The following is a 56,802-nucleotide window of genomic DNA, read 5'->3' as shown; positions in this document are numbered from 1 at the left end:
CATCTTTTTTGAATTACATATTACTAACACTTAAAGTTCGTAACTATGAGACACCTTATGAAATCTCCCGAAGTAAATGCAGGTAGTATGGCAGATATTGCCTTTTTATTACTAATTTTTTTCCTGGTTACCACTACTATTCCAAATGACAAAGGAATTGCCCGAAGCCTTCCGCCTCCATGTTCTCCCGGAGAAGTGTGTGAAGATACTTTTAACGAGCGTAATGTGTTTCGAATTACAATCAATCCGGAAGGTGAATTGTTGATAAACAACGAGCTAACAGAACTTACTCAATTACGCATGCTAGTAAAAGATTTTGTCGATAACAACGGCGATGCAAGTTGTACGCACTGTTTTGGGAAACAACTGGCAATTTCATCTGATAATCCGAGAAAAGCGGCTATTTCACTTACAACACACAGAGATACGCCATATACTTATTTTATTCAAGTACAGGATGAACTTACTGCAGCGTATTTTGAGTTACGGGAAGTATATGCGAAAAAGGAATTTAAAAAAGAGATGGATTTACTTTCTCAACAGGAATTGGAACAAGCCCGTAAGGCATATCCATTTCACATTTCGGAAGCCTCAATACGATATTGAATTACACCAGGTTAAAAATAGCAATTGCAAAGAGGTAGAAACGTACAAAGCGCAGTGAGCCAAACAATAGATAATTTCTAAAACTGTAATTTATAGTACCTGCCATCATGCTGGTCATAGAAAATGGTATAGGAAGTAAGGCACCTACTATAATTAAAAACCCGCCCCATTTACGAACATTTCGAAGATGTTTTTCCATCTTAACTTCTACATAGTTGTAAACCGAAGGTATGCGAAGTATTAACTTTCCTATAAAATAAGAAACAATCCCTCCCATATACGATAATATGGCTAGTAAACTTAAATATACTAATGGGGAAGCCGTTTTATCGGCCCACGCGATAAAGATTTCAGGTGGAATAAGTCCGAGTAACGATTCGGAAGCAAAGAAAACGGTTAAAATACCAACCGGTGCATAGGTGTTTGTCACTTCAGTAAAAAAAGCACTGAAGTCAATAACAAATTCATTCAGAAATAAAACAAGAACAACAAAACCGATAATTGGTGGTAACGCTCTTTTGAGACTCAATCCTACAAACGAATAGAATCCGGTCAAGCTGTAATACTTGTGGATTCGTTTAAGGTTGCTTTTTTTTGATTTTGGCACTGTGCTCATAATACTTCGGGGTATGCTACTAACGTAATATTTCTTGTAATCGTATGTTCTTCATTAGGAAAGGTGCAAATATAGTAGTTATATTTATTCATTATCGTTAAAGAATAGCTAATTAGGAATATCTTTTATTTGCTATCTTTGAGTACACTACCAACCTATCCAATTATGAAAAAAATCGCCTGTATCTTGTTATTACTTACAACTATAATCTCATCCTGCGAAAGCCCTAAAAAAGAACTAACCGAAGAACAACTTATCGCCAAAGCTAAAGACATTCACGAACGTGTTATCACACTGGATACGCACTGCGATATCAACGTTGCCAATTTTACAGATTCAATTAATTACACCCAAGATCTGGATTCGCAGGTAAATCTTCCAAAAATGAAGGCAGGCGGTCTCGATGTCGCTTGGTTTATTGTTTATACCGGACAGGATTCTTTGACTGAAAGCGGTTTCGCACATGCTTACTCAAATGCTATTTCAAAATTTGAGGCTATTCACAAACTTGTTGAAGAAATTGCACCTCAGGAAATTGAATTGGCAACAACTTCAGAAGATGTTCGGCGTATTAATGCGTCCGGAAAAAAAATTGCAATGATAGGAATTGAAAACGGCTATCCTATTGGAAACGACATTAGCAATGTGCAGAAATTTTACGATATGGGTGCGAGATATATGTCGCTGGCACACAATGGTCATAGTCAGTTGAGCGATAGCAATACTGGTGAAGCAGACAATATTTGGTTACATAATGGGTTAAGCGATTTGGGCAAGCAAGTGATTGTCGAAATGAATCGGGTTGGGATGATGATAGATATATCACATCCTTCCAAAGAAGCTATTAAGCAAATGATAGCACTCACAAAGGCTCCAATTATCGCTTCACATTCCTCGGCACGTGCCTTGTGCAATCACAGTCGAAATCTGGACGATGAGCAGTTACAATGGTTAAAGAAGAACGGTGGTGTAGTTCAAACGGTAGCTTTTAAAACCTATCTGAATACCGAAAAAGATGAGGCTCGCTCTAAATACGAAACAGAGATTGGAAAGCAGGTAATGGATTCTATGGGAGTGACCTGGAGAGAATGGGAAGAAATGGGAACCCTTTCCAGTGAAGAAAAAGACGCCTATTTTAATAATTTTATAAAAATGTCTAAAGTTAGAGATGCAAAGTTGAAAAACAGAACCGACCTCCCTCCTGCTGTGAATGTTTCCGATTTTGTAGATCATATCGATTATTTAGTTGAAAAGATAGGCATTGAGCATGTTGGCATTAGCAGTGATTTTGATGGTGGAGGTGGTATTGAAGGCTGGAGTGATGCTTCCGAAACTTTTAATGTCACGTTAGAATTAGTGCGCCGTGGTTATACCGAAGATCAAATAGCAATGCTTTGGAGTGGAAATCTGCTTCGGGTACTCGACGAAGTGCAGGCGGTTGCAAAAACGATGCAGGCAAATTAATTAATTAGGTACAAGATTCTTGTTTTTCGTTTTAAATAATGATTATTGTATTCTTATTTTAATCGTTCCATTTTGATGTTTAATTATGTTAAAAATTATTAATTATTCTTCTACTATTTTGCGCTAAAATCATATCAGAATTCAAATTTTAGCATCACTTATTTTCCTACTTGAAAGGTTTTAATTCCTACATTTTTCAGAGCATTTTTCAATCTTTTCGATGAAATGCAATAATTACTCGTTATACAACGCATTGTAAAATATTCTTTAACAACTACTTACGTATTTGCGCCCTATCTTTGTAGTCCCAAATTTAGTGATTATGAAAACCTACTGTCTACAAAGCATTTTGCTTTTTGCGTGTATCTTAGCTACCAACTGTAGTCTATTTGCTCAAGTTGGTATTGGCACTACCAATGCAAGAAAAACTTTAGAGGTTGCAGGAGACATGCAAATTTCCGGAGATTTAAACATTTCCAAACTAAATCCACTTAGCGATACAGATATATCTACATTCATGGTTCAGGATTCTGACCAATCTTTAAAATCCATTGATGTTAGTAATCCTACCGGAGCTGCATTGGGATACATTCAAGAATATACAATTACAAATCCGAATTTAGACTGGGTACTAGATTTTGATACTCAGGTGGATTCTTCAGAATTTGTATTAATAACAATTTCGGCATCTTACGATACTGAGCTTGTATTAAGTAACTCTGCCAACGCCGATGAAAATGCAAGTCTGCCGTATACGGCTACTTTTATAAGTGGAGGAACATGGCATATCATCGCCGATTTTCCGATGGCAGCCAACAGAAATACCGCTGAAATTGGTACTTGGACAATTACAACCTTAATATTTTCGAAAGATTTATCGAAACAACTCGGCACTTTAAATATTCCGATGCTCAATGCAAGTACCGGGAGTGCCTCAACCCCCATTATTGATTAAACCTACAATTATGAAAAAATTCCCCTTACTAATTTTTGTGCTTTCTATCAACTTGATTACAGCTCAGGTAGGTATAGGAACAACAACACCCACGGCCGACCTACAAGTTGTTGGTGACGTGTTGGTGCAAGACTCCTTTAAAACGGGATCCTTAGGAACCGTTTCAGGAGCTGAAGAAGGCTTTAAATTACTCACCCGAAATACATCTTCCAATCCGGTAGGTGAAATTACGGTGCTGGATGTAGACCAATTAAATGTAGCCCCCGTTAATGTGGTCGATTATCATTTTACAAATATTCATCTTGATAATTTAAGCGATGTGAACCTGCAATACGACTCGAATAAATATGTAGTAGGTGTTGCGAATTTCAGACAGACAGGTGATGCTGTAAAAAAAACAACCGTTTCAGGTAATAAATCTATTGGAACGTTTGTAGTACGAACCTTTGCGAGTAGTGGTACCTGGCATTTGGAAATTCAAAACAGAGATCTGGATTTGGATGCCGGAGATTCTTTAGAGTACTACGTTACCTTAATAGTTTACAATAAATCCTATTTTAGGAATATGCCTAGCATAAACACCAATCTTGGCGGTTCTAATACAGGTATCGCATCTTCAGTCCCCGATTTATATTAATAGAAGAACATATACATAAGAATAAAATTATGAAACTAAAACTACTTTTAGTAACGCACGCGCTATGTGCTGTATCGGCTTGGGGTCAGGTCGGTATCAATACAACTAACCCAGCAACAACACTGGATGTTGTTGGTGATGTAAAAATTGACAACTCTTTGTTTCTCGAAAACCCCGGAGATTATACTCAAATTAGAGATTCGAAATTGCTGATTAAATCAACAGGCAACGAAATTTTGCGCTATGATATTTCACAGAGTAAATATGGACCTATAAATTATGCCCAATTTATATTCAGAAATACATCTACTAATGGATTGCGGGATTACAATACAAAAATTCCTGCCGATGATTACATTGTCTCGGTACAGGGATACTATTTTCTGGAGCCCGTTAGTGGCGATACCGATATTATGACAAGAAGTTCGGTGGATACAGACAATATAGAAGGCTATCAAATTTATGCCTACGTAAATCCGGGCACTGGAACATGGTTTATTAGAGGATTTATAAACAATGGCAAATTTAGAACAAGATCTTCGGGTTACTTTATAGATACACCAATAGACTTATTTCTGAATCTAATTATTTACCGAAAAGGATTTATCACAAAATCTATTAACTCAGTTTCAGTTGATATGGGCGATGTCGCCACGGGTACAGCTCCCCTACCCACAGGATTCTAAAGATTACATATATAATGAGAAGCCAACGGTTCCTAATTTAGGAGCCGTTTTTAGTTGATTACAATCTGTAAATCAGCAATAAAAATACCTCAATAGGTTAAAAATGTGTTAAAATACTACTTTGTTATGCATAGTACTGTAACAGATTTCTCTTTTCCTCGTCTATAAGATATAAACCACAAAAAACTAGAAATAATGAGAACCTTGAACAGCAATCAAATTACAGCAAGAATGAATACTTCTAAAGCTAACGTTTGGAATACAAAAAGAAGATTTAGATAATTATTAAAACAAATTTTAACCAAAAAACAATTACAACCATGAGAACCTTAGACAGCAATCAAATTACCGAAAGAGTTAGTGCTTCAAAAGCCTATACCTGGAACAATAAAAGACGTTACAGATAATCTGCAACCGAATTTACAATCCCAAAATCTATACAACCATGAAAACGTTACGAAATATTCAAAAAATACGGAAGATGGCGTTGGATAAAAGAAGCAAGGTGCTACACTTTACCACGAATGTCCATAATATGCACGAAGACGCCATGCCAATTCGAATTAAGTATGACGTTTTATAAGAATAGAATTAATCGAAAAAGCCGAAATTAGGTAACTACTTAATTTCGGCTTTTTTTTATCTAAAGCAAACTACTTTTTGGATTCTTCTTTTTTCGGAGGCATCGGCCCTCGTAGATGAATCACCAATCCGTTTAAGAAATTTCTCAAAAACTGATCGCCGCACTCCATGTATTTAGGATGATTCGGGTTTCTGAAAATTGCTCCCAACTCACTTTTGGAAACTGCAAAATCTACCAAACTGCATATTTTTACGATATCTTCATCGCGTAACTTATGAGCTACACGTAATTTCTTCATTATATCATTGTTTGATAAACCCATATTTTTGGCGTAAAATTATTGTAAGAAAGGACAAAGATATAGTTTATTGCACGGTGTAACTACTTCTTCCCTATTTAAAGCCTTATTTTTGCTGAAGCCTCTCTAATTGCTTCAAATTCTATGGAACAGCAGGTACACAAACATTTTAAAATGCACAAACCCTTCGGATATTTGAGTCAGTTTGTCACCAACGATGTAAAGCCCTATAAAAAGAAATTACTCTCAGAATTGTACAATTTTCCGGAAGGCATCATGTCGGTTGGTCGTTTAGATGAAAAAAGCGAAGGGCTGTTATTGCTTACTACAGATGGTAAATTAAGTGATACCATAAACCGAAGTGGGGTTGAAAAGGAATATTTCGCGCAACTGGACGGTATAATTACTTCTGAAGCAATTTCAAAATTGGAAACCGGCGTAGAAATTGGTTTCAGCGGAAAAAAATATATCACAAAACCATGTAATGTTTCTCAAATTGACGCTCCCGATTTTCCGGAAAGAAGTAAAAAACTTCGCGACGAAAGACATGGTCCTACCTGCTGGATTTCAATTTGCATCACCGAAGGCAAATTCAGGCAAATACGAAAAATGACGGCAGCTGTTGGGTATCCTACACTTCGACTTGTTAGAATGCGAATTGGCACCATAGAATTGAATGACATGAAAGCTGGAGATATACTACCTCTCTCTGAATTTGAAAGTGTATGAAACCGTATTATTTTCTTGCAGGAAGGCAATTACATTTCTATTAAAAGTATTAATTCATATATTGAGCCCCTATAAATCCCCTGTTATGATTCAAAAAATTATTTTTCTCTTGCTAGTTGTTGTTGGTCAGACATATGCACAAGAAACCCCTGTGAAAATTGTAGATGAAGAAATTCCCAATCGACTGGCGTTGTATGCAGTGAATGAGTCGGAAACCGATTACGATATCCTATTAACCGTTTCAGGAACGGGTTTTAAACAACGTGCAGGAACGCCGAGATGGTTTTACGTACCAAGTGCTTCAAAAGTACTTATCAGCACCCTTATTGTTGAGAGAGGCAAGCGTGCAGTTTATACGTATGACCTTCAGTTAAATGATAGTCTTTCTCGCCGATCCCTTCGCAAGCCGGCCGAACCGGTAAAAATAAAGCCTAAGAAACAGATAACTATCTATCTTACCGAAGCGTGTACTACCTGTGATACAATTATGAGCAGCCTTTCAGAAAGCAAGTATATATTCAATTCGCATATCCTTTCAGAAAAACCCGAGATAAAGAGTCAAATTGCCATGGCCCTGGCCAATACTAGAACTCCATTAGACTCGGTACGCAATCCTGTAATTAGTTTGTCCGGGAAGTTGTATACCGAAATTGAAGACTATGAGGCATTGTTGGAAGCGCTCCGAAAGGAAGATTAATTGTTAGAATTTTAGAATATATCTACTTTCAATTTGCAGCTGGCTATTCTTTTACCACTATCACTGTGGCCTTATCCCCTGTAAGTAAATTCCATTTATAGGCTGACACCAATTTTCCCGTATCGTCATACACATGAAGTTCGGCTGTATTGGGTCCGGATGACCCCTGATTTAGTGCCTGGAAGTCTATTTTATTGAATCCGCTCACCAAAGAGAGTTTAAAACCCTGAAATACTCCGTTTAAATATATACTCGATTGTACCACATCATCGTTGACAAATACGCGTATCACATCTCCATCTACATATTCATGATCTCGATACTGAACACTCACAAACCCCGACGTAGTTTTAAAATCGCCTAAATACTGATCCCCTCCTTCAATTTCACTCAGGGCTTTATCTTGCGTAAAATACTTTGGCGCCTTTCCCGAATTGTAATCCAACAACCCATCGCCTTTAGTAATATCTAAGGGTTCCTTCTTGTCGTCTCCTAAATCGGAATTGGGACTATTGGTATTGGGGTTGCTGAGACTGGGTTTTTTAATAGCGGGAAGCTCAAGACCTGTAGGATTTTCCAAATTTGTTTCGGTAGCATCAAATCGCACTCCTTCGGTGGAGTTTTCAAATTGAGCAAACAAAGCCATGTTTGTGAAACACAGCATTACAAGCAACAACAAAATTTTCATTTTTTCAAAGTTTTAAATCTTTACATAGCAACAATTGCACCAAACCTCATACACTGTTCACACAAACTCCTTTTATTTCTTTCGGTATTTTCTACCTATAAAATACAGCGCCACAAATATAAGGGGAAGTACAATATAAATAATGATATCGGCAGGATTGCTAAGGTCTATAGGCGAATTGTTGTCAGGATGAGGCACCTCTTTAGGAATTTGAGCTGAAGCTTCGAACACAAAACAAAAGAGAGAAAGAAGTAGTATCTGGCGATATAGAGTCATGATAATTTTTGATTTAAGGTAAGGAAAAGGTCTTTTTCAGAATAAACTTTAACAAATACTGTTAAGAATTAGGAATTGTCAATCTTAAATGATATTATGCCCTGTTACACATTCTAAAACAGATAAAAACATATGAGACAACTCAAAATTACGAAGCAGGTTACCAACCGAGAAACGAAATCTTTAAACACCTATTTGCAAGATGTAAGTAGAATCGATATGATAACCGCCGAAGAAGAAGTTGAGTTGGCACAACGTATACGAGAAGGAGATCAGAGGGCATTAGACAAACTAACCCGATCTAATCTTCGATTCGTAATATCGGTGGCTAAACAATATCAAAATCAAGGGCTCAGTCTTCCCGATTTAATTAACGAAGGTAATGTTGGCTTGGTAAAAGCTGCCAAAAGATTTGATGAGACTAGAGGTTTTAAATTTATCTCCTATGCGGTTTGGTGGATTCGCCAGTCGATCTTACAAGCAATTGCCGAACAATCACGTGTGGTGCGTCTTCCTCTAAATAAAATTGGAGATATCAACAAAATAAGAAAAGCTTCTGTTCATTTGGAACAGGTGCACGAACGTCTCCCTTCTGCAGCCGAAATAGCTCAGGAATTGGACATGACAGTGAGCAGTGTAAAACAGTCGCTGAAAAATGCAAACAGAAGTTTGTCCATGGACGCCCCATTTCAGGAAGGTGAAAATGATAACAACTTATACGATGTATTAAGTTCATCTAAGAGTCCGAACCCGGATAACGACTTGATGCATGAATCGCTTAAAATTGAGATTGATAGAGCGCTTAACACCTTATCTCCTCGCGAAGGAGATGTTGTGCGTTTAAACTTCGGATTAAGCGGTCAACCTCCAATGACCCTTCAGGAAATTGGTGATACTTTCGATTTAAGCAGAGAGCGTGTTCGACAAATACGCGAAAAAGCTATTAGAAGATTACGACAAGAATCTAAAAGTCATATCCTGAAAAAGTTTTTGGGATAAGATTCAGGCATTTATAAATTGTCTAACTTTATAAGTGACGTAAAACAGGACAGCTGTCCTAATTGTATTTTTGTATGAAAGAAAATTTTTCGATAGACGAAGCAGTCTCGAATTTATGGGACAAGTTGGACGGGTGGTTTGATGCGATCATTTTAAAACTGCCCAATTTTGCATTGGCGATCGTGATAATGATTGCTTTTTGGTTTATTGCAAAATTAACTTCCAAATTCACCAAAAAATTTCTCTTAAAAAAAGTACGACAACAATCGGTCCGGGAAATGATGGGCAAGATATTATTCGGTATCACCCTGCTCGTTGGATTTTTTATAGCCCTGGGAGTGATGGAACTGGACAAGGCGCTTACCTCAATTCTTGCGGGAGCAGGTGTAATGGGGCTTGCAATCGGGCTTGCACTGCAAGGAACCTTAGGCAATACTGTTTCGGGTGTGGTACTTTCCTTTCAACCAAACGTACGCATTGGTGATTTTATTGAAACTGAAGGTAAACAAGGTTATATAACTGAAATATCATTGCGAAATATCGTTATGCGACAAACCGATAATGAATTCGTTATTATCCCAAATTCAAAATTTGTTGAAAATGTGTTTACCAATTACTCATGGAGTCAGCGTTCCAGAATTAGTGTAAGCTGTGGTGTTGGTTATGAAAGTAATTTGCAGCAGGTAGAAGATTTGGTTGTCGGTGTTATTTCAGAAAATTTTGAGCAAAAAGACAAAGAAGAAGTTGAGTTTTTCTTCACCGGGTTTGGAGATAGCTCTATCAACTTTATAACTCGATTTTGGATTGAAAGCACTCAGCCCAAACATAAATTGGCTGCTACTCACAAAGCCATTAAATTAATTAAGAAGAGCTTCAACAAAGAAAATATCAATATCCCGTTCCCTATTCGAACCTTGGATTTTGGCAAAAACTCCTTACAGATTGTTTCGGAAAAAGAGTAATTTGAACTCATTAAAAGTTTAAACTTCTGTATAAAAAGTAGCAATTTCAGATACATTTAACACAATAAGACCTATGTCGGTTTTATTTAACAAAACAATAGCAATCGTTAACTAATTTTTTGGTGAGGGCCGAAGTTATATTTGGCACAGATAAACCTTAAAACTTAGTAAAATGAAAAAACTAATTGCACTATCCCTACTCTCCGGAGCATTTTTATTCACATCCTGCGTTTCTAAAAAAAAGTATGTAGAATTGGAAGACCAGTACAACGATACTCGGTCAACACTGGCTAAGACACAACTTGAAAAAGAAGAAATTGAAGCTAAATACGCCAAAATTGAAGAACGAGTTGCAAGTTACAATGCAAAAATTCAAACGCTAACAGATTCGAATAACAGCAGACTTCAACAATTTGAAAATGTTGTAATCTCCAATGACGATAAAGCGAAAATGAAAGCCGCTTTAGCCAACGTGGATCAAAACGACTTGGCCAAGGCTGAAACGCTCAAGGATTCTATGAATTTGATTATATCGTACAATTTGAAAAAGAATTTGGACAGCAGTTTAATCGCTGAAGGCGAAGAAGACGATATTACCATCGATATCGATGAAACTGTGGTAATGATTACTATTTCAGACAAATTATTATTTAAATCGGGAAGTTACCGTGTAAATCCGGATGCTAATAATTTATTGGAAAGATTAGCCAATGTTATTAACAGTGAGCCTGCATTAGAAGTAATGGTTGAAGGTCATACAGATGCACAAACTGTAAAAGCTGGTGCTTATATTAAAGACAACTGGGAACTTAGTGTAGAACGCTCTACAGCTGTTATTAGAACTTTACAAGATAAGTATGGTGTTGCTCCCGACAAATTAATTGCTGCCGGTAGAAGTAGTTACCATCCTTTAACCGAAAACGAAACAAAAGAAGGACGTGCTTCTAACCGAAGAACCCGAATTGTTATATTACCTAACTTAGATAAGTTTTTGGCGCTGCTTTCTGCCAATTAACAAAGAAAGTAAACAACTATGTGAAAAGCGGCTTCCCTACAAGCCGCTTTTTTTATGCTTTAATTTGAGTATCTTGGAACTATAAAAACGAATCTATCGTTGACACAGTAAAACTCCGGAATGCAAAAATTCAGTTTAATTTTTATCCTAATACCATTTATTGGCACTGCTCAAAAGGGTTTAAACCAAAATGAACTTGTATTCCTTTCCGACTTATCTACCGAATTTAATTATGAAATACGATATGCGACGCCGGACAATTTTATAGGGGAAACCTTATACAACTGTGCCAAATGCTTATTGCGCCCCGAAGTTGCCCAAGCCCTGCTTCAGGCCAATCAATTTTTTTGTGAAAAAGGTTATAAAATAAAAATATACGATTGCTATCGCCCACTTGATGTGCAAAAGAAGATGTGGAGTAAGGTGCCACGCCCTACTTATGTTGCAAATCCCTATGGAAGTGGCTCAATACATAATAAAGGTGCCGCGGTCGATATTACATTAGAAACCTTAGAAGGATGTTATGTAGAAATGGGAAGCGATTACGACTTTTTTGGTCCGGCTGCTCATATAGATAACTATAATTTCTCAAATAAAATTTTGGCAAACCGCCGATTGCTAATAGAAGGTATGAGAAAATATGGCTTTAACACTGTAAGAACCGAATGGTGGCATTTCAATTTTCAACGAAACCGCAGTTACACCACCTTAAACATTCCTCTGCCTTGCGAAGATTAATTTCTTTCATTAAATTATTCTTAAAATGAATGCATCAACATGGCGAATCGTATCTTTGCACCAAACTTTTAGTCCCGTGGATAAATCGATTAAAATCTTTAAAGTTATAAGCACTTTGGAAGCAATCTCCTTTCTTGTATTGTTAGGCATTGCAATGCCCTTAAAATATATATGGGACATGCCTCAAATGGTGAAAATTGTGGGCATGGCACATGGTATTTTGTTTTTGGCGTATCTCTTGGGGGCTTATTTCATGTATGAAAAATTAAAATGGTCATTGCAAACATTATTTATTGTAATGCTTTGTTCCATTGTTCCATTTGGCCCGTTTTATGCAGAACGTAAATATTTATAATGGATAACGAAATAATTAAATATTATAGTTGCTGGCTGCAGGAATTATTTATCGACAATGGCATGAATACCGGTTTTGCGATTGCGCTGGGCACGTTTCTAAATGTGATAATTGTAGCAATCGTAGTAACGCTTTTGGATATTATTGCCCGTAAAATTATTGTTCAGACCTTTAAGGCGTTTAGCGTAAAAACTGTTACAAAGTTTGATGATTTCCTCGTTCTAAGTAATTTCCCCCGCTATGTAGCGCACTTTGTTCCTTTGTCCATCGTATGGCTATTAACCCCAACCCTATTTGCTGAATATCCTTGGTTGAGTGAGTTCATGCTCATGGCATTGAATATCTACCTCATTATATTGTGCTCGCTCGTATTGCGAAGTATATTGCGTACCTCCCGTAATTATCTAAAAGGCAAGGAACGATTTAAGGATAAACCTTTAGACAGTTACATTCAGATACTTATGATATTTGTGTGGGGACTGTGTCTTTTCCTTATTATAAATCAACTTACAGGCTATTCAGTGGCCAGTTTAACTACCTTGGGAGCTGCTTCGGCGGTATTGCTGCTCATCTTTAAAGACACTATTCTGGGCTTTGTGGCTAGTATTCAGGTGTCTGTAAACGATATTGTACGAATTGGAGATTGGATCACCTTCAGTAAATTTGGCGCAGATGGATATGTGACCGAAATAAATCTAGCGACAGTAAGAGTACAAAACTTCGACAATACCTACACCACTATCCCTACATATAGTTTAATTGCCGATTCCTTTCAGAACTGGCGGGGAATGCAGGAATCGAAAGGCCGAAGAATTAAACGAGCAATTTTTATAAAACAAAGCTCCATTAAATTTCTATCTCCTGAAGCGATTGAGGAAATGAAAAAAATTCAGCTTATAAAACCTTATATCGAACATCGGGAAAGAGAGGTTACCAAATACAATAATAATACAGAGGCAGATAAAAGCTTATTGGTAAACGGAAGAAACCAAACCAATCTCGGAGTATTCCGAAAGTATGCAGATGCTTTTTTACATGAAAACCCGGCAATTAATAAAGATATGTTCTTAATGGTGCGTCACTTAGCGCCTACCGATAAAGGGATTCCTGTCGAAATATTCTGCTATAGTTACGATAAGACCTGGGAGAATTACGAACACATCCAAGCCGATATTTTCGATCATCTTTTGGCTGCCATCCCCTACTTCGGTTTAGAAATATTCGAGCTTCCAACAGGAAACGATTTTAAATCAAAGAATCTTACAGAAAATTTATCTTAGGTCATTTCGAAACTGCAACTGTCTTAAAGCTCATTTCAGCAAAAAAAAATGCTGCAAAGTTGTAACAGAAATATAATTGAAGTGACTTACATTTACAGAAACCTTAATACATCAACATGAAGACTTTACAAATAGTATTTATTGCACTTTTATTAATTGCTATAACTCCGGTATCTGCACAAACTGCAGATGAAATAGTTGTTAACTATCTTGAAAATATTGGAGGAGAAGACAATCTAAGAAATATAACCTCTGCAAAGTTTACCGGAAAAGTAGATTTTGGAGGTATGATTTTACCTATTGAAATGGTTCAAACCACATCCGGACTTCGACTTACAAAAGCAGATGTGCAAGGGCAAACTTTTTATCAGGAAGTTTACGACGGTGAAACACTTTGGGGTACCAATCAAATGACCATGGCCGCCGAGAAGAGTGATGCCGAAGCAACTGCAAATTTTAAGAATGATATCAACGACTTTCCGGATCCGTTTATCGATTACAAAAAGAAAGGCTATAAAGTCGAATTAATTGGAAATGAAACTGTAGAAGGAACCAATACCTTCAAAATTAAATTGGTGAAAGAGCCCATCATGATAGATGGCCAACAAATTGATGATGTTAGTTACTACTATTTTGATGCGGATAATTATGTGCCAATCGTTATGGAGCAGGAATTGACATCAGGTCAAGGGAAAGGAATGACAATTCAGATTAAATTCAGTGACTATCAGGAGGTAGGCGGTTTGTATTTCCCGTTTTCTATGAATCAGGGAATTAAAGATCAGCCGGGTGGACAGCTTATTACAATCACCGATATTAAATTGAACGAGGAGGTAGACAAGTCGATGTTTGCATATCCCGAAAAAAACTAAACCCACATTACACTTCAAAATCCCCTTTTTTAAATGGGGATTTTTTTTAACCATAAACCAAAAAACATGAAAAATATATTGATAGCTTTTCTAGCGATTGCCACATTCCCCTTTGTTGTAAATGCACAGGACGAAGCGCTAAAAGGAAAGGAGCTCTTTGGAGACATGAATGCCAGACATATTGGTCCGGCGCTTATGAGCGGACGTATAAACGACATGGAACTTCATCCAACTAATGCTCGTGTCTTATTTGCAGGATCCGCCGGAGGTGGTGTTTGGAAATCGAATGACGGAGGAGCTACGTTTGTTCCAATTTTTGATGACCATGTACAATCCATTGGTGTTGTTGCATTGGATCCCAAAAAACCCGATGAGGTTATTTGGGTAGGTACAGGTGAGACATGGACAAGAAATTCGGTTTCCATAGGAGATGGATTGTATAAATCTACCGATGGAGGTAAAAACTGGAAGGAAATTCCCGGGTTTGAAAAAAGTGAACGTATTGCTTCCATAGCGATTAATCCTAATAATACTGATGAGGTGATTGTAGGTGTTTTAGGAGCCTTATGGAGCGATAGTAGTGACCGCGGCGTATATAAAACTACCGATGGCGGAAAAACCTGGAGCAAAATATTATATGTTGATGCTACTACCGGGGCTGCCGATGTAATCATGGATCCCAAAAATTCGAACATACTTTATGCGTCCATGTGGCAATTTAGACGTTCTGCATGGAGTTTTAATTCGGGTGGTGAGAATAGTGCCTTGTATAAATCGATCGATGGTGGTAAATCCTGGAACAAAATACACAACGGCTTTCCTACAGGAAAATTAGGCCGAATTGCAGTAGCAGTTGCTCCAAGCGACAGTTCGATCCTCTATTCGGTATTGGAAACTAACGATCCCAAAAAGAACGGGTTGTGGAAATCGACAAACGCCGGGCAAAGCTGGGAGCACTTAAATAATGATTTCGGACTCACAGTTCGCCCATTTTACTTCTCGCGAATTACAATTGACCCCAAAAACCCTGACATAGTAGTAAAAGGTGGTTTAACCGGTTCTATTAGTCGTGACGGTGGCAAAACCTTCAAAGATCTGGGGAATATGCATAGTGATATTCATGATATCGCTTTTGCAATTAATAATAGTGATATTATTTACAGTGGAACCGACGGCGGGGTCTATCGTTCCTGGGACGGAGGTTCTACCTTCGAAATTGCTGAAAATCTTCCCCTATCACAATTCTATCATATTAGTGTAGATGATGCAGAACCTTATAATGTGTACGGAGGCTTACAAGACAACGGTTCATGGTATGGGCCGTCAACATCCCCCGGCGGAGTAAATGCCCGTGACTGGTACAGTATTGGATATGGCGACGGATTTAGAGTACTAAAACATCCCACAAAAAATATTATCTATTCCGAAATGCAGGGTGCAGCAAATGTTTGGCGTTACGATGTAGATAAAAACCGAACAAAAACCATTCAGCCCTTACCTAAAATGGGCGACAAGAAACTGCGTTTTAACTGGAATGCGCCTATGGCAATTAGCGCTCATGTACCGGACCGATTTTATATGGGAAGTCAGTTTGTACATAAGTCAGATGACATGGGTGACACCTGGACCATAATCTCTCCCGATTTAACTACTAATGATCCTAAAAAGCAAGACCAGTCAAGCTCCGGCGGACTTTCAGTAGACAACAGCGGTGCCGAAAATCACACAACTATTTTTACCATTGCCGAATCCCCTTTGGATCAGAATATAATTTGGGTAGGTACCGATGACGGAAATGTACAAGTAACTATGGATGGCGGAAAAAATTGGACCAATGTAACTCCAAATTTAGTAGGGATTCCGGCCAACACATGGGTCTATCATATTGAAGCCAGCGTGCATGGCAAAGGAATTGCTTATGCAGTATTTGACGGACATGCGAGTGGTGATATGAAACCGTATGGATTAAAAACTACCGATTTCGGAAAAACCTGGAAGTCGATTATTTCGAGTGATATTCAGGAGAATGCATTTGTACGCAATATTCAGGAAGACTATGTAAATGAGGATTTATTGTTCCTGGGAACCGAATTAGGCCTTTATGTAAGTATAGACGGCGGAAAAAACTGGTCGCATTTTACCAATAACATGCCTCCTGTTGCGGTGCATTTTATTGAATTACACAAAAAAACGAACGATTTGGTGATGGGAACCCATGGTCGCGGAGTTATTATTATTGATGATATAAGTCCGTTACGAGAATTAAATGCGAAGGTATTATCGGAAGACTTACACTTCTTTTCATCAAAGCCCTTTACAATGATAGAAGACAGCGGATTTTCGGGAGGTTTTGGAGCAGAAACACAGTTCGTGGGAGCTAATAAAAACAATTCTGCAAGAATTATTTATTACCTCAAGAAGCGACATACATTTGGAAAAATGGATATGGAAGTGCAGGATATGCAAGGAAATAAAATAGTTTCTCTAGCACCGGGAAAATCGAAAGGTATAAACGTAGTTACCTGGAATTTCAATACGCTTCCTCCTAAAATGGCGGAAGCAAAAACACTTTCATTTGGCGGTTTTACAGCGCCGCGAGTACCCGCAGGCAACTATAAGATTGTGTTGACAAAAGGAAAAGATACCTATGAACATACTATTGAATTGGCCTATGATGAAAATTCTCTGGGAACATTAGCTGAAAGAAAAGAACAAGAGGCTTTGACAAAAAGCTTGTATACAATGACTGAAGATTTGGCGTATATGGTACATGAAATTACTGAAACGCAGAAAAAAGCACAGGAAGTAATTGCAAATAATCCGAAAGGGAAAAAGGATGCCCAAAAGTTGGTGGATGCTTTGGAAGCGCTTCGGAGGGATTTGGTAATTACCACAGGAGATAATTACGTTGCTTCGGCAGAGCCGGAATTACGTGAAAGAATGGGAGAATTGTACAGCAACGTGGCGACAAGCTATGACAGGGTTTCGGGAGCGTTTAAGCAGAATTTCGAATTGATTTCAGATGAGTTTGAAACTGCAAAAAAACGTTATCAAACAATTATGGACAAGGAAGGAAAAAAGTTTATGAGCTTTCTGGAAAAAAATGAAATTTCCAAACCTGAGATCAAGTCCAAAGAAGAATTTTTGAAAAAGGAATAATTCCAACTTCGTTTAAAAAGCCTCGCTATGTCGGGGCTTTTTTTATTGTATGTAAACAGTTTTCCTATTCATAAATTCCCGTATCCCGTGCTCACTGAGCTCTCGACCATAACCACTTGCTTTAATTCCGCCAAAAGGGAGTCTAGGGTCGCTCTTTACCAGAGAATTTATAAATACAGCTCCTTCGTCAAACATGTGTACCATACGTTCTGCATTTTTTACATCTTTAGTGAAAATGGAGACGCCCAAACCAAACCTGGAAGCGTTAGAAAGTGCAATAGCCTCATCTATTGTTTTAAAGGTAGTTACTGACAGTGCGGGACCGAAGGTCTCTTCATTAAAAACTGACATTTTTGTCGTTACATTGGAAAGTATCGTAGGCTCAAAATATGCTCCCTGTCGCTTCCCTCCTGTTTCCAGTTTCGCACCCGCCGATAGGGAACTTTTAACCTGCTTTTCCAAATCTTTGGCCAGATCTTCTCTGGCAAGTGTCCCAACATAGGTGGCCTTTTTCATAGGATCGCCACTTTTTAATTCGCGAACCTTGGCTGTCAATTTTTTAACAAATGTATCGGCAATCTTCTCATCTATCAACAAGCGTTTTCCGGCAATACAGCTTTGCCCCGTATTCTGAAAGCGCGCCTGAACACAAATCTCCAAAGTCGCTTCCATATCGCAATCCCTCAGTACAATCAAGGCGTTACTCCCTCCCAGCTCCAACACTGTTTTTTTGATGCTTTTCCCGGCGGTAGCAGCCACTGCCGAACCAGCCGGTCCACTTCCGGTAAGGGTTACGGCTTTTACAATAGGGTTTTCGATAATTTTTTCAACGGCTTTGCTTTCCACCAAGAGTGTGGTAAAACAATGCTTCGGAAAACCCGCACGGATAAAAACCTTTTCAATATTTAACGCACTGCCAAATACGTTGGAGGCATGTTTTAAAACCCCCACGTTACCGGCCATCAATGCAGGTGCTGCAAAACGAAATACCTGCCAGAAAGGATAATTCCACGGCATGACAGCGAAAATAACACCCATAGGTTCGTATCGCACATAACTTTTGGTAGCATCTGTTGCAACAACTTCATCGGCTATCTGCTTCCTTGCATTTTTCGCATAGTACTCACAAACCCAGGCACATTTTTCAACCTCGGCGATAGCTTGAGTAATGGGTTTACCCATTTCCGCTGTAATTACTGTCGCATACTGTTTTTTATTTTTTTTCAATTCGGAAGCCGCAGCCTTCATCAAAGCTGCTTTTTCAGTAAAAGAAACACTTTTCCAACTTAAAAATTCGGCATCGGCTTTGTTTAAAATCTGAGATATTTCTTTTTGCGTATGTGTGGTATAGGATTTTATTTTTTTTCCTGAATACGGATTTATACTAGTGACTGAAGCCATAATTTTTATTTTAAAATTAGGCAAAACACTGTAAAATAGTGAGTTGATTAAGACTACTTTAACTTGAATATTGTTAACAACCTCGTTTATAACTCAGGCGTTTTTCGGAAAAAAGCTACAAAACATTCTCTACTTTTAATAAAAACCAAATATCATGGACGCACGCGATGCCACGCTTTTGAGTTTACGCCCCCGAATCACTTCTGCAGTAGTAACCACCACAATGTCTTCGGAAGAGGCCTTTCAGAATAAAACATTACGCCCCGTTACCAAATTACAGAACGACTTATTGGTGGCGGTATTTATTAATTATGCTCGAAAACACAAAAACGTTTTCTATGATCTCACCATTGAAAAACGGCTGGATTATATTGAGAATGCCATTCACAAGGATATGAAATTTCGTAATTCGCTGAAAGGCATCATTATTGGGCAGTTCACTCTGGAAGAATACGAACTGTACATTGAAAATTCTTCTGCTTTAAACAAGCGGATGATGAATATTGTAAAGGAGCGTCTTAAGAATAATATTCAGTTGTTAGAATACGAGTACGCGCATTAAGAACCCAATAATTATGGTGAGCGCAAAACTCATAAGCGTTCCAATAAGCACGTATTCGGTCTGTTTTCTACCGCCGCTTTTGCCTTTATCACTAAAACGTAAAATAGATTTGGCGGCTATTAAAAAGCCTATTGCCGAAAAATTATTGGTGAGAATCAAGGTAAGCACCAAAATTCGTTCGAAAATTCCAATATAACGGCCTGCTTTTTTTAAACTGGTGAGTTCGTCTTCCTGTGCAATTTCATCTTGCCAGCGCTGAGTTGCCAGACCAATGATAAAGCCAACGGGAAAAATAACTACCAGATACCCTATTCCTATCACCAATGCCGCTTTTGAGCTTAGTAAATCTGTTATAAAAGGAATCACCGCATCAAAATTATCGGTAAGATATAACCAGACACCCAATAGCACCAGTATATGGAACAATTGATCTAAAAGGAAATATTTTAAGGTATTGCCGTTCTTATGCAACTTCCATAGGTCTATAAAAAAATGTGTAACACTAATAATTACAGGAATCAGCCACATACTCCAATCTTGCACAATTAGGTAGGTTAGTAACCCTGCCAGGGCCGCATGAAAGTATAAAAATGGTGCTCGCGCTTTTTTGGTGCGTTTTTGCTCGATTAACTTTTCAGACTGCAACAGGAAGTCGGTAACAACATGCGCCAAAATCAATTGCAAGGCTAAAACTAATTCATATTTCATACAAAATACATTTTTGCTACTTGTTCATAGCGGTTTAATAACAATTGAATTTCCTCCCAACCGGCTGCTTTTTTTCGAAGGTTGATTGCCGCCTGACTTCTATCCAGTCGGTCTGCGATTTGTTGCTCGGTATATCCTTTCAATAGATAATACACAACTTCAGCCGAAGAAATAGACCAACGATCGGTAACAGAATCTAAAAATTTAAAACTCACTTTAAATTCTTCATTCACCTCTTTTCGGGATGTGGTAAGTGTCAGCTTAGTGCTCTCCCCTTTCATTTTGTCTAAGGTCCTTCCCGAAAAGTGAAATGCCTCTCCATTGCTTTCTGCAATTGAGTTTTCGTTGTAGTCTGCCGTACCTATCCCGATAGAAATTCTAACATCGGCGTTGGTTACTGCCTTTGATTGGACAGTTTCACTGCCAAACTTCATAATACCCGCTTTTAAGTGCAATGCAATTTTTAGTGCAGACGCAGAATCTTCCACTATTCCCTGAAAGCTATCTCCGCGAGACATTGCAAATAGCACCTTTTGGGTAGGATACATCCCGGAAATTATTGCAAATTCCTCCTTTATCACCTCGAGTAAATCTTTGAATACTTTAGGAGTGTATTGTGTAGAACTTACAATGTCACAACTTAAAACCGCAATATTTTTTGTTTTCATATAATAAGTAACAAAGCTTATACAGTACAATTATAAGCGAAAATGCTTATAAAACCAAATTATAAGTAAAAAAGCTTATAATTGTCGATTATAAGTGAAATGACTTATAAAATATTTTCTGAGTGTACAATTCAAATTTAGTTTTTTAATAAGGAAACACCGTTCATATCTGTGGTTAACACATCGCTCATATAATTGAAATACGGACGCAGTAATTGATAGTGATGCAATAAATTATCTTTGAAATCTTCTGAAAACACTTCGGCATCGGTGAATTTATGTACAACGAAGTAACTTTTCAGTCGGATAAGGTCAATATTTAAATCTTCTTTACTGAAGCCTTTTGGTGCTGTTTTCACCGCATATTCTTCAATAAATCCGTCAAAAGCCTTTTTAAAATCTTTTTGTTGCAAAATTTTACGAATTTCGGAAGCATCCATTTCAAATTCCTTTCGAATGCGCAGTAAATCGGCCGGATTAGGATCCCAGAAGCCGCCAGCCATCGCAGACGCTCCGGGTTCGAGTCGTAAATAATACCCACCCCGACGGTCCTCACCTGCTCTGCTAAAGCTCGCGCTTCGGTGTACGTTATACGGTGTTTTATCGTTACTAAAACGTATATCGCGGTTGATACGAAATATTTTCACCTTGGCTATTTTATCGGTTTTATTGAGCCCATCTTCCACTTCGGCATAAAACTGTTTTAAGACTTTTTCCCCTGCCAAGTACTCTTTTTTGTGTTCGGTCATCCAGTCGCGATGGTTATTCTCTTTTAGATTATTCAGAAAAGTAAAGACAGATTTTGGGATTACAACAGACATCTCTTGGTGTTTAGATTTCTAAAGATAAAATAAAAATATGTACATTTATGAAGTACAACCTTAAACCAATCACTATGACAACAACAAACAAACCCAATGTCGCCTATTGGATTATAGCCGTAATTGCTCTTATTTGGAACATTAGGGGCGTCTTTCAATATTTGAGTACTACGCTCTTAAAAGACGAGATGATGGAAGCAATGACTGAAGAGCAAATAGCATTAATGAGCGGGCTTCCCATGTGGCACTCCATTGTTTTTGCTATCGCCGTCTTTGCGGGACTATTAGGCTGTTTATTACTATTACTCCGTAAAAAATTGGCTGTTCCCTTATTTTTTGTCTCTTTAATTGCCATACTTATCCAAATGGGTTATTGGTTATTTGCGACAGACTCTATGGTGGTTTATGGCAATGAAGCGGTTATAATGCCACTACTGGTAATAACTGTCGCTATTTTTTTGTATTATTACAGCAAGGGAGCTTCCCAAAAGGGATGGCTGCGATAGGCAATTATTTTATATAAAAAAAAGGTTTCAGAATTTCTGAAACCTTTTTCATTATAACCATTTTTTACGTTTAAAATAGTAGAGCATGCCTATAAACACAAGGATCATAGCTCCCCATAAATAATAATATCCGTATCTAAAATGAAGTTCGGGCATGTGTTCGAAATTCATTCCGTAAATACCCGCCATAAATGTTAAAGGAATAAAGATGGAAGCCATAATGGTAAGTACTTTCATCACTTCATTCATTTTATTACTAATGGTAGTCATATACATATCCATAAGGCCCCAAATCATCTCCCTGTAAAGATCAACACTTTCACTAACCTGAATAATATGGTCGTATAAATCCCGAATATAGGTTTGGGTTCGTTCTTCAATCAAAGGACTCTCTATTTTCTCTAACCTGTTAATGACCTCCCTAAGTGGTATAATAGCTCTTCGAATCCTCAGAATTTCTTTTTTGAGATCCTGAATATCCTGCGTGATATCATTTTCAACCCTTGCTTCGAATAGCTGATCTTCCAATTCTTCAATTTTTACGCTCAAAAATTCGAGGACACTGAAGTAATTATCTACCACAGCATCTAGTATAGCAAACATTAGATAGTCCGGTCCAAAATTGCGTATTCTACCGGCAGGAAGTTCTATTCGTTCTCTAATTTCATTAAATACATCCCCGTCCGCTTCTTGAAAAGTGAGCACATAATCCTTCCCGAGTACCAAGCTTACATGCTCGTTAATAAATTCACCATTTTCTCCATAGCGAAGCATTTTAAATACAATAAAGAGATATTCATTGTACTCATCAATTTTAGGGCGTTGATAGGTACTTACAATGTCTTCCTGAATTAGAGGATGAAGCTCAAAATGATTACCTAATTTAATAATTTCACCAACGTTGTTTAAACCATTAACATTAATCCAGGTAATGTGCCCCGATCCTTTAAACTTAAAACCATCCTCAACATTATTAGTTTCTATTTTATGGAATTCTTCCTTGGAATAGTCAATAATTTCAAGTTCAGTGACTGTAGCTTCTTTTTTCCCTGTATATGCAACCGTCCCCGGCGACAAGTTCTTTATGGTCTTTGGCTTGTTCTGTGGCAGCCATGATTTACGTTTTTTCCTTCTCGCCATGATTAAATTGATATTTACTTTTTAAAGATAGAAAAAAATAGGGTGGGCTCATTATTTGAAGCAACTTCAATGTATAATAATTTATGCACAAAATTATGTGGAAAAGATGTAAGATATTGTAAGTAAAAGGCCAATAATTTTTATAGATTTGTTAGGGGTCCCATTTTAAACCTCATACCTTTATAAAACAAGCTTTTACCGCAAAATGAAAAGATTTTTTATTGCCCTTGCAGTCTTTTTAGTATGGTCCTTTTTTGGATTGTGGTTATATTCTTGGCTGAAACCTAACAATGACACCGCAAAAATAGATTCCGAAAATACCCGGGATCTTCTCGATAATGAGCTCCAGGATAATGAAGAAATAAATGGAGATGCTTTGGGAGATTCCATTATCCCAATTATTTCGATCGAGGATTCTTTGTTTGTAACACAGGAAAATATAAAGGAAATTTCTGCTGTCGCTCCTGGTTTAAAGGCGATAACCAATGACGGAGATATTATTTTTTTATACAAGGAAGGAATTATTATCACCAAGAATAGCCCGGAAATTGTCATTCCTAAAAGCTCTGTAGATTTCAAATACAAGTTGAACACCTATATGTTGGAACATCCGGACAGAGAAATTCACATTGCTTCTCTTTACAGCGCAGATGAAAATATTACATCTCCCAATTTAGGAATTCAAAGAGGTATGAAAATAAAAGAGATTCTTGTAAACATGGGCATTTCGAGTGATAAAATTGTGGTAAGACCCTTTATTAAGGAAATAGATTTCACTACAAATAATACCTTTTCAAACAGTTTTACATTCTCCTTTAAGCCAATAGATACTAAGCGAATTTCAACTTTGAAGAATAAAATTCCAGAATCTACCATAGTGTACCCAAATTTTTCGACTACGGGAATTATGGTAAACGAAAATTTGAAAACACTCTTGGCCGAAGTAGTGCAGATTGTTGAAGAAAATCCGGATATTAATGTCGAAGTTATTGGCCATACCGATAATGTTGGAAATGCAAACGACAATTTTATCATGGGGCTTCAATTCGCCAGACAAGTAAGATGGTATCTCATAAATAAAGGAAAAATTGACAGCGCCAAAATAAAAGCCACCTCCAGAGGGGAGGCTGAACCTATAGATTCCAACCATACTGAGAGTGGTCGAAATGCCAACCGTAGAGTGGAAGTAAAATTTTATATGAACCTATGATTGATTTCAATGCATTTATAGACCAATTGCCCGAATATGCAGGCATCCTAATACTCATGTTCAGCACATTTTTAATTGGCTATTTTTCATCATGGTGGCTACATAAATCTAAATACAGAGGCGTAATCGAAAGGTTAAAGCAAGAGGTCAACGTCTTGAAAACTCCTAAAAGCATTCATGATATCGACACAATTTTTACTGAAATCAGACCAAAAATTATAGAGGTTATGAAGGAAAATCGGGAGCAAATAACACCTCCTGCTCCTGAGCCTGCTCCTGAAAAAATAGTGGAAAAGGCCAGAACCAGTTATGTAACCTACACAAAATCTACTCCCGAATTAAATTTCGATAACTTTGGCTATGCAACTGTTGAAGACCGACAGGATCTTACCCAAATCAATGGAATTGGACCCTATATCGAACAAAAATTAAATGAAATTGGTATTTACACCTACGAGCAAATTAGTCGCTTAGAAGATGAAGACATTAGAACCATTACCGAACTTATCGATTTTTTCCCGGGACGAATAGAACGTGATAACTGGGTGGGGCAAGCCAAATCTCTAAAAGTCTACTAATATGAAATTAGCCACGCTCGACTGGGTTTTAATCCTTGCCTTTTTTGCCGTTTTTCTCATTATAGGAATTATTGTCGCCAAGCGCTCCGGTAAGGACACACAAGAATTTTTCCTTTCCGGTAGAAATATGCCCTGGTGGTTATTGGGAATTTCGATGGTTGCTACCACTTTTTCAGCAGACACTCCTAATCTTGTGACCGATATTGTGCGTCAGCATGGGGTTTCCGGGAACTGGGTTTGGTGGACTTTCTTGATTACAGGCATGCTCACTGTTTTTGTGTATGCTAAATTATGGCGACGTTCAAAGGTGCTAACCGACCTACAATTTTATGAACTGAGATATAGTGGTAAAGAGGCTGCCTTTCTTAGAGGTTTTAGAGCCATTTACCTGGGCGTTTTTTTCAACGTAATGATTATGGCCTCGGTCTGTTTGGCCGCTATTAAAATAGGAGGAATCATGTTTGGGCTCGCTCCGTGGGAATGTGTATTGTATGCTTCTATTGTTACGGTTATTTATAGCTCAATTGGAGGATTACGAGGTGTAATTTTTACCGACTTCCTACAATTTATAGTAGCAATGGTAGGATCGGTTTGGGCCGCATATTACATTGTGAACATGCCCGAAATTGGGGGATTACAAAATTTACTGGCACATGAAAATGTTTCAGACAAGCTCAATTTTCTACCGGATTTTAACGATTCGAAATCGTTGTTGGTATTATTAATTATACCTATTGCCGTTCAATGGTGGAGTGTTTGGTATCCGGGAGCCGAACCCGGTGGCGGCGGCTATATCGCACAACGAATGCTTTCAGCCAAAGATGAAAAAAATGCGATAGGTGCTACACTGCTTTTTAACGTTGCACATTATGCATTACGTCCCTGGCCTTGGATTATTATCGCTTTGGCTTCGCTGGTTTTGTATCCCCAGCTTGCCGATATTGGGAATGAGTTCCCAAATGCCGTTTTAGGGCACGATTTAGGGTATTCTGCCATGCTAACCAATCTTCCGGCGGGATTATTAGGTTTGGTCGTAGCCTCGCTTATAGCTGCCTTTATGAGTACCATTTCTACACATCTTAACTGGGGATCGTCGTATATCTCCCTCGACTTCTACAAACGCTTTGTAAAACCGGAAGCTTCCGAAAAAGAATTGGTCGCGGTTGGTAGATTTTCTACCGTTATACTAATGGTTTTTGCGGCCTTACTAGCTCTGGCACTTAGCAGTGCTTTAAGTACATTTGCGATTCTGCTACAGATTGGCGCGGGAACGGGACTCATTTTTATACTGCGCTGGTTTTGGTGGCGTGTGAATGCGTATAGTGAAATTACAGGAATGATTGTGTCTTTTGTAATGGCGTTGTTTTTTGAATTTACAGATTTTGGACTGGAAGATTATGAAAAATTAATCTATGGAGTTGCTATCACCACAATTTGCTGGATTGGTGTGACCTTACTAACTCGTCCAACCGATACCTCTACCCTCTCAAGCTTTTATAACGCTGTGACGCCCTATGGAAATGGCTGGAAACCTTTTAAGAAAATCGCTTCAGAAAACAATATTGAACTCAAAAAAACACACGATGTCTTTACCATCGATTTGGCATCCATGCTTTTAGGAATTGTATTCGTATATTCATCGTTGTTTGCAACCGGCTATATTATTTACGGAAATACTCTTGGCGCAGTCGTATTGATTGGAATTGCAGTAATTTCTGCATTTTTTATATTCAAATTCTGGAAAAGAAAATAAAAAAACCGCTTCATTTCTGAAGCGGTTCTAAATTATCTGAATCTTTTAATTAATTATTCCCTAATATCAAGGGTAAACCGTCTTTGCTCGATCCTACAACCACCACTTTAGTATTGGGGGATTTTGCCAATTCCAGTGTTGCTTCAATTCCTTTGTCCTGAAGTATCTTATCGGTTAATGAAGCACTCAAAATTCGATTAGCGTCTGCTTTTCCCTGAGCTTCAATGATTACTTTTTCGGCTTCCTTTGCGGCTGTTACCAGTCTGAATTCATATTCCAAAGATTCCTGTTCTTGCTTTAACTTACGCTCAATTGCATCCTTTATCGTAGTTGGTAATGTAACGTCGCGTACAAGGATTTCCTTGAGTAATACATGCTGATTATCAAGAATTTTTTTGGTTTCTTCAAAAATTTCTTCCTGAATCACATCTCGCTTACTGCTGTACAGCTGTTCCGGAGTATAACGTCCTACTACACTTCTCGCCGCACTGCGAATAGCCGGTTGAATTACCCGTTGTAAGTAACCTTCTCCCAAATTTTGGTGCAACTTTCCTAGTTCGTTATAAATTGGCAAAAACCATGCAGAAGCATCAATCTGTATTTCCAAACCATTGGATGAAAGCACTTTCAATTTTTCAAATAATTCCTGCTGTCTCACTTCATAGACAATCACCTTGTTCCAGGGCGCTACAATATGAAATCCTTCACCTAATGGCGGTTCATCGATCACAACACCATCATCGAATGTTCTATAGAGCACGCCGGCTTCACCGGAGCCAATGGTGACAGCCGATTTGGCTATCAAAATGATGAGGATAATAAGTATAATAATTACGGGTATCCCGATTTTAGGTAATTTTTCCATGAGATTATATGTATTTGAAGTTAAATGAGTCCGTTGTATTTTCTAATAAACCACTCGGCAGTCAAGACAAGTACGATTAGTGCCAGTAGGTATTTCCAATCGATCAAAGGTACTACTTTTTGTTCGCTTTTCTGAATTTGCTGAAATCTGTCGTCTTCCAACAGCTGCGTAATTAAATTCGAGGTTTCAGTGGTAAAGAATGCCTTTCCGTTAGTATTAGTCGCCACTCTCCGTAGCTTCGTTACATCGGCATTCAGGAATTGTTGTTCTACGTTAAAATCGAGAATAGAAAAGCTTCCGCTTCGCGCCACAGCTTCGTCCTGCACCGAAACCGTATAATTGTATTCCCCTGCCGGTAAACTGTTTAAGTCCACCTCATAAAAGTTATTCTTTAATAACATAGGAAACACAGTTTGGGCATCAGTTTCAGTATTCACAATGGCAATAGTGAGGGAAGCTCTGGAGTCGAACACAAAATTCTGATCGAAATACTGCGCCGAAATTTTAATAGCATTGTTGTTGTAATAAAATGTTTCACTCGCAACTTCCAGTCTGCTTCTTCTCGTATTAGAAGCTACATACTGTATCAGCTTCCCAACAAAGTCGTCGAACTCCTGAAAGTTATTTTGTTCCAAATACGATTCGGCTCTCCATTTCCACAAACCTTCAGCATCCCAGATGGCATCGCGTTTTCCATTCACCTCCATGGTCGCCAACATGGCACTTTCACTTGAAATACCGTTTATATTTTGTTCTAAAATAGTCTCGTGAGGCACTGTAATTTCCAAAGCTCCAAAGAGTGTTTTCAAAGGTCTGAACGAATTAAAACCAATGTCTTCAATGGCAAAGGTGCCGTAATTCGGATTTAGATTTCCGGAAACGTCTTCAGATTGATTGATTACGTCTTTGTTGTAATTTGTTTGAACTGAATTCAGAAAATTCCAATCGGTTTGCAGCCCGGTTATTACAAACGTATTCTTCTTTAATTTCTCTAACTCTTGAAACACCGAAGCAAAGCTACGGTCGGGCTGGTACAACAATATTAACTGAAAGTCATTCAGTTTTGAAGTCGCCTCGTTTGGCTTGCTAAACGTAACAGTGCGCTGTTCATTCGTGGTGATAGCTTTGCGCAAGGCACCAAGGTCCGGATGGGCAATCCTGCTTACAATTAAAACATTGGTGGCCTGATCGATAACCTCAACCGCAAACTGTTTAAGATTATTTACCTTGTTTTTTTCATCCTGAAGCGGAATCAATTGTGCAGTGTATTTTTGAAGCCCCACACTGGATGCCGGAAGCGAAAAAGAAAGTGTTTTTGTGTTATCGGTATCCGAAAAGGTAACATCCCGGCTATACACATTGGCGTTTCCCTTTGAAACCACAAATTGCGAAGTAACCGAACCGGTACCGTTGTACACTAAGATCACTTCCACCGGAAACTGATTCTTTAAAAAAGCATAGCGATTCGTATTCAGCTGTTCTATTTTTAGATCGGTGTGCCTGGTTGAATCACCTAAAATGACCGGATAAACAGCATTTTTATAAGTAGCAGTGGTAAACTCATAGTCATTTCCAAGGGTCTGATTCCCATCGGTTATTAGGATAGTGGGAGCAATTTCGTTTTTAAACAACTGATTTGTTGCTGAAAGTGCTCTCGAAATATTTGTATTCCTTTCTGAAAAAGACAGCGAATCGGTTTCATTAAAATCATTTCCGAAGCTAAAAAAGGACAATTCAAATTTATCGTTTAATGCTTCATTATCCTTGAGTTGCTGAAGGAATTCTGAAACATTGCCATCCTGTTGCAATTCATTGATAGATGCTGAATTATCCAACAATACCGGTAGTTTCGGTTTATCGATGGTATAGGTTTCGCTTTTAAACTTCGGATTAATTAGCAACAATAAAATTGAAAACAAAGTAATAAACCGAAGCGCACCAAAAAGCCAGCGAAGGGATGTACTGTATTTGGTTTTGTAACCATACATAAACAACGCCAAAGCGAGTGAAATCACAGCAGCAATAACTATGTAAAGAATGGTTTCTGCAGTCATAAGGGAATTGACGAAAGGTTTGATGTGATAAACGGAAAAAATTGTAAGAACCGTATATCAAAAATCCGTAGTCGCAAATTAAGTTAGCATACCTCCGTCTACGTTTAAGGTTTGACCTGTGATATAAGCAGAAAGGTCACTTGCCAAAAAGACGCATGCGTTAGCAATATCTTCGGGAGATCCTCCTCGTTTCAACGGAATGGCATCTCTCCATGATTGTACCGTGGCAGCATCGAGTTTGCCGGTCATTTCAGTTTCTATAAATCCGGGCGCTATAGCATTACAACGAATATCGCGGGAACCCAGCTCTAAAGCAACCGACTTTGTAAAACCGAGAATTCCTGCCTTTGAAGCAGCATAGTTGGTTTGTCCGGCATTTCCTTTTACACCCACTACCGAACTCATATTGATGATAGATCCTTTGCGTTGCTTTAACATGGCACGTTGCACTGCCTTGGTCATGTTAAACACCGATTTAAGATTGACTTCAATTACTTTGTCGAAATCCTCTTCCGAAATACGCATTAAAAGGTTATCCTTTGTAATTCCGGCATTATTTACCAAAATGTCGATACTCCCAAAGTCTTCCAGCACTTTGGCAGCCAGATCTTGTGATTGTTCATAGTTGGCAGCGTCACTTTGATAGGCTTTTGCCTTCACTCCTTCTTTTGAAACATCTTCCGCCAAAGCATTGGCGGCTTCAGATGAAGAACTATAGGTAAATGCGACGTTGGCACCATGCTTTGCAAAAACCTCTACAATTCCTTTTCCAATACCACGACTACCACCGGTAATAATTGCTGTTTTTCCTTCTAATAATTTCATGCTTACAGTTCAATTTTTGAATACGTTCAAATATAGGAAATCACTTCGGCTTTGCCATAAAAAAAGCCTCCCAACTTCGCCGGGAGGCTTCTTGTATTTCCTTTATTTTTAGTTAGCCCAAAACCTCGGCTACTTTTTTTCCTATTTCAGCAGGAGATTCCACCACGTGAATTCCGCATTCTCTCATAATTTTCTTCTTGGCTTGCGCCGTATCGTCACTTCCACCAACAATAGCACCTGCGTGGCCCATAGTACGACCGGCCGGAGCAGTTTCACCTGCAATAAAACCAACAATTGGCTTCTTGCTTCCGCTGTTCTTGTACCAGTAAGCGGCATCGGCTTCCAGTTGGCCGCCAATTTCACCAATCATCACTACTGCCTCAGTTTCTTCGTCGTTTATCAACAATTCTACGGCCTCTTTGGTGGTAGTTCCAATAATAGGATCACCCCCAATACCAATAGCTGTTGTAATTCCCAATCCTTGTTTTACTACCTGATCTGCAGCCTCATAGGTAAGCGTCCCCGATTTGGAAACAATCCCAATACGTCCTTTTTTAAACACAAATCCGGGCATAATACCCACCTTAGCTTCTCCGGGAGTAATCACACCCGGGCAGTTAGGACCAATTAATCTGCAATCTTTATCTTTTAGATAATCTGATGCTTTAATCATATCGGCAACAGGGATTCCTTCTGTAATGGTTATAATTACTTTAATTCCGGCATTGGCAGCTTCCATAATGGCATCGGCAGCAAATGCAGGCGGGACAAAGATTATTGATGTATTGGCACCTGTTTTAGCAACCGCCTCTTCTACTGTATTAAAAACAGGCCTGTCCAGGTGGGTTTGTCCGCCTTTACCCGGAGTAACTCCACCAACCACATTAGTCCCGTACTCAATCATTTGTTCGGCGTGAAAAGTTCCTTCACTACCTGTAAATCCTTGTACAATTATTTTTGAATCCTTATTAACTAAAACACTCATGTTTTCTTATTGAATTTGTATTTAAATAATATGATTTTCCTGAAATCGATTAGTTTTCAGGAACGGTGGCAAATATACCTCTTTTGAAGAAGTTTCTAAAGGAATTTATACTTTAACCCTGTGATACGATTCGGCGGTGTCGTCTTTGTCGGTAACCGGCTGACTTACCTGATATCCTCGGTACATTTTATCATCTTTTACCTCCCAAATAGCAATAAAATGGGCAATTCCCATTTCTTCATCGGGATTTTCGATGGTACGAACATAATATTTATAGCGAATGGTAACGTGGTTATCGTCTGCGAGCAAGTGACTCACTTCAATTCGAAGATCGTGGTAAGTGCGTCTTATTTCAGCAAAAAAACTAACTATATCATCGAAATTCATGATGGTAAGGCCGTCCTTACTGTTCCAAATTAACACCAATTCGGGGTGTATGTATTGTTGAAGAACAGAAGCATCTTTCAATATATCGGAACGGTAGAAATTGCGTACCGTCTCCTTTGCGTTTTTGCTCATTGTATTTTATCCAATTTATCTATTATATCGGGAATCAGGCGTATGGAAGCCAGTTCTTTGTATTTCTTTCTGAATTCATCTGCGGGTGTGCCAAAATACGATTTATGCCCCGGTAACGATTTACTCACGCCGCTTTGTGCCGAAATGATGGCCTTTTCACCAATGGTAATTCCGCTGGTAATTCCAACTTGCCCCCAAATAGTGACAAAGTCTTCAATTAGCACACATCCGGCAATCCCTACCTGAGAGGCAATTAAACAGCGACTACCAATCACGGTATCATGGCCTACATGTACTTGATTGTCTAATTTAGTGCCCTCACCAATAATGGTAGAAGCCGTAACGCCTTTGTCGATAGTGCAAAGCGCGCCAATATCTACGTTGTCGAAAATAACAACATTTCCGGCACTCAATAACTTATCGAATTTGTCGGGGCGGTTTTTATAATAAAAGGCATCGGCCCCTAAAACGGTTCCGGCGTGTATTGTTACATTGTTTCCAATAATAGTATTATCGTACACACAAACATTGGAATGAATCACACAATTAGATCCTATTCTCACATTATTGCCAATAAAAGCATTGGGTTGGATAATGGTATTTTCTCCTATAACTGCAGATTCTGAAATAATAGCAAAGGCAGGTTGAAAAGGTCTAAAATGACGTGTTAACTTATTAAAGTCTCTAAATGGGTCGTCGGAAACTAAAAGTGCTTTTCCCCGAGGGCAATCTACTTTCTTGTCGATTAAAACAACCGTCGCCATAGATTGCAAGGCTTTATCATAGTACTTGGGGTGATCTACAAAAACGATATCTCCCGGTTGCACAACATGTATTTCGTTCATGCCTAAAACAGGAAAATCGGCAGCTCCTACATAGTCACTATGTATGATAGATGCAATACCCTCCAGTGTTTGTGGTTTCGGAAATTTCATGTTATAAAGCTACTTTTTTTTTCCATATATAATCACTCTGGCAAACAAAAAATGCAAGAATGGTATCTTGGAAAAAAACACATCCAAATTATAACCAAATTTATTAATCCAGTTATTATAGTTTTTATCTCCGTAAATTTTTAAGGCGATAAAGCCAAAGATAACACTAAAAAAATCGAAGAAATAGTGGTCGAATGTAAATTTATCCCTGATGAGCTTAAAATCTTTTGAAACCAATGCATGTTCATCCGGGGTGCGCTCCTTCGGATTAAATTTTCGGTAGATTTTGTAGAGAGGGTTGATATTTAAAGGCTCCGTAAATAGAATATATCCATCAGGTTTTAACACCCTATGAATATGATTAACAGACTTTTCAATATCCAAATGGTGCAATATAGCACCGCCGTACACTATGTCGAATGAAGCGTCGGGAAACGTAAGATTGTTCGCATCCATCAAGTGGAAATCGATTTCGAAGGGGACCGATTTTGAGTTTATAGCCCCTTTTTGCAATTCCACCTCCGAAATATTAATACAGGTAATCTTCTTGGGAGTAGTTTTGTTTTTAATCCAACTCATCCATGAGTGTGAACCAATTTCCAACAATTCTTTTCCCTCAAAGGTTGCAACAATGTTGTTAATAATTTTCGCTTCCCGTTTGTAGGAATAATAGAAAGCATGCCTTCTTAATTTTTTAATCTTCCGTCGGTCCAGCTTGTTTTCGTTCCAGTACTCGGCTTCGGTTTTAACAATTTCTTCAATGCTTTTTTTCATCGAATAAACCTTAATCTTTTATTCGCTCCTGATACTGTCCTTTTTCGGTATCGATTCTAATTTTATCCCCTTCGTTGATAAAAAGCGGAACATTCACCTCCGCGCCTGTTTCTACTTTTGCAGGTTTGGTGGCATTGGTAGCCGTATTTCCCTTTACACCGGGTTCGGTTGAAACCACTTCCAGAATTACATGAGCCGGCATTTCGACCGAAAGCGGAGCGTTGTCTTCGGTATTAATAATTACGGTTACAATTTCACCTTCCTTCATCAATTCGGGGACATCCAGCGCCTCTTTGAGCAACCGAATCTGAGAATAGTCTTCGGTGTTCATAAAATGGTACATTTCTCCTTCATTGTACAAATACTGAAACTTGTGTGTTTCCACGCGAACATCGTCAATTTTATGTCCGGCCGAAAAGGTATTGTCTATCACCTTCCCGTTTGTCACACTTTTCAATTTTGTTCTTACAAAGGCCGGTCCTTTTCCTGGTTTTACATGTAGAAATTCAATTATTTTATAAATATCATTATTGTATTTAATGCACAATCCTTTTCTAATATCTGAGCTTGTTGCCATAATTTTTTATGCTGAATTTGTTTTAGTTTGAACTGAAATAACCTTTCATTATACCTCGCTTCGAATTTTTTATAAACTGAAGAATCTCATCGCGTTCGGGAGTTGCCTCCATTTCGGCTTCAATGATTTCGGCCGCTTGGGTATTGTTGTAATTTTTCTGATAGAGTATTCTGAAAATATTCTGAATCTCTCTAATTTTTTCGGGACTGAAACCTCTTCGGCGTAAGCCAATAGAATTAATTCCCACATACGATAAAGGCTCTCTCGCCGCTTTTACATAAGGTGGAACATCTTTCCGCACCAAAGAACCTCCGGTTACAAAGGCGTGGTTTCCTATCATACAAAATTGATGAACTGCTGTCATCCCGGCCAGAATAACATAATCACCAACCGTAATGTGTCCTGCCAAGGTGCTATTGTTAGAAAAAATACAATTATCACCTACAAAACAATCGTGTGCAATATGACAGTAGGCCATTATAAGGCAATTTTTCCCAATTACGGTTTTTCCGCGATCTACTGTACCCCTATTTACGGTAACATACTCACGGATGGTTGTATTATCGCCAATTTCGGCAGTGGTTTCTTCATCCTGAAATTTTAAATCCTGTGGAATTGCCGATATAACAGCTCCAGGAAATATATTACAGTTTTTCCCAATACGGGCACCTTCCATAATGGTCACGTTGGAGCCGATCCAGGTACCTTCTCCAATAATAACATTATTGTGAATGGTTGTGAATGGCTCTATCACTACATTTTTTGCAATTTTCGCGCCCGGGTGGACGTATGCTAAGGGTTGATTCATTTGCTTGAGATCTTATTATACTTTCAAAGTGAGTTCACTCTTTTTTAAGCAACTCAATTATACGTTTTTGGTTTTTACAATTTGCGCCATCAATTCGGCCTCTGTTACAAGTTTATTGTTTGCATAAGCGTTTCCTTGCATATGCACAATTCCACGGCGTATTGGAGTGATTAATTCTAATACAAATACCAGAGTATCTCCCGGATTTACTTGTTGTTTAAACTTCACATTATTAATCTTCATAAAGAAGGTGAGGTAATTCTCGGGATCGGGAACGGTACTTAGCGCCAATATTCCACCTGTTTGTGCCATTGCTTCCACGATAAGTACTCCCGGCATTACCGGTGCCCCCGGAAAATGTCCAACAAAAAAAGGCTCGTTCATGGTGACATTTTTCAGTCCCACAACGTGAGAATCGGACAATTCCAATATTTTATCTACCAGTAAAAATGGAGGTCTGTGTGGCAGCATCTCCATAATTTGAATGACATCTTTTACGGGTGGTAAGGAGACATCGTAATGAGGAATTTTGTTCCGACTTTCAATTTTTATTAATTTCGAAAGTTTCTTAGCAAATTGTGTGTTCACATAATGCCCGGGTTTGTTGGCGATAACTTTTCCGCGGATTCGGGTTCCAATTAGAGCCAAGTCCCCTACTACATCCAGCAGTTTGTGTCTTGCGGCTTCGTTGGGGTAATGCAGTGTAAGGTTGTCGAGGATTCCGTTTGGTTTCACTGATATCTTATCCTTTCCGAAGGCCTCCCGAAGCTTTTCCATTGTTTTTGGAGACAATTCTTTGTCGACATACACAATTGCATTGTTAAGATCGCCACCTTTTATAAGTCCGTGTTCCAGCAACATTTCAATTTCATGCAAAAAACTAAAGGTCCGCGCATCGGCAATTTCGTCTTTAAATTCGGAAAGATGCTTTAACGACGCATTTTGGGTTCCCAGAACTTTGGTTCCAAAATCGACCATGGTAGTAATTTGATATTCATCTGAAGGGATGACAGTAATCTCACTCCCCGATTCTTCATCGAGATATGAAATAACTTCCTTTACAATATATTCTTCACGAGCTGCATCTTGCTCCACAATGCCGGCTTTTTGTATGGCTTTCACAAAAAACTTGGAAGAACCATCCATTATAGGTGGCTCTGAAGCATTTAGTTCCATCATGCAATTATCCACTTCCATGCCTACCAAAGCGGCCAGAACATGTTCTGAAGTTTGAATTTTAACTCCCAGCTTCTCTAGATTGGTCCCGCGTTGGGTGTTTACCACATAATTGGCGTCGGCTTCAATCACCGGATTGCCTTCTAGATCAATACGTACAAAGGCATAGCCGTAATTTACGGGAGCGGGTTTAAACGTAATGGTCACCTCTTTTCCCGTATGCAATCCAACACCGGTAAGAGACACTTCTTTTTCAATGGTGCGTTGTTTTACCATACAATTAGTCATTGTTTTTATTTTTTTCAAAAGAATTAATCCGCTCTATTATTTTGGGAAGATTTTTAAAGTGAACGTAGCTTTTGTTGTAATCACCGTAATTTAGGGCAGGCGAACCCTGTAATGTTTCGTTATCTTTTACATTCCTTCCAATTCCGCTTTGCGCTTGAATTCGAACATTGTCACCAATCGTAATGTGACCAACTATTCCAACCTGACCGCCTATCATGCAGTTTTTACCAATTTTTGTAGAACCGGCAATTCCTGTCTGGGCTGCAATTACAGTGTTTTCGCCAATTTCTACATTATGTGCAATCTGAATTTGATTATCCAGCTTTACGCCTTTTCGAATAATTGTAGAACCTAATGTAGCGCGGTCTATAGTTGTTCCTGCACCAATATCTACATTATCTTCTAAGATAACGTTGCCGGTCTGTGGTACTTTTGTGTATTCCCCTTTTTCATTGGGTGTAAAACCAAAACCGTCTGCGCCTAGAATTACTCCGCTGTGGATAACACAATTGTTCCCTATACTGCTTTCAGAATAAATTTTTGCGCCGGCAAAAACAACAACATTATCACCTAAAACTACATTATCACCTATATAGGAATTGGGATAAATTTTCACATTATTGCCAATTTTCACATTCTCACCTATATAGGCAAAAGCACCTATATAAATTCCTTCACCATACGAAGCAGTTTCTGAAACAAATACCGGCTGTTCGATACCTGTTTTGTTCATTTTCACCTGATTGTAGTATTCAAGGAGTTGAGAAAATGCTTTGTAGGCATTCTCTACGCGAATTAATGTAGTAGCAATAGCACTTTCAACAACAAAATCCTTATCGACTATAGTAATTGACGCTTGAGTAGAATAGATATAGTGTGTGTATTTAGGGTTGGCTAAAAAAGTAAGACTACCTTCTATACCTTCTTCAATTTTTGCAAGTTTCGATACTTCAACATCTCCATTTCCTTCAACTTCACCTTGTAAGATTCCTGCTATCTGGGTCGCTGTAAACTTCATTCAAAAAGAGTTATTACTTTTACAAAATGCAATCGAGTTCAGTTTGTGCATCTAAAATTACAAAGGCGTAATGCGTTTCGTGTTTCGTTTACATTCATGCAAAAATAGAAAAAAAAGGCTTAGTAATTTGGCTTGGGGTAACACAGATAATATTTCACCACAGTTTTGGAGAGAGCTTTTAAGTTTAATTGGTCACTGGCCGAGGCTACATCAACTAATTTTCCATTTTTCTTAAGTAGGTAAATTGCGTCTTTATCCATCCGGTACGCTAAATTTTCAATTTTACCATCAAAAACAAAGTAGTTAGCCTCCTCTACAGTAAGTTGATATTTTTCGCGAAACGATTCGCGTCTTTCCGCAATCTGATCTTTAGAAAATGGTTCCTCCTTCATTTTAATTTTCAGTAAATTTCTGTTTAACAACATTTCTGAGAGATTGCTAAGCACAAAATCATCCAATTCGGACCAGGACTTCATAGCCGAAACAATATCGTAGTCGTCTAATTGTGAAAAGACCATCAAAGTTTCCTTTTCAAAATTTCCTTTGTCTATAGAGTTATTTAAAAAAAAAGAAAGCGCTTTACTTGCCGGTAAAGTTTGGCCACTTTGAGTGAGTTCCTTTGCTCTTTTTAAAAGGTTCATTAAAAGTTGCTCGGCAACGATTCCTGTTTTATGTAAATAGACCTGCCAGTACATAAATCGGCGGGCAATTATAAACTTTTCGACCGAGTATATGCCTTTTTCCTCAACAACCAATGTATCGTTATGCACATTGAGCATCGTGATGAGACGTTGTGAATTTACGGTCCCTTCTTGTACTCCGGTGTAGAAACTATCTCTACGCAAATAATCCAATCTATCCATATCTAATTGACCTGAAATAAGTTGGTGAAAGAATTTTCTGGGGTATTCATCTTTAAAAAGGGTGATGGCCAACGTTAATCTGTTGTTAAATTCACGATTTAATTCTTCCATAAAAAGGAGGGAAATATGCTCATGACTTACCTTTTCAACTATGCTGTGCTCCATGGCATGAGAGAAAGGACCATGACCAATATCATGCAATAGAATAGCAATGCACAAGGCTTCCTCCTCTGCATCAGAAATCACAACCCCCTTTAAACGAAGTACTTGAACCGCTCTTTGCATTAGGAACATAGCGCCTAAGGCATGATGAAATCGAGTATGATGAGCGCCGGGATAGACCAAATAAGACATTCCCATTTGTGAAATTCTGCGTAATCGTTGAAAATACGGATGTTCAATCAGGCGAAATAACAACGGATTGGGTATGGTAATAAAACCATAGATGGGGTCGTTTATAATCTTGAGTTTGTTTTTGGAATTCAAACTTTAACTTTTAATTAATAGTGTTACAGATTTTTAAGAGGCACTTCGGAATTAATTTTGAGGTTATATCGAAAAATAAACACTTTTCGTATAAACAACAATAAACAAATATACATATATGAGCGATATTAAAGTACTATGGGTAGATGATGAAATTGATTTGTTGAAACCCCACATTATGTTTCTTGAGAATAAGAATTATAAGGTAACGACTGCCCAAAGTGGTACCGAGGCGTTGGTTGAAATAAAAAATCAGAATTTTGATATTGTTTTTTTAGATGAAAATATGCCCGGACTCACAGGTTTGGAAACTTTGGCTGAAATAAAAGAACAGCAAGCGGCCTTACCGGTGGTGATGATCACGAAAAGTGAAGAGGAATATATAATGGAGGAAGCAATTGGTTCTAAAATAGCCGATTACCTTATAAAGCCCGTAAATCCTCATCAAATTTTATTGAGTTTGAAAAAGAACTTGGATCACTCCAGGCTAATTTCAGAAAAGACTACCTCCAATTATCAGCAGGAATTTCGAAAAATTGCCATGGACATGTCCATGATAAATACCTTTGAAGGCTGGGCCGAGTTATATCAAAAATTAATTTATTGGGAATTGGAACTAGAAGGCATTGAAGACAGTGGAATGTTTGAAATCCTGGAATCTCAGAAAACCGAAGCCAATAACCAGTTTTGTAAATTTATAGATAAAAATTATGCGAGTTGGTTTGAAAATGAAAATGAAGCCCCTACAATGTCGCATACCTTGTTTAGAGACAAGGTAATTCCCCAGTTAAAAGATAAAAAGCGAACATTACTTATTGTAATTGATAATTTACGGTACGATCAATGGAAGGCCTTTGAGCCTTTTTTGACTAATTCTTACAAAAAAACAAGTGAAGAATTATTCTACAGCATCCTTCCCACTGCGACCCAATATGCACGAAATGCGATTTTTTCGGGTTTAATGCCTAGTGAGATGGAAAAATTACACCCCGACTATTGGCTAAATGATACTGAAGATGGTGGTAAAAATTTATATGAAGACAAATTTTTGGAAGCACAATTAAAGCGCTTAGGTCTTAATTTAAATTGGAGTTATCACAAAATTTCGAGCATAAAGCAAGGGAAACGTCTGGTGGAGAACTTTAAAAGTCATAAGGACGAAGATTTGATAGCCGTGGTTTATAATTTCGTGGACATGCTCTCTCATTCTAAAACTGAGATGGAAGTAATAAAAGAGCTTGCGTCTAATGATAAGTCGTATAGATCCTTAACCCAAAGTTGGTTTAAGAACTCTCCGCTGATGGAGATTATACAGCAAGCATCTCAATTAGGCTTCCGATTAATAATTACGACAGACCACGGAACTATAAATGTTAAAAACCCTTCAAAGGTAATAGGCGATAAAAACACAAGTCTTAATCTCCGGTATAAAACAGGCAAAAGCCTGACCTATGAAGACAAGGATGTTCTTGCAGCGAAATCACCTAAAACCATACATCTCCCTACAATTAATATGAGTAGCTCATTTATTTTTGCAAAGGGTGATTTATTCTTTGCGTATCCGAACAATTACAACCATTATGTAAGTTATTACCGAAATACATATCAGCATGGTGGGGTGTCGTTGGAAGAAATGGTTATCCCGTTCGCAGTTTTGGAACCCAAATAATATTTGTAGGAATATACGTATAGTACAACAGATAGTCGATATTTTTTGCAAATAATCGGGAATTTATTATATATTTGTTCGCAATCAAGTAGTATGCAATTAACCTATACACTTCAAGATTTACCGGAAGTAGCCGGCAAAGTGCTTTCGGATACTCCGAATAAGACCTTGCTGTTCTATGGTGAAATGGGTGTTGGTAAGACAACATTAATTAAAGAATTAGCAAAAAAACTTGGTGTAAAAGAAACATTACAGAGTCCAACATTTTCGATTGTGAATGAACACTTACTTGAAGATGACGTTTTGTATCATTTCGATTTTTATCGATTACAAAATGAAACTGAGGCTTTGGATATTGGAATCGAGGATTATTTTTCCTCGGGGCATTGGAATTTTATAGAGTGGCCGCAAATTGTGGAAACCCTTTTGCCACGGGAAAAGACAACAATAAAACTAACAAAAAACCAAAACGGAACCAGAACTTTAAATATGATGCCAATGAAATAAATTGCAACGTAATTTCATAAAAAACTAAGTCAACTTTTAATTGCTCGGCCCCAAATCGCAGTACTTTTAAGTGTCATTTTATTGTCCAAAAGATAACTAATAAAGATACGGAGAACTTAGTTGAAATACTTGTTTTTTTTCGTGCTAGGTTTGTATGATAAACCTCACAAAACAAATATTATGAAATTAACAAAGTACTTTTTAATCGTTGCAATTTTCGGGGCTGGATTATTTATCTCATGTACTCCGGAAAGCGTAGAAGATGGACAAACACCACAACAAGTCGACACAAAAGGACTACAAGCGCCACAAAACGGATAGTAAAAACCTTTTTGTAGGTGGTCTAATAGTTCTTTTAATTGCTGTTGCACCATTTGTGTTTTATTCTTATAAAGGTCTCCCAAACGATTCTCAAGTTTGGGAGACTCCTCTATTTACAATAACAACTTCCTATTATTCTATCAATGCATATGCTTGGTTTATAGTGGGCAAGGTTGTACCCTTATACCTTTTGCTTTTGTGGTTTTTCACATGTAAACACTGGTGGCACTGGATTATATTGGTGCCGATTGCCATGTACAGTTTTCAATTATGGGGTATTTTCAATCAAAATAGAAATTTAGACGAATTGGAATTATACTACATTTTACCTTTAATGATGTTTTTAGTTCCAGCTGTCTATTTAGTAAGAGCGAAATTATTCTCTAATCTAAGAAAAGATGATTTAAAATCATTTGAAGAAGAACTAATGTTAAAGAAAACTGCCTGGCAGCAAATCAAAGATTTGTTTCGCTAAATCCTGTTGCTTAACATTTAGAATAAATACGTAACTTGGCACAACTAACCTAATCTTCGCATGGCCAAGTCTCCCTTTACAAAAGCACAATTGCTTCCTCAGGAAGAAACCTTAGAAATTGCCAGACAAAAAGGTGAATTATTTATAGGGATTCCCAAAGAAACTTATTTTCAGGAAAAGAGAATCTGCCTTACGCCTGATGCCGTGGGAGCTATTGTCTCCAACGGCCATAGAGTGCTAGTTGAGAGTGGTGCGGGAGATGAAGCCGGTTTTACCGATAATGAATACAGCGAAGCCGGAGCGCAAATATCAAAAGACACCAAAAAAGTATTTGGATGCCCTATTATTCTAAAAGTAGAGCCCCCTACTCCTACCGAGATAGAGCTTATAAAACCCAAAACAGTTTTAATTTCGGCTTTGCAATTAAAAACCCAACAGAAAAATTATTTTGAAGCTCTCGGGAAAAAGAAAATTACAGCATTGGCGTTCGAATTCATCAAAGATGAAGATCACAGCTACCCCGCAGTAAAAGCGTTGAGTGAAATAGCAGGAACAGCATCGGTACTAATTGCTGCAGAACTGATGGTCAATGCCGAGAAAGGCAACGGTTTATTGTTTGGCAATATTAGTGGTGTTCCCCCTGTGGAAGTCGTGGTAATTGGAGCCGGAACCGTAGGACAATTTGCAGTTAGGTCGGCTTTGGGTTTAGGAGCAAATGTAAAAGTATTCGATAGTTCTATTACAAAACTTCGAAATCTTCAAAGTAATGTAGGACGACCGCTTTATACTTCAACAATACAACCGAAAAACTTAATAAAAGCCTTGCGACGTTGTGATGTTGCTATTGGTGCGGTAAGAGGCAACAATCGCTCTCCAATTATTGTTACCAAAACAATGGTAGAGAATATGAAAAAGGGTGCTGTTATCATCGACGTAAGTGTGGATATGGGAGGATGTTTTGAAACGACAGAAATGACTTCCCATGATAAACCTACTTTTACAAAATATAATGTAATTCATTATGGGGTTCCCAATATACCTGCGCGCTATCCCAAAACCGCCTCAATTTCATTGAGTAATATATTTACCCCCTATTTATTGGAAATTGCCGAATGTGGCGGACTGGAAAATGCAATCCGATTTGACAATGGTTTGAGAAATGGATTGTATTTTTACCGCGGCATTTTAACCAACAAGGCTGTAGCAGATTGGTTCGATATGTCGTATAGTGATGTCAACCTGCTAATTTTTTAAAATCGGAATGAAACTTAAACAACGTATTGCCTATTACTTAGGCGGATTTACTATTGGACTTATCTTATTATTTTTCTTTCTAGGTGGAAAAAAAACCTCCTGTGACTATGGTATGGACGCAAGAACCTTAAAAGATATTAGAATCAAGAAGCGGTTTTTTTCTGAAAACACCCTGCAAACCCTAGCTACTCATAATCTAGACACCTCTGCAATCTCTCTACTACTTAAAAAGGGAGATGTGGTTTTTGGAGAAAGCAATACAAAATTGGATTCCTGTAAGCTGTATGTTATAGTTGGAACTGTATCTGATAAAAAGCTTAAGATAACGGCAGAAAACTGCAGTAAGAAAGCAACCATTCTAAAAACTGAGATTTTTTCCCGCTAGTTCATTTTGCCTTCTTCTTTTTCCAGTGTTTTTAGATAAAATGAAGGATAAATTTTAAATTTTTTATAAAATGCTTTTGAAAAGGATTCGGCCCTGTTAAAGCCGCATTCATTAGCCACAGCTTTAATGGTGTATTTCCTGAATAATCGATTTTCTTCTAATTTATGAAATGCATATTCTACACGTAAATCATTTATATACTGTGAGAAATTTTTTTCCTTTTCCAAATTAATAATCTTTGAAAGATATCTGGCGTTGGTGCCAAAAGATTTTGATAATTCATTTAATGAAATCTCCGTGGATAAAAAACCGGCACTGTCTTCGAATTGATCCAACTGATTTAAAATGTTTTTTATCAATTCAGAAGAAAGTTCATTTTTCCTGCTTTGTTCAAGCGCATCTTTCTTTACCACAAAGTCCCTTTTAGAGGCCATAATTTGTTCGAAACGCCTTTTAAATATGAGTTGACGCTTAAAATAATAAAACAGCCCCCCCAAACTTATTCCCGATAAAAGAAGGAAAACCCAGGTAAGTTTTTTCGACTTTTTATTCTGTAACTCAAGACTGGAAATCAATTCTTCTTTTTCTCCTAACAGCTTTGGAGTTTCAAAATTTCTAATAAAATTCGGTTCAAAAAATATATAATTCTCTTTAAAAATACTATCAACTTGGCGTAATTTATCTTGATAATGCTTTATTAGCTTTGAATCTTTTTGATTTCTTGAGTATTCTAATAATTTTTCAAATAAAATTCTATTGAATGGATTCAAAGCTATTCTTGAGTTTTCATAAATTGAATCTGCTTTTTTTAAAGATGTGATTCCCTCCAAATATTTGTTTAACTCCAATAACGAAAGGCCTTTTAGTAAATATAAATTCATTCTCGAATTATTTCCAAACACCATGTTATCATCCAATAATTTATTTGCCTGATCATATGACAACTCATACTCCCCTTTCTGGAAATTTAATTCTGAAGATGCCTGTGCTAGCCAACTCTTATGCACATCCTTTCCAATCCAATCATATTTATTCACCTCAATAATTGCACTATCCAAGTAAATAAATGCTGAGTCTGCTTTTTTTAAATTTAAGTAACAAAAAACAAAATTTTCATAAGATGATATTTTATCGTTAATTAACAACTGTTTAATGTCTATTTTGGCCCCAGTTCTAGTTGCTTTCTCTATTTCTTTTATATAATCTAAATCATTAATCATTGAATGCCGTTTTTTTTGTAAAACCAATGCATCCTTTTTACTGCCCCAATTTCCTTTCCCAAAAATTAGAATATCAAGAATTATAACTTGTTGTTGAATATTTTCTCTTCTTAGTGCAAAATCATATGCAATAAAATATTCTTCTGTAGATTTTACAACATTTCCATTTATATAGTATTGATTAGCTTTTAGCATATACCCCAAAGCAGGATAGGTAATATTATCTATATCCTTTGTTAATGCTATTACACTATCTGCAAATTGAATATTTTTTTCAGGGTGAAAAATTCTTGCCAGACGGTCATAGCCCCTGGCCATTTTAATGGTGTCATTTTCTTTTTGCGCTCTCTTCAAATAAACTCGAGCGATTTTTTCCTGCTTTATGGAATCCTGCCCAACTTCATTAAACAAACTCAATAATTCCTCATCTTCCATTAATTGTAAATGATCAGTACTAAATTCCTGCGCATTGGCTGTTGAAAAGAAGACTAGTAAAGTCACTAATATGGTCCGTCGAAGAGATTTCATACTAAGCAGAATGCTTTTTCTTAAAGTTATTAAAAAATACAGTTTGATTCCGGATTTTACATTTCATTCTATAAACTTCAAGAAAAAAAAGCATAATGTATTGATCATCAGTGCAATAAATCGTGATGCTATCATCGTAATTCAAGAATGACGACTGCATATTCAAGAATCACAAGAGAGATGATTTGCTAATCTGTTAAAAATGGCGAAAATTTGAATGCAGAAATAATTTTCAAAGCAGCTAAGGGCTTTTGTAAATATAAACTGGGGAGTTCATTAAGCAAAAGCCTCTTAGTTGATTTTTATTATCTGTCCATATATGGTACTTCAAAAATTGGTGTTCTCTTTTCGCTTCAGAAATTTCAAAGGACACTTTATTCTCACCTTTCCATTTCTCATTTTAAATGTATTCTACCATAACCTTTATACAACTCTCAATTTTTACTTCTTAAAAAGCTGGCAATCAGCCCTTAATTTCTTGAAACACGATATCCAATTCGCGAATCCAGACTTTACCTTCTTGCATTTTACGAGAATAATAAAAACCTTTGAAGGGTAAAACTAAATCCAATAATCGTGACATAGAAAAATTAATTTAAAAAGAGAAAGCCTCTACCAGGTAGAAGCTCTCACCGTTTCTTGAAAAACGAAATAAACTTTAAGTTTATCATATTAAAGATACAAATTTTTAGATAAAACACATTGAGTTTATTTCACCATGTGTCTGCTAATGGCACATAAAATAAGCCGCGAAAGCCAAAAAGCGAACGAGTAGGCATTTTATCTAAATAATTAGATTATGAAAAATTATATTTCCTTAGCATTGTGTATAGGCTTCATATTAAGTTTTGTTACACTAAATGCACAATCCAGTGCACAGGTTGTAAGTTCAAATTCTGAATATACCATTATTCATGCAAATGATCTTAAAGATATTACAAACGGAAATACCCGAGGCGGTGGATTTCCATGGGAGGGTTGTAGAGAATTTACAGTAACTATAGATGTAGAAATATTTTCAATTGAAACAACAGTGCTTTTGTGTTGTGTACAAGGTGTTTGTATCCCAAATGTAACCGGAGGTTCCGAAATAGAAAACAGAAGCAGCAACAGAGTTTATGTAAAAAATTCTTCCTCGCTACAAGTTGGAAATTTTACAATTCGTATTTTAGAGGGTTATTACAATCTGAATAACGACAACGAAATTACCAACTTAACTTATGAAATCACCAAAACGAGATAGTCATGAGCACCATTCAAACAAATCGAATTATAGCTTTTATAATAGATGTTCTAATTGTGAGTTTTATTTGTACCCTTTTTGAAAATTTTTTACTGCCTGATTTGTTTGAAGTAAAGGAAGTAGAAGTATTTGAAAGAAATTTCAAGATTCGATATTCATCCATTTTAATCTTCTACTTCCTATATTTTATCATTTTTGACGCCATATTAAATGGAAAAACACTTGGTAAAATTCTGTTAAATCTTGACCTCAAGGCTATCTCAGGTGAAAGAATTACCAAATCTACACTCTTCAAAAGATCGCTGTTAAAATTAATTTCCATTGTAATAGCCCCTATTTCGCTAATTCTTTTTTTCGTTAAAAAAGACTTTACAATCCACGATCACTACGCCAAGACAACTGTGATAAAACAGGATTAATTCCGATTTACATATTTATTAACATCCAACAGATTACATGGGTTAATGTTCCTTCAAATATCTTTTAATAAATAGCTATGACACGTTGCTTCCCACTTCTAATTTTGCTTCTATTACTATGCAACGTTAATTCAGCAAGTGCATCAAAAGACCTTAAGAGCAATCCAACCCTAGAACAGCATCTGAACGAATTAGTTTTTCGGGTTACTACTATTCAATCTCGCTATACATATTACAAGAATATTATCCACCAAAATATTAGCATTATCAACTCACAACTTCAGCAAAATAAATCCCTCAAACAACAGGTCGAGCTGCTTATTAAAAAGGATTCATTAAAAGATGATCTGATTCGAATTTCCAAAAATGAACTTTTGGAGATTAACAAGATTAGATATTTAAAAGGCCTGGAAATCATCAAGATTCTATACGAAAAAACCTTGTCATTGGATCATCATTTCAGTTCAGTAAACACAATAAACGATGTAAATAAGATTTCCAACCCACACTTTTATCCGGAGTTTACCAATGTGATGGATCAATTCAAATCAAAAAAAAAGAAAAGCTTTGGCTTCGACTTATCCTCAATACTAGAAGAAAATATTTACGCATCTGTGATCCATACTTTTATTTCACTCTTCACGAATAACAATAAGCAAATTTCAACTGAGAAGAGTTTATCTGATGTGGAGTGCATTCTTGACTTTACGCTGCAAATGCATAACGATTTAAATATAATTTATTTTGAAACTATTTTTCTGCAAAAAAGCAATGATAATATTCGGGAAGAATTGGAGCAGCTTTTTATCGATTATACCAAGCCCATACTATACACTAATTCATTGGATATTTGTAGAAATACCGACGACTGGGCTGAAATTGGAGTGCTCTTAAATAAATACCTGGACGAATTGCAGGTGATCAAAAATGACAGTTCAAAATCCGGAAATGTAAAATCAATGCTAATTGATTTAGAATTTTCAATTGATAGGTTATTACAATTTATTGCACGGTATAATGCGTTTATCAATCAAGGAGAAATCTATTACGAAAAATTTGGGATTATGTTAAACGGCTATGAAAATGAACAACGATGTTCAGATAAAATACCGGTAGAATATCAAAAATTAAAAGAAAGCATCATTATTGCCGTCGAAAAATTTAAAACAGCCTATAAACCCATCGAAATCAACGGCAGCAAACTAAAAGAAGTGCTCTATGGGATCAACGAATACGACTAGGCCAAAAAAATATAAATTACAACCCCCTCCGCTCCTTCTCCTTTTTTAGCAAAGTAAGTTCCCGGCTGGTCTGCCCCGCCACCGATGTATTTTCTTCGGCCCTACGTATTAAATAAGGCATCACGTCTTTTACAGGCCCAAAAGGAATGTATTTGGCCACATTATATCCTGCCTTGGCAAGGTTGTAACTAATATGATCACTCATACCATACAGTTGCCCAAACCATATACGCGGGTCATTTTTTGAAAGTTCCTTGGCTTCCATAATCTCCATACACAGATAACTACTGGATTCGTTATGCGTTCCAAGAAACAGTGATATATCCTCCAAATTATCTAAAATATACCCCATTACCGCGTTAAAATTATCATCGGTTGCCTTTTTACTCGCGCAAATAGGACTATCATATCCCTTCTCTTCTGCCCTATCGTTCTCCATTTCCATATAGGCGCCACGAACCACTTTAAAGCCCAGTTTATATCCTTTGGCTTTAGCTCGCTTATGAGCTGCTTTCAGATAATCCAATCGGTCCCAACGGTAGCATTGCAGGGTATTAAAAACGATGGGGCGTGATTTGTTGTACTGCTCCATCATTTTTTCACACAAATCGTCTGCTGCGTCCTGCATCCACGATTCTTCCCCGTCAATAAGCAAGGAAATGGTACAATCGTGTGCCGTTTTACATACGGTATCGTATCGCTCGACGATCCGCTCCCACTCTTCGGTTTCGGAAGGAGTTAAGGCTTGCTTTTCAGTAATTTTCTGCCAAATTTTAAAGCGGCCGAAACCCGTGGGTTTAAATACCGAAAAAGGCATGGTCGATTTTTTTTCGGCAAAAAGTGTGAGCTCCACGACCTTTTGCATGGTAGCATCAAACTGCACTTCCTCTTCTTTTCCTTCCACCGAATAATCGAGTACGGCATGTACTCCCGCACTCATTAGACTTTCCACAGTACTCATACAGTCCTTTTCATTCACTCCCCCGCAAAAGTGATCGAACACCGTTGAACGTATAAGTCCTTCTACCGGAAGATTGAGGTTAAGTGCAAACTTAGTTGCTGCTGTGCCAATTCGAACCAGGGGTTCATTCGCGATCATTTTGAATAAAAAATAGGCACGCTCCAATTCCGAATCACTTTTTAGCGCAAAAGCTGTTTCGGTATTGTCAAAAAGGGAATTTGATATCATAAATTGAAAAAAGTCTATGCAAATATAGTTAGATTTGACATCTCTTTAAACTATGAATCATTAATCATTCCCATGAAAATTATTAAGAAAGAAAGAGGCTCTGTATATTGCAACGATGCACTTTGGAAAGTTTTAAATACGCAACTTACGGAGTTGCAACCTTCGAGTATTTTTATTCTTACAGATGAAAATACCCGAAAATACTGCCTTCCCTACTTCTTAGAGCATCTGAACACCGATGAAAGATTGGACATTCTTGAAATTCCGAATGGGGAAGCCTATAAAAATATTGCTAGCTGTACACAGCTTTGGGATGAACTGTCTACCAAAGGAGCTGATAGAAAAAGTATACTCATAAATCTTGGAGGTGGTGTGGTCACCGATCTTGGCGGATTTGTGGCATGCACTTTTAAAAGAGGAATTGAGTTTATCAACATTCCAACTTCGCTCCTTGCCATGGTCGATGCTTCGGTTGGTGGGAAAAACGGAGTGGATCTGGGCTCTCTTAAAAATCAGATTGGGGTTATTAAAAATCCATATGCTGTCTTTATCGATACTCACTTTCTACAAACCCTTCCCGAAACTGAAATTACTTCAGGCCTGGCCGAAATGTTAAAACACGGACTCATTTCTTCCGAAGCATATTGGGAAAAGGTGAAAACCTTCGACAGCAGTGAACTTGAAAGAATGACCGCCCTTATTTGGGAGTCGGTTGAAATTAAAAACCAAGTCGTTACCAACGATCCTAATGAACAAGGGCTTCGAAAAACACTTAATTATGGCCATACATTGGGTCATGCCATCGAGTCGTATTTTATGGACTTACCGCATCGGAAGCCACTGTTACACGGAGAAGCCATTGCGATTGGCTTGATTTTGGCGACCTATATTTCCTCGGAAATGTTAGGCTTTCCTAAGCAAAAGCTAAACGATGCCACACAAACGATTCTGCATCACTTTCCGAAGGTAACTTTTGATGAAAAGGACATCGATTCGATTCTTACTTTACTAAAATTCGACAAAAAAAACTCACACGGAAAGGTCTATTTTATCCTTCTAAGCGACATCGGAATTCATAAAATAAACTGTGAAGTCCCTAATGGATTAATTTACAAGGCATTTGATTTTTATAAAAATTATTAAAAATTTACAGCTAAAAAATTTGTTGGCTTCGATTTTTTAGTAGTTTTAAATCCACAAACCATCAATTGCCTCCGAACTTATGAAACGAATAATTGTTGATTACAGAAAGCTTACCCCGGAAATACTTTCCTTATTGGTCGAAAAGTATCCCGATGGCTACGACGATGATCAAGTGATTACTTTTAAAAATGCTAAAAATGAAACAGTAGAAGCAGTTGAAGTTCGCACCGAAGATGCTATTTATTTGGTGAAAGTAAGCTCCCGATTAGAGATAACCATGGCAAATTATGATGAAGATGATTATGATGATGCCGATTTCAACGAGCCTATTGTTGAAATTCCCGAAAAAGGGAAACTCGATGACGAACTGGAAGGTATCGACGATGACCTGGAACCCGACCTGGACGAGGATCTCGATGAGGATTCAGAGGTTAAAAAAAGTCGGAGCGAAGAAGAATAATCGGTCGGCTATTATTCTATAAATATCTTTCTGTAATAATTTGACAATGATGCTTCTCGTGACCGGCAATAATAAAGCCTGCTGCCCTAACCGATAATACATTGTTACTTGATTTTCCTGTGCGTAGCAAGGTCTCATCATTAAAACTCCTGAATAATAACAGGCTTGCTTTTCGCACCGCTGCATATTCGTCGAGTAAATTTTCACGGCTCCTGGTATTTGCATTTGAATTATCGGCAAATTCGTTTTCATCAAATCCGCTTAACGAAACATTTTCGGCTCTGGCAAATTGCAATGCGCGATAGCAGAAGACACGTTCACAATCTATTAAATGCAATAAAATATCTTTTGGGGTCCACTTGCCCTCAGCATATCGGAATTCGAGTTTGTCCTCGGGGATTGCTTTAAAAAATGACTGCATGCTGGCTAGTCCGGTTTCAAGTGCTACTAATAAATCAATACCGGCTACCTGAGCCAGGTATCTTTCAAAATAAGCAGAGAATTCGGTCTGGGAGAGGTCTGAAACTTTCATGCGACAAAATTTTTATAATTAAAAAACCCCTCGAATTTCAAGGGGTTGTCACTAATTTTACTTTTTTATATTTTTAAAAACCGAATGCATCAAGCGTTTTTTATCGTTGATACTTTCTTCCAAAGAAATCATAGTTTCGGTACGGGTCACGCCTTCAATATCGTCTATTTGATAGATAATTTCCTTGGCATGAGTGGTATCACGGGCACGAATTTTACAAAAAATATTAAATTTTCCGGTTGTGACGTGAGCAACCGTTACATAAGGAATTTCATTAATTCGTTCCAGTACAAACTGGGTTTGAGAAGTTTTATTCAGAAATATACCTACATAGGCTATAAAGGAATAACCTAATTTTTGATAATCGAGGGTTAGTGAAGAACCAGTAATAATCCCGGCCTCCTCCATCTTCTTTACACGCACATGAACTGTCCCTGCCGATATTTCAAGCTTTTTCGCTATATCGGTAAAAGGAGTTCTTGTATTTTCAATTAACATATCGAGAATCTGATGATCCGTATCGTCTAGTTTAAATTTTGCCATGAATTGGAATATTTTGTATCCTGCAAAAATAATCCGTTTTCAGCAATAAAAAACTATTTATTCGGAAAATATACTACCGAATCGTCCATTTTGTTAACAATATCCAAAACTTTATCTCCAACAAAGACGTTTTCTTGAGAATTTACTAATACTGAAGCCCCTTCGCCGTCAATTTCGAAATGTCCTATAAAATTATCCAAATCGCCTACCGCGTCAATATGCGGTTGAAACTCGACGGTGTTTTCAACGAGAATTTCAGAAAATTGTATTGCTATTGCCGAAGGACTGTCGCTATTGTTATACCGTACGTTGCGAAGAATAATATCCTTGTAGTTTACCTTGTTCTCAGGAATCTCGAAATAATGCATATAGTTTATCGATTCACTTTTATTGTCAAAAATTTCAAACAACTCCAAAAAGGCATAAAAGATAAATTCTCTGGATTTTTCACGCATATAATCTCCTCGATAATGCCCGGCCTCAAAGAGAATGGTTGGCACACCGGCTTTTTGAAAAGTATCCCCCACACAATTCACGTTAAAGGTATCGTCATACCTCCCAACCTGCCCCGGGATGTGGTGTTGTAAGGAGTGGTACATTCTAACAATGGCTTCCATCGCTATTTTCCGAGATGGTGTGATACGGCGTTCTTTATCGGCTGCAGGTGCCAAAAATGAAATCGTAGCCGGTAATCCGGTATCCAATCCATAAATAGTCCTCTGATCGTGCAGATTCAAGCACAATTCAGGAGCAACCTTTTTAAACACAGCGTGTAAAATTTTGCTTTCCCGTTGGGTTAATTTGTGTGCATCTCTATTTAAATCAACAGAATTGGCATTCTCACGCGTATAGCGTTGGGCACCATCCGGATTGAGCAATGGTAGTATATAAATTGTAAACGTCTCTAAAAATTGCTCTATTTCGGTTATAAAATGCTGCTTCTGACTCAAAAACTTCAGAAAATCGAAAATTGCCTTGGTGGTTGTAGCTTCATTTCCGTGCATTTGAGACCAGGCCAACACGATTTTATTTCCCGATCCAACTTTCAGCATTGAAATATCATGACCCATTTCGGAAGTTCCAACCACCTCAACAGAGTATAAACTTTTATACTTTTCGAGTAGTGGAAAAATATGTTCGAGTGTAATATAACGACCCTTAAGTTGATGCTCAAAATGTGAAGAATACCAGGTGGTTATTTCCATAGCTGTAACTGTGTATTTACAAAGGTAAACAAAGCGGTGTTTACAAATGTAAACACGCAATTGTATTGATTTTGGTGCTTTTTGTAAACGAAATGTGACGTTTGACAACAAATAAATGATTAAAAAATTAATTTTTTAATTTTGTTGTCTTATTTTGCTTTATTTCAATGAATTATCATGACTTTAATAAAGTAATAATTTAATATTTTATATATTCCTAACCTGTTAAACTTGTGTATGCTTTGGTAATAATTTACATTTGTAACCGTTAGAAGAACAAACAGCAAGTTACAATGGTAAACAGTACGGATTTCGCAAAAAGATTGGAAAAAATACTCGATTATTACGGGTTGTCCGCCACTGCTTTTTCGGAGGCCATCGACTTTAATCGCTCTACTATTTCGCACCTTCTTTCAGGTAGAAATAAACCCAGTTTGGAATTTGTAATGAAAGTTGTACAACAGTTTCCGGAAGTAGAATTGTATTGGTTGTTAAATGGAAAAGGAACTTTTCCGGTCGACGCGAAAGAGCAAATAGCCCCTACTCCGAATATTCCAAATAATAAGGTTTCCTTAGAAGCTAAAAAAAACCTCGAAAATCGTTCAATTTCAGAAAATTCTAAAAATCAGCAAGATATAGAGCGAATAGTGATTTTTTATAAGGACGGCAGTTTTAAGACCTATGAAAACTAAAGATTTTCAGTAATTTTTCAGAAATTCGCATAAAATCTGCTACATGCGAATTGTTTTAGCTTTCTTTCTCTTCTTTACTGTAACCGGCTGCTATGAGGTAGAACGCAATTGCAATAATTTTAGAACAGGCACATTCGAATTTGAAGCAATTGTTGGGACAGAATTACTTACCACAACCTTTGTACGTAAAGATTCTATTGAAATTGATTATTTTAGAGGCAAGGCCGATACTTCTTCCATACGCTGGATAAACGATTGCGAGTACATCGTAAAAAAATTGAATCCGCGAAACCTGTCTGAAGAAAAGGCTATTCACATGAAAATTCTTACCACTAAGGGGAATACTTACACTTTTGAGTACAACGTGGTGGGAGAAACAAAAAAACAAAAAGGAACCGTTAATAAAACAGACTAATGTTCGAAATTCTAACCTCTCCGGATGCACTGGTAGCGCTATTCACACTTACCTTTTTAGAAATTATCTTAGGGATAGACAACATCATATTTATCTCGCTTGCAGCCAGCAAACTACCTGAAAAACTCCAAAAGAAAGCGACGAATATCGGATTATTTTTGGCCATGCTTATTCGAATTGTATTGCTATTTGGTATTTCATGGCTCGTTGCCATGGAAGCTCCTTTCTGGCATATTGATTTGTCGTGGATTAAAGCCGGAATTAGCGGTCAAGGCCTTATTCTCTTTGTGGGAGGACTCTTTTTACTGTACAAAAGTACGAGTGAAATTCACGAAAAGGTTGAAGATAAAGGACATGACGCGCGGGAAGTAAAAAAGAGTCGCGCAACGTCTTTAAACAAAGCAATCCTTCAAATTTGTCTTATCAACATCGTTTTCTCCTTCGATTCAATCCTTACAGCTGTGGGAATGACCAATGGAATAAGCGACAATCCAACCGATGCGTTGGTCATAATGGTCATTGCTGTAGTAATTTCGGTATTGGTCATGATGATTTTTGCTAATCCGGTAGGGAAATTTGTAACAAAACACCCAACTGTTCAGTTGTTGGGCTTGGCTTTCTTAATTTTAATCGGCTTTATGCTAATTGCTGAAGGCGCACATCTTTCTCATTTGGTAGTATTTGGAAATGAAATTGGAGTTATTCCAAAGGGCTATCTCTATTTCACTATCGCTTTCTCATTGTTTATTGAATTTTTAAACATGAAGTATCGCAAAACAACCAGTGAGATTGTGTCTCATATTGAAGAAGAAAAAGAGGATTAGTAATTCAGGGTTAACAATAGCCTAAAACAACATCGTCTGCCCTTCTTCGTCGATTGGTGGTTCCTGGTCATCTCCTGTAGTATCATTATCGTTTGAAGCATCATCGGCCGATACATCTTCCTCGTCCACTACGTCTATTTCCTCTGCAGGAACAGGCTCGGGCGCTTCATAAGGCAAGGACTCTAACGGATTTATCTCAAGTACTTTTTCTTTGGTAAGCTGATTCCCCATAGCGGTAATTCCTTTTACCGCAATAAATTCCTCCAAATTGATTTCCAGATTGTCTTTTCGGTCTTTACCTCTGTCTTTTACAAAAACCACTTCGGTGACAGGTCGGTAGTCGGTAAATACACGTTCCAAATACGACTTAGGATGCTCGGTGATAATGGACTCGTCTCTATCGGGATTATCGATTAAAAAACGTTTCACATAAAATAATTCCTTTTCGCCTTCCCAGTATATCGCCGAAATTGGTTTTTTAGGGTCCCATTTCTCCAAAACAATCATGTCGTCATCAAAACGCAGTGTCAAATCCGGAATTACGGTTTTAACCATCCCCTTCTGATTGATAATAAGCAAACGATCTTCCTTGGTAAATTCGCCCAACAACTCGCCTCTTTCGTCTACATTCAATCTTTGAACAGTATCATCGAACCAAATCTTTCGGGGTTTTAGCGTTGACAAGCCTTTTTCTTTGAGCTCAATACGTTTTACGGGATGCTTTGTTACTATGTTTCCTTTGGAAGCACGTCCTTTTACTAGTAAATCGGCAAAGTCTAAATCGAATTTTAGCTTTTTAATGCTTCCGGACTGCCGTAATAGCACTGTTACCACTTCGGCTTCGCCATTTGGGTTATCGGTGAAATAAAGCACCTTAGAACCTTTATTACCTGCCGTAAGGTCGTATTCTTTGTCGCGGGTTATGGAAGTAACTGCAAAACGCTTTACATAGGTAGGACCGCGTAGCCCATCCTTATAGATCATATTGTAGATGGTACGCTTGTCTTTCTTCTTAAAGACCGCAACGTGTAATATTCCTTTTCCAACAAAGGTTTTGGCATCTACCTTGGTGACCATCATGGTACCGTCTTCCGTAAAGACAATAATATCATCAATATCGCTGCAATCTGTCACGTATTCATCACGCTTCAAACTGGTACCTACAAAGCCTTCTTCCCTGTTTACATAGAGCTTGGTATTTCGAATAACAACTTTGGTGGCTTCTATATCGTCAAAGACTCTAATCTCACTCTTACGTTCCTTGCCTGCCCCGTATTCCTTTTTCAAGCGTTTAAAATAGTCGATAGAATATTCAATTAAATTGCTCAAGTGATGCTTCACCTGTGCAATCTGATCTTCCAGCGAATCAATCTTTTGCTGTGCCTTGTCTATGTCGAATTTT

The 56,802-nt window shown here is 37.6% G+C and carries 61 protein-coding genes (1 of these 61 running past the window's edge); 34 read left to right on the top strand and 27 right to left on the bottom strand.

From position 1 onward, the window contains the following. The first annotated feature begins 45 nt into the window (after positions 1 to 45). Positions 46 to 606, top strand: coding sequence for a biopolymer transporter ExbD (locus ATE92_RS11390; RefSeq protein WP_100803837.1), 561 nt, complete (start codon positions 46 to 48; stop codon positions 604 to 606). A 1-nt stretch (position 607) separates the two neighbouring features. Here the strand turns inward: ATE92_RS11390 and ATE92_RS11385 are convergent, their stop codons facing one another. After that, a complete protein-coding gene (locus ATE92_RS11385) occupies positions 608 to 1,222 on the bottom strand; it encodes a YqaA family protein (protein ID WP_100803836.1) in 615 nt (204 codons plus the stop codon). A 165-nt stretch (positions 1,223 to 1,387) separates the two neighbouring features. Here ATE92_RS11385 and ATE92_RS11380 point away from each other — a divergent pair, with 165 nt between their 5' ends. From ATE92_RS11380 to ATE92_RS14055, 5 genes are all read left to right on the top strand, one after another. Then, entirely contained in the window at positions 1,388 to 2,686 is a 1,299-nt protein-coding gene (locus ATE92_RS11380; protein ID WP_100803835.1) for a dipeptidase, read from the top strand. Between the two features lie 322 nt (positions 2,687 to 3,008). Next, positions 3,009 to 3,641, top strand: coding sequence for a hypothetical protein (locus tag ATE92_RS11375; RefSeq protein WP_100803834.1), 633 nt, complete (start codon positions 3,009 to 3,011; stop codon positions 3,639 to 3,641). A gap of 10 nt (positions 3,642 to 3,651) precedes the next feature. After that, positions 3,652 to 4,278: a hypothetical protein gene (locus ATE92_RS11370; RefSeq protein WP_100803833.1), complete on the top strand. Its 627-nt coding sequence runs from the start codon at positions 3,652 to 3,654 to the stop codon at positions 4,276 to 4,278. A gap of 29 nt (positions 4,279 to 4,307) precedes the next feature. Beyond that, the gene (locus tag ATE92_RS11365; RefSeq protein WP_100803832.1) at positions 4,308 to 4,964 is read left to right on the top strand and encodes a hypothetical protein; all 657 of its coding nucleotides are present in this window, start codon (positions 4,308 to 4,310) and stop codon (positions 4,962 to 4,964) included. Positions 4,965 to 5,409: 445 nt separating this feature from the next. Then, positions 5,410 to 5,547, top strand: a complete 138-nt coding sequence (locus ATE92_RS14055; RefSeq protein WP_157809626.1) for a hypothetical protein — start codon at positions 5,410 to 5,412, stop codon at positions 5,545 to 5,547. Between the two features lie 70 nt (positions 5,548 to 5,617). On the opposite strand, the gene ATE92_RS11360 is transcribed toward ATE92_RS14055, so the two are convergent. Next, on the bottom strand, positions 5,618 to 5,869 hold the full coding sequence (locus tag ATE92_RS11360) for a DUF1456 family protein (RefSeq protein ID WP_100803831.1): 252 nt from the start codon (positions 5,867 to 5,869) through the stop codon (positions 5,618 to 5,620). Positions 5,870 to 5,989: 120 nt separating this feature from the next. Here ATE92_RS11360 and ATE92_RS11355 point away from each other — a divergent pair, with 120 nt between their 5' ends. Continuing rightward, on the top strand, positions 5,990 to 6,574 hold the full coding sequence (locus ATE92_RS11355) for a pseudouridine synthase (protein WP_100803830.1): 585 nt from the start codon (positions 5,990 to 5,992) through the stop codon (positions 6,572 to 6,574). An 85-nt stretch (positions 6,575 to 6,659) separates the two neighbouring features. Beyond that, positions 6,660 to 7,271: a hypothetical protein gene (locus ATE92_RS11350; protein WP_157809625.1), complete on the top strand. Its 612-nt coding sequence runs from the start codon at positions 6,660 to 6,662 to the stop codon at positions 7,269 to 7,271. 43 nt (positions 7,272 to 7,314) lie between these two features. On the opposite strand, the gene ATE92_RS11345 is transcribed toward ATE92_RS11350, so the two are convergent. Together ATE92_RS11345 and ATE92_RS11340 are read right to left on the bottom strand one after the other, a co-directional pair. Then, the gene (locus ATE92_RS11345; RefSeq protein ID WP_100803828.1) at positions 7,315 to 7,959 is read right to left on the bottom strand and encodes a hypothetical protein; all 645 of its coding nucleotides are present in this window, start codon (positions 7,957 to 7,959) and stop codon (positions 7,315 to 7,317) included. A gap of 72 nt (positions 7,960 to 8,031) precedes the next feature. Continuing rightward, the gene (locus ATE92_RS11340; protein ID WP_157809624.1) at positions 8,032 to 8,235 is read right to left on the bottom strand and encodes a hypothetical protein; all 204 of its coding nucleotides are present in this window, start codon (positions 8,233 to 8,235) and stop codon (positions 8,032 to 8,034) included. Positions 8,236 to 8,367: 132 nt separating this feature from the next. On the opposite strand from ATE92_RS11340, the gene ATE92_RS11335 reads away from it, so the two are divergent. From ATE92_RS11335 to ATE92_RS11300, 8 genes are all read left to right on the top strand, one after another. Continuing rightward, the gene (locus ATE92_RS11335; protein WP_100803826.1) at positions 8,368 to 9,234 is read left to right on the top strand and encodes an RNA polymerase sigma factor RpoD/SigA; all 867 of its coding nucleotides are present in this window, start codon (positions 8,368 to 8,370) and stop codon (positions 9,232 to 9,234) included. A gap of 74 nt (positions 9,235 to 9,308) precedes the next feature. Then, the gene (locus ATE92_RS11330; RefSeq protein ID WP_100803825.1) at positions 9,309 to 10,196 is read left to right on the top strand and encodes a mechanosensitive ion channel family protein; all 888 of its coding nucleotides are present in this window, start codon (positions 9,309 to 9,311) and stop codon (positions 10,194 to 10,196) included. Positions 10,197 to 10,368: 172 nt separating this feature from the next. Beyond that, positions 10,369 to 11,211 (top strand): OmpA family protein, encoded by an 843-nt coding sequence (locus ATE92_RS11325; RefSeq protein ID WP_100803824.1) that lies wholly within the window; start codon positions 10,369 to 10,371, stop codon positions 11,209 to 11,211. Between the two features lie 120 nt (positions 11,212 to 11,331). Further along, complete coding sequence (locus ATE92_RS11320; protein WP_100803823.1) at positions 11,332 to 11,949, top strand: M15 family metallopeptidase; 618 nt, start codon at positions 11,332 to 11,334, stop codon at positions 11,947 to 11,949. Positions 11,950 to 11,974: 25 nt separating this feature from the next. Next, positions 11,975 to 12,304 (top strand): DUF3817 domain-containing protein, encoded by a 330-nt coding sequence (locus ATE92_RS11315; protein WP_100803822.1) that lies wholly within the window; start codon positions 11,975 to 11,977, stop codon positions 12,302 to 12,304. Further along, positions 12,304 to 13,584, top strand: coding sequence for a mechanosensitive ion channel family protein (locus tag ATE92_RS11310; RefSeq protein WP_100803821.1), 1,281 nt, complete (start codon positions 12,304 to 12,306; stop codon positions 13,582 to 13,584). Before ATE92_RS11315 ends, ATE92_RS11310 begins: the two co-directional genes overlap by 1 nt. A 116-nt stretch (positions 13,585 to 13,700) precedes the next feature. Continuing rightward, positions 13,701 to 14,456: an outer membrane lipoprotein-sorting protein gene (locus ATE92_RS11305; RefSeq protein ID WP_100803820.1), complete on the top strand. Its 756-nt coding sequence runs from the start codon at positions 13,701 to 13,703 to the stop codon at positions 14,454 to 14,456. A 66-nt stretch (positions 14,457 to 14,522) separates the two neighbouring features. Beyond that, positions 14,523 to 17,615 carry a hypothetical protein gene (locus ATE92_RS11300; RefSeq protein WP_100804420.1) on the top strand — a complete coding sequence of 1,031 codons (3,093 nt, stop codon included), beginning with the start codon at positions 14,523 to 14,525 and terminating at the stop codon, positions 17,613 to 17,615. 42 nt (positions 17,616 to 17,657) lie between these two features. Here ATE92_RS11300 and ATE92_RS11295 read toward each other — a convergent pair whose 3' ends face one another. Next, positions 17,658 to 19,016, bottom strand: a complete 1,359-nt coding sequence (locus ATE92_RS11295) for an NAD-dependent succinate-semialdehyde dehydrogenase (RefSeq protein WP_100803819.1) — start codon at positions 19,014 to 19,016, stop codon at positions 17,658 to 17,660. A gap of 154 nt (positions 19,017 to 19,170) precedes the next feature. On the opposite strand from ATE92_RS11295, the gene ATE92_RS11290 reads away from it, so the two are divergent. Beyond that, on the top strand, positions 19,171 to 19,578 hold the full coding sequence (locus ATE92_RS11290; RefSeq protein ID WP_100803818.1) for a glyoxalase: 408 nt from the start codon (positions 19,171 to 19,173) through the stop codon (positions 19,576 to 19,578). Here ATE92_RS11290 and ATE92_RS11285 read toward each other — a convergent pair. The 3 genes from ATE92_RS11285 to ATE92_RS11275 form a co-directional block, all read right to left on the bottom strand. Further along, positions 19,555 to 20,286 (bottom strand): DUF3307 domain-containing protein, encoded by a 732-nt coding sequence (locus ATE92_RS11285; protein WP_100803817.1) that lies wholly within the window; start codon positions 20,284 to 20,286, stop codon positions 19,555 to 19,557. The two genes, ATE92_RS11290 and ATE92_RS11285, sit on opposite strands and share 24 nt — an antisense overlap. Beyond that, positions 20,283 to 20,954 (bottom strand): hypothetical protein, encoded by a 672-nt coding sequence (locus ATE92_RS11280; RefSeq protein ID WP_100803816.1) that lies wholly within the window; start codon positions 20,952 to 20,954, stop codon positions 20,283 to 20,285. The genes ATE92_RS11285 and ATE92_RS11280 overlap by 4 nt, the downstream gene beginning before the upstream one ends. A gap of 137 nt (positions 20,955 to 21,091) precedes the next feature. Beyond that, positions 21,092 to 21,775: a DUF2461 domain-containing protein gene (locus tag ATE92_RS11275; protein ID WP_100803815.1), complete on the bottom strand. Its 684-nt coding sequence runs from the start codon at positions 21,773 to 21,775 to the stop codon at positions 21,092 to 21,094. Positions 21,776 to 21,849: 74 nt separating this feature from the next. Between ATE92_RS11275 and ATE92_RS11270 the strand changes: the two genes are divergently transcribed. Further along, positions 21,850 to 22,281 (top strand): hypothetical protein, encoded by a 432-nt coding sequence (locus ATE92_RS11270; RefSeq protein WP_100803814.1) that lies wholly within the window; start codon positions 21,850 to 21,852, stop codon positions 22,279 to 22,281. Between the two features lie 51 nt (positions 22,282 to 22,332). Here ATE92_RS11270 and corA read toward each other — a convergent pair whose 3' ends face one another. After that, positions 22,333 to 23,421 carry a magnesium/cobalt transporter CorA gene (gene corA / locus ATE92_RS11265; RefSeq protein ID WP_100803813.1) on the bottom strand — a complete coding sequence of 363 codons (1,089 nt, stop codon included), beginning with the start codon at positions 23,419 to 23,421 and terminating at the stop codon, positions 22,333 to 22,335. Positions 23,422 to 23,626: 205 nt separating this feature from the next. Here corA and ATE92_RS11260 point away from each other — a divergent pair, with 205 nt between their 5' ends. From ATE92_RS11260 to ATE92_RS11250, 3 genes are read left to right on the top strand one after another with little or no spacing between them, the layout of a single operon-like run. Next, entirely contained in the window at positions 23,627 to 24,631 is a 1,005-nt protein-coding gene (locus ATE92_RS11260; protein WP_100803812.1) for an OmpA family protein, read from the top strand. Continuing rightward, complete coding sequence (locus ATE92_RS11255) at positions 24,628 to 25,209, top strand: hypothetical protein (RefSeq protein ID WP_100803811.1); 582 nt, start codon at positions 24,628 to 24,630, stop codon at positions 25,207 to 25,209. The genes ATE92_RS11260 and ATE92_RS11255 overlap by 4 nt, the downstream gene beginning before the upstream one ends. Before the next feature lies 1 nt (position 25,210). Further along, positions 25,211 to 26,962: a sodium:solute symporter family protein gene (locus tag ATE92_RS11250; RefSeq protein WP_100803810.1), complete on the top strand. Its 1,752-nt coding sequence runs from the start codon at positions 25,211 to 25,213 to the stop codon at positions 26,960 to 26,962. Between the two features lie 49 nt (positions 26,963 to 27,011). Here ATE92_RS11250 and ATE92_RS11245 read toward each other — a convergent pair whose 3' ends face one another. The 12 genes from ATE92_RS11245 to ATE92_RS11190 form a co-directional block, all read right to left on the bottom strand. Then, the gene (locus tag ATE92_RS11245) at positions 27,012 to 27,827 is read right to left on the bottom strand and encodes a prohibitin family protein (protein ID WP_100803809.1); all 816 of its coding nucleotides are present in this window, start codon (positions 27,825 to 27,827) and stop codon (positions 27,012 to 27,014) included. Between the two features lie 20 nt (positions 27,828 to 27,847). Continuing rightward, positions 27,848 to 29,881 carry a hypothetical protein gene (locus ATE92_RS11240; RefSeq protein ID WP_100803808.1) on the bottom strand — a complete coding sequence of 678 codons (2,034 nt, stop codon included), beginning with the start codon at positions 29,879 to 29,881 and terminating at the stop codon, positions 27,848 to 27,850. A gap of 78 nt (positions 29,882 to 29,959) precedes the next feature. Further along, the gene (gene fabG / locus ATE92_RS11235; RefSeq protein ID WP_100803807.1) at positions 29,960 to 30,706 is read right to left on the bottom strand and encodes a 3-oxoacyl-[acyl-carrier-protein] reductase; all 747 of its coding nucleotides are present in this window, start codon (positions 30,704 to 30,706) and stop codon (positions 29,960 to 29,962) included. Positions 30,707 to 30,818: 112 nt separating this feature from the next. Next, on the bottom strand, positions 30,819 to 31,691 hold the full coding sequence (gene sucD, locus ATE92_RS11230; protein ID WP_100803806.1) for a succinate--CoA ligase subunit alpha: 873 nt from the start codon (positions 31,689 to 31,691) through the stop codon (positions 30,819 to 30,821). 105 nt (positions 31,692 to 31,796) lie between these two features. Beyond that, positions 31,797 to 32,210, bottom strand: a complete 414-nt coding sequence (locus ATE92_RS11225; protein WP_100803805.1) for a nuclear transport factor 2 family protein — start codon at positions 32,208 to 32,210, stop codon at positions 31,797 to 31,799. Further along, on the bottom strand, positions 32,207 to 33,145 hold the full coding sequence (locus ATE92_RS11220; protein WP_100803804.1) for a UDP-3-O-(3-hydroxymyristoyl)glucosamine N-acyltransferase: 939 nt from the start codon (positions 33,143 to 33,145) through the stop codon (positions 32,207 to 32,209). Before ATE92_RS11220 ends, ATE92_RS11225 begins: the two co-directional genes overlap by 4 nt. A gap of 9 nt (positions 33,146 to 33,154) precedes the next feature. Next, a complete protein-coding gene (locus tag ATE92_RS11215; protein ID WP_100803803.1) occupies positions 33,155 to 33,919 on the bottom strand; it encodes a class I SAM-dependent methyltransferase in 765 nt (254 codons plus the stop codon). A 10-nt stretch (positions 33,920 to 33,929) separates the two neighbouring features. Further along, positions 33,930 to 34,496: an elongation factor P gene (efp, locus tag ATE92_RS11210; protein ID WP_100803802.1), complete on the bottom strand. Its 567-nt coding sequence runs from the start codon at positions 34,494 to 34,496 to the stop codon at positions 33,930 to 33,932. A gap of 22 nt (positions 34,497 to 34,518) precedes the next feature. Then, the gene (gene lpxA, locus ATE92_RS11205; protein ID WP_100803801.1) at positions 34,519 to 35,304 is read right to left on the bottom strand and encodes an acyl-ACP--UDP-N-acetylglucosamine O-acyltransferase; all 786 of its coding nucleotides are present in this window, start codon (positions 35,302 to 35,304) and stop codon (positions 34,519 to 34,521) included. A 57-nt stretch (positions 35,305 to 35,361) separates the two neighbouring features. Continuing rightward, positions 35,362 to 36,768: a bifunctional UDP-3-O-[3-hydroxymyristoyl] N-acetylglucosamine deacetylase/3-hydroxyacyl-ACP dehydratase gene (locus ATE92_RS11200; RefSeq protein WP_100803800.1), complete on the bottom strand. Its 1,407-nt coding sequence runs from the start codon at positions 36,766 to 36,768 to the stop codon at positions 35,362 to 35,364. Continuing rightward, entirely contained in the window at positions 36,761 to 37,786 is a 1,026-nt protein-coding gene (gene lpxD, locus ATE92_RS11195; protein ID WP_100803799.1) for a UDP-3-O-(3-hydroxymyristoyl)glucosamine N-acyltransferase, read from the bottom strand. Before lpxD ends, ATE92_RS11200 begins: the two co-directional genes overlap by 8 nt. 119 nt (positions 37,787 to 37,905) lie before the next feature. Further along, on the bottom strand, positions 37,906 to 39,135 hold the full coding sequence (locus ATE92_RS11190; protein WP_100803798.1) for an HD domain-containing protein: 1,230 nt from the start codon (positions 39,133 to 39,135) through the stop codon (positions 37,906 to 37,908). Between the two features lie 118 nt (positions 39,136 to 39,253). Here ATE92_RS11190 and ATE92_RS11185 point away from each other — a divergent pair, with 118 nt between their 5' ends. From ATE92_RS11185 to ATE92_RS11165, 5 genes are all read left to right on the top strand, one after another. Then, complete coding sequence (locus ATE92_RS11185; protein WP_100803797.1) at positions 39,254 to 40,804, top strand: bifunctional response regulator/alkaline phosphatase family protein; 1,551 nt, start codon at positions 39,254 to 39,256, stop codon at positions 40,802 to 40,804. Between the two features lie 93 nt (positions 40,805 to 40,897). After that, entirely contained in the window at positions 40,898 to 41,311 is a 414-nt protein-coding gene (gene tsaE, locus ATE92_RS11180; protein WP_100803796.1) for a tRNA (adenosine(37)-N6)-threonylcarbamoyltransferase complex ATPase subunit type 1 TsaE, read from the top strand. A gap of 262 nt (positions 41,312 to 41,573) precedes the next feature. Then, on the top strand, positions 41,574 to 42,107 hold the full coding sequence (locus ATE92_RS11175; protein WP_100803795.1) for a hypothetical protein: 534 nt from the start codon (positions 41,574 to 41,576) through the stop codon (positions 42,105 to 42,107). Between the two features lie 60 nt (positions 42,108 to 42,167). Beyond that, complete coding sequence (locus tag ATE92_RS11170; RefSeq protein ID WP_100803794.1) at positions 42,168 to 43,361, top strand: alanine dehydrogenase; 1,194 nt, start codon at positions 42,168 to 42,170, stop codon at positions 43,359 to 43,361. Positions 43,362 to 43,368: 7 nt separating this feature from the next. Next, on the top strand, positions 43,369 to 43,746 hold the full coding sequence (locus ATE92_RS11165; RefSeq protein ID WP_100803793.1) for a DUF4258 domain-containing protein: 378 nt from the start codon (positions 43,369 to 43,371) through the stop codon (positions 43,744 to 43,746). Here ATE92_RS11165 and ATE92_RS11160 read toward each other — a convergent pair. Beyond that, positions 43,743 to 45,494: an AraC family transcriptional regulator gene (locus tag ATE92_RS11160; protein ID WP_100803792.1), complete on the bottom strand. Its 1,752-nt coding sequence runs from the start codon at positions 45,492 to 45,494 to the stop codon at positions 43,743 to 43,745. The genes ATE92_RS11165 and ATE92_RS11160 overlap by 4 nt on opposite strands. Positions 45,495 to 46,293: 799 nt before the next feature. Here ATE92_RS11160 and ATE92_RS11155 point away from each other — a divergent pair. From ATE92_RS11155 to ATE92_RS11145, 3 genes are all read left to right on the top strand, one after another. Next, positions 46,294 to 46,737: a hypothetical protein gene (locus tag ATE92_RS11155; RefSeq protein WP_100803791.1), complete on the top strand. Its 444-nt coding sequence runs from the start codon at positions 46,294 to 46,296 to the stop codon at positions 46,735 to 46,737. Between the two features lie 2 nt (positions 46,738 to 46,739). Continuing rightward, on the top strand, positions 46,740 to 47,156 hold the full coding sequence (locus tag ATE92_RS11150) for an RDD family protein (RefSeq protein WP_100803790.1): 417 nt from the start codon (positions 46,740 to 46,742) through the stop codon (positions 47,154 to 47,156). A 77-nt stretch (positions 47,157 to 47,233) separates the two neighbouring features. Continuing rightward, the gene (locus ATE92_RS11145; protein WP_100803789.1) at positions 47,234 to 48,397 is read left to right on the top strand and encodes a hypothetical protein; all 1,164 of its coding nucleotides are present in this window, start codon (positions 47,234 to 47,236) and stop codon (positions 48,395 to 48,397) included. 16 nt (positions 48,398 to 48,413) lie between these two features. On the opposite strand, the gene ATE92_RS11140 is transcribed toward ATE92_RS11145, so the two are convergent. Continuing rightward, on the bottom strand, positions 48,414 to 49,586 hold the full coding sequence (locus ATE92_RS11140; protein WP_100803788.1) for a proline dehydrogenase family protein: 1,173 nt from the start codon (positions 49,584 to 49,586) through the stop codon (positions 48,414 to 48,416). 72 nt (positions 49,587 to 49,658) lie between these two features. Here ATE92_RS11140 and aroB point away from each other — a divergent pair, with 72 nt between their 5' ends. Next, positions 49,659 to 50,729: a 3-dehydroquinate synthase gene (gene aroB, locus ATE92_RS11135; RefSeq protein WP_100803787.1), complete on the top strand. Its 1,071-nt coding sequence runs from the start codon at positions 49,659 to 49,661 to the stop codon at positions 50,727 to 50,729. Between the two features lie 79 nt (positions 50,730 to 50,808). Further along, a complete protein-coding gene (locus tag ATE92_RS11130; protein WP_100803786.1) occupies positions 50,809 to 51,189 on the top strand; it encodes a hypothetical protein in 381 nt (126 codons plus the stop codon). 16 nt (positions 51,190 to 51,205) lie between these two features. On the opposite strand, the gene ATE92_RS11125 is transcribed toward ATE92_RS11130, so the two are convergent. Genes ATE92_RS11125 through ATE92_RS11115 form a run of 3 tightly spaced genes read right to left on the bottom strand, consistent with a single transcriptional unit; the run spans position 51,206 to position 53,469 of the window. Continuing rightward, the gene (locus ATE92_RS11125; RefSeq protein WP_100803785.1) at positions 51,206 to 51,721 is read right to left on the bottom strand and encodes a DinB family protein; all 516 of its coding nucleotides are present in this window, start codon (positions 51,719 to 51,721) and stop codon (positions 51,206 to 51,208) included. A 57-nt stretch (positions 51,722 to 51,778) separates the two neighbouring features. Beyond that, the gene (locus tag ATE92_RS11120; protein ID WP_100803784.1) at positions 51,779 to 52,264 is read right to left on the bottom strand and encodes an Lrp/AsnC family transcriptional regulator; all 486 of its coding nucleotides are present in this window, start codon (positions 52,262 to 52,264) and stop codon (positions 51,779 to 51,781) included. A gap of 53 nt (positions 52,265 to 52,317) precedes the next feature. Continuing rightward, positions 52,318 to 53,469 (bottom strand): M14 family zinc carboxypeptidase, encoded by a 1,152-nt coding sequence (locus tag ATE92_RS11115; RefSeq protein ID WP_100803783.1) that lies wholly within the window; start codon positions 53,467 to 53,469, stop codon positions 52,318 to 52,320. Positions 53,470 to 53,762: 293 nt separating this feature from the next. Between ATE92_RS11115 and ATE92_RS11110 the strand changes: the two genes are divergently transcribed. Genes ATE92_RS11110 through ATE92_RS11100 form a run of 3 tightly spaced genes read left to right on the top strand, consistent with a single transcriptional unit; the run spans position 53,763 to position 55,400 of the window. Continuing rightward, the gene (locus tag ATE92_RS11110; RefSeq protein WP_100803782.1) at positions 53,763 to 54,161 is read left to right on the top strand and encodes a helix-turn-helix transcriptional regulator; all 399 of its coding nucleotides are present in this window, start codon (positions 53,763 to 53,765) and stop codon (positions 54,159 to 54,161) included. A gap of 43 nt (positions 54,162 to 54,204) precedes the next feature. Continuing rightward, on the top strand, positions 54,205 to 54,576 hold the full coding sequence (locus ATE92_RS11105; RefSeq protein ID WP_100803781.1) for a DNA topoisomerase IV: 372 nt from the start codon (positions 54,205 to 54,207) through the stop codon (positions 54,574 to 54,576). Beyond that, positions 54,576 to 55,400, top strand: coding sequence for a TerC family protein (locus ATE92_RS11100; RefSeq protein ID WP_100803780.1), 825 nt, complete (start codon positions 54,576 to 54,578; stop codon positions 55,398 to 55,400). Before ATE92_RS11105 ends, ATE92_RS11100 begins: the two co-directional genes overlap by 1 nt. Before the next feature lie 21 nt (positions 55,401 to 55,421). Here ATE92_RS11100 and ATE92_RS11095 read toward each other — a convergent pair whose 3' ends face one another. Then, positions 55,422 to 56,802: the 3' portion of a DNA gyrase/topoisomerase IV subunit A gene (locus tag ATE92_RS11095; RefSeq protein WP_100803779.1), read on the bottom strand. It continues 1,298 nt past the right edge of the window; 1,381 of the gene's 2,679 nt are visible here — the last part of the coding sequence; the start codon falls outside the window, past its right edge; its stop codon occupies positions 55,422 to 55,424.

It is taken from the genome of Ulvibacter sp. MAR_2010_11, assembly GCF_002813135.1.
In the GTDB taxonomy this organism is placed as follows: Bacteria; Bacteroidota; Bacteroidia; order Flavobacteriales; family Flavobacteriaceae; genus Altibacter.
This window is presented reverse-complemented; position numbering and strand designations above follow the sequence as displayed.

Coding starts and splice junctions, on each gene's coding strand:
- ATE92_RS11115 (WP_100803783.1), bottom strand. CDS start 53,469: ATGGAAATAACCACCTGGTATTCTTCACATTTTGAGCATCAACTTAAG.
- ATE92_RS11350 (WP_157809625.1), top strand. CDS start 6,660: ATGATTCAAAAAATTATTTTTCTCTTGCTAGTTGTTGTTGGTCAGACA.
- ATE92_RS11185 (WP_100803797.1), top strand. CDS start 39,254: ATGAGCGATATTAAAGTACTATGGGTAGATGATGAAATTGATTTGTTG.
- ATE92_RS11260 (WP_100803812.1), top strand. CDS start 23,627: ATGAAAAGATTTTTTATTGCCCTTGCAGTCTTTTTAGTATGGTCCTTT.
- ATE92_RS11215 (WP_100803803.1), bottom strand. CDS start 33,919: ATGAAAAAAAGCATTGAAGAAATTGTTAAAACCGAAGCCGAGTACTGG.
- ATE92_RS11165 (WP_100803793.1), top strand. CDS start 43,369: ATGAAACTTAAACAACGTATTGCCTATTACTTAGGCGGATTTACTATT.
- ATE92_RS11240 (WP_100803808.1), bottom strand. CDS start 29,881: ATGACTGCAGAAACCATTCTTTACATAGTTATTGCTGCTGTGATTTCA.
- ATE92_RS11330 (WP_100803825.1), top strand. CDS start 9,309: ATGAAAGAAAATTTTTCGATAGACGAAGCAGTCTCGAATTTATGGGAC.
- efp (WP_100803802.1), bottom strand. CDS start 34,496: ATGGCAACAAGCTCAGATATTAGAAAAGGATTGTGCATTAAATACAAT.
- ATE92_RS11290 (WP_100803818.1), top strand. CDS start 19,171: ATGGACGCACGCGATGCCACGCTTTTGAGTTTACGCCCCCGAATCACT.
- ATE92_RS11100 (WP_100803780.1), top strand. CDS start 54,576: ATGTTCGAAATTCTAACCTCTCCGGATGCACTGGTAGCGCTATTCACA.
- lpxD (WP_100803799.1), bottom strand. CDS start 37,786: ATGAAGTTTACAGCGACCCAGATAGCAGGAATCTTACAAGGTGAAGTT.
- tsaE (WP_100803796.1), top strand. CDS start 40,898: ATGCAATTAACCTATACACTTCAAGATTTACCGGAAGTAGCCGGCAAA.
- sucD (WP_100803806.1), bottom strand. CDS start 31,691: ATGAGTGTTTTAGTTAATAAGGATTCAAAAATAATTGTACAAGGATTT.
- ATE92_RS11255 (WP_100803811.1), top strand. CDS start 24,628: ATGATTGATTTCAATGCATTTATAGACCAATTGCCCGAATATGCAGGC.
- ATE92_RS11380 (WP_100803835.1), top strand. CDS start 1,388: ATGAAAAAAATCGCCTGTATCTTGTTATTACTTACAACTATAATCTCA.
- ATE92_RS11175 (WP_100803795.1), top strand. CDS start 41,574: ATGGACAAACACCACAACAAGTCGACACAAAAGGACTACAAGCGCCAC.
- lpxA (WP_100803801.1), bottom strand. CDS start 35,304: ATGAATCAACCCTTAGCATACGTCCACCCGGGCGCGAAAATTGCAAAA.
- corA (WP_100803813.1), bottom strand. CDS start 23,421: ATGGCGAGAAGGAAAAAACGTAAATCATGGCTGCCACAGAACAAGCCA.
- ATE92_RS11385 (WP_100803836.1), bottom strand. CDS start 1,222: ATGAGCACAGTGCCAAAATCAAAAAAAAGCAACCTTAAACGAATCCAC.
- ATE92_RS11250 (WP_100803810.1), top strand. CDS start 25,211: ATGAAATTAGCCACGCTCGACTGGGTTTTAATCCTTGCCTTTTTTGCC.
- ATE92_RS11355 (WP_100803830.1), top strand. CDS start 5,990: ATGGAACAGCAGGTACACAAACATTTTAAAATGCACAAACCCTTCGGA.
- ATE92_RS11335 (WP_100803826.1), top strand. CDS start 8,368: ATGAGACAACTCAAAATTACGAAGCAGGTTACCAACCGAGAAACGAAA.
- ATE92_RS11220 (WP_100803804.1), bottom strand. CDS start 33,145: ATGAAATTTCCGAAACCACAAACACTGGAGGGTATTGCATCTATCATA.
- ATE92_RS11130 (WP_100803786.1), top strand. CDS start 50,809: ATGAAACGAATAATTGTTGATTACAGAAAGCTTACCCCGGAAATACTT.
- ATE92_RS11275 (WP_100803815.1), bottom strand. CDS start 21,775: ATGTCTGTTGTAATCCCAAAATCTGTCTTTACTTTTCTGAATAATCTA.
- ATE92_RS11245 (WP_100803809.1), bottom strand. CDS start 27,827: ATGGAAAAATTACCTAAAATCGGGATACCCGTAATTATTATACTTATT.
- ATE92_RS11120 (WP_100803784.1), bottom strand. CDS start 52,264: ATGGCAAAATTTAAACTAGACGATACGGATCATCAGATTCTCGATATG.
- ATE92_RS11140 (WP_100803788.1), bottom strand. CDS start 49,586: ATGATATCAAATTCCCTTTTTGACAATACCGAAACAGCTTTTGCGCTA.
- ATE92_RS11105 (WP_100803781.1), top strand. CDS start 54,205: ATGCGAATTGTTTTAGCTTTCTTTCTCTTCTTTACTGTAACCGGCTGC.
- ATE92_RS11310 (WP_100803821.1), top strand. CDS start 12,304: ATGGATAACGAAATAATTAAATATTATAGTTGCTGGCTGCAGGAATTA.
- ATE92_RS11225 (WP_100803805.1), bottom strand. CDS start 32,210: ATGAGCAAAAACGCAAAGGAGACGGTACGCAATTTCTACCGTTCCGAT.
- ATE92_RS11295 (WP_100803819.1), bottom strand. CDS start 19,016: ATGGCTTCAGTCACTAGTATAAATCCGTATTCAGGAAAAAAAATAAAA.
- ATE92_RS11305 (WP_100803820.1), top strand. CDS start 13,701: ATGAAGACTTTACAAATAGTATTTATTGCACTTTTATTAATTGCTATA.
- ATE92_RS11340 (WP_157809624.1), bottom strand. CDS start 8,235: ATGACTCTATATCGCCAGATACTACTTCTTTCTCTCTTTTGTTTTGTG.
- ATE92_RS11390 (WP_100803837.1), top strand. CDS start 46: ATGAGACACCTTATGAAATCTCCCGAAGTAAATGCAGGTAGTATGGCA.
- ATE92_RS11345 (WP_100803828.1), bottom strand. CDS start 7,959: ATGAAAATTTTGTTGTTGCTTGTAATGCTGTGTTTCACAAACATGGCT.
- ATE92_RS11320 (WP_100803823.1), top strand. CDS start 11,332: ATGCAAAAATTCAGTTTAATTTTTATCCTAATACCATTTATTGGCACT.
- ATE92_RS11315 (WP_100803822.1), top strand. CDS start 11,975: ATGAATGCATCAACATGGCGAATCGTATCTTTGCACCAAACTTTTAGT.
- ATE92_RS11285 (WP_100803817.1), bottom strand. CDS start 20,286: ATGAAATATGAATTAGTTTTAGCCTTGCAATTGATTTTGGCGCATGTT.
- fabG (WP_100803807.1), bottom strand. CDS start 30,706: ATGAAATTATTAGAAGGAAAAACAGCAATTATTACCGGTGGTAGTCGT.
- ATE92_RS11375 (WP_100803834.1), top strand. CDS start 3,009: ATGAAAACCTACTGTCTACAAAGCATTTTGCTTTTTGCGTGTATCTTA.
- ATE92_RS11155 (WP_100803791.1), top strand. CDS start 46,294: ATGAAAAATTATATTTCCTTAGCATTGTGTATAGGCTTCATATTAAGT.
- ATE92_RS11280 (WP_100803816.1), bottom strand. CDS start 20,954: ATGAAAACAAAAAATATTGCGGTTTTAAGTTGTGACATTGTAAGTTCT.
- ATE92_RS11370 (WP_100803833.1), top strand. CDS start 3,652: ATGAAAAAATTCCCCTTACTAATTTTTGTGCTTTCTATCAACTTGATT.
- ATE92_RS11325 (WP_100803824.1), top strand. CDS start 10,369: ATGAAAAAACTAATTGCACTATCCCTACTCTCCGGAGCATTTTTATTC.
- ATE92_RS11160 (WP_100803792.1), bottom strand. CDS start 45,494: ATGAAATCTCTTCGACGGACCATATTAGTGACTTTACTAGTCTTCTTT.
- ATE92_RS11145 (WP_100803789.1), top strand. CDS start 47,234: ATGACACGTTGCTTCCCACTTCTAATTTTGCTTCTATTACTATGCAAC.
- ATE92_RS11110 (WP_100803782.1), top strand. CDS start 53,763: ATGGTAAACAGTACGGATTTCGCAAAAAGATTGGAAAAAATACTCGAT.
- ATE92_RS11170 (WP_100803794.1), top strand. CDS start 42,168: ATGGCCAAGTCTCCCTTTACAAAAGCACAATTGCTTCCTCAGGAAGAA.
- aroB (WP_100803787.1), top strand. CDS start 49,659: ATGAAAATTATTAAGAAAGAAAGAGGCTCTGTATATTGCAACGATGCA.
- ATE92_RS11125 (WP_100803785.1), bottom strand. CDS start 51,721: ATGAAAGTTTCAGACCTCTCCCAGACCGAATTCTCTGCTTATTTTGAA.
- ATE92_RS11200 (WP_100803800.1), bottom strand. CDS start 36,768: ATGACTAATTGTATGGTAAAACAACGCACCATTGAAAAAGAAGTGTCT.
- ATE92_RS11300 (WP_100804420.1), top strand. CDS start 14,523: ATGAAAAATATATTGATAGCTTTTCTAGCGATTGCCACATTCCCCTTT.
- ATE92_RS11365 (WP_100803832.1), top strand. CDS start 4,308: ATGAAACTAAAACTACTTTTAGTAACGCACGCGCTATGTGCTGTATCG.
- ATE92_RS11360 (WP_100803831.1), bottom strand. CDS start 5,869: ATGGGTTTATCAAACAATGATATAATGAAGAAATTACGTGTAGCTCAT.
- ATE92_RS11150 (WP_100803790.1), top strand. CDS start 46,740: ATGAGCACCATTCAAACAAATCGAATTATAGCTTTTATAATAGATGTT.
- ATE92_RS11270 (WP_100803814.1), top strand. CDS start 21,850: ATGACAACAACAAACAAACCCAATGTCGCCTATTGGATTATAGCCGTA.
- ATE92_RS14055 (WP_157809626.1), top strand. CDS start 5,410: ATGAAAACGTTACGAAATATTCAAAAAATACGGAAGATGGCGTTGGAT.